The 50,932-nt window shown below is 68.8% G+C and carries 50 protein-coding genes; 21 read left to right on the top strand and 29 right to left on the bottom strand.

What is annotated here, in order from left to right; translation table 11 throughout:
• From JHC79_RS09080 to typA, 5 genes are all read right to left on the bottom strand, one after another.
• Positions 1 to 2,366, bottom strand: a 2,366-nt coding sequence (locus JHC79_RS09080) for a bifunctional FO biosynthesis protein CofGH (RefSeq protein WP_296389838.1), incomplete at its 3' end; no start/stop codon positions are given.
• 170 nt (positions 2,367 to 2,536) lie between these two features.
• A complete protein-coding gene (locus JHC79_RS09075; RefSeq protein ID WP_296389837.1) occupies positions 2,537 to 2,902 on the bottom strand; it encodes a facilitated glucose transporter in 366 nt (121 codons plus the stop codon).
• A 2-nt stretch (positions 2,903 to 2,904) separates the two neighbouring features.
• A complete protein-coding gene (mshB, locus tag JHC79_RS09070; protein WP_296389832.1) occupies positions 2,905 to 3,807 on the bottom strand; it encodes an N-acetyl-1-D-myo-inositol-2-amino-2-deoxy-alpha-D-glucopyranoside deacetylase in 903 nt (300 codons plus the stop codon).
• Positions 3,804 to 5,729, bottom strand: a complete 1,926-nt coding sequence (locus JHC79_RS09065; protein ID WP_366782528.1) for an ABC transporter family substrate-binding protein — start codon at positions 5,727 to 5,729, stop codon at positions 3,804 to 3,806. The genes mshB and JHC79_RS09065 overlap by 4 nt, the downstream gene beginning before the upstream one ends.
• Before the next feature lie 25 nt (positions 5,730 to 5,754).
• Entirely contained in the window at positions 5,755 to 7,662 is a 1,908-nt protein-coding gene (gene typA, locus JHC79_RS09060; protein ID WP_296389831.1) for a translational GTPase TypA, read from the bottom strand.
• Positions 7,663 to 7,871: 209 nt separating this feature from the next.
• On the opposite strand from typA, the gene JHC79_RS09055 reads away from it, so the two are divergent.
• From JHC79_RS09055 to JHC79_RS09045, 3 genes are all read left to right on the top strand, one after another.
• Positions 7,872 to 8,048, top strand: coding sequence for a hypothetical protein (locus tag JHC79_RS09055; RefSeq protein ID WP_296389830.1), 177 nt, complete (start codon positions 7,872 to 7,874; stop codon positions 8,046 to 8,048).
• A 132-nt stretch (positions 8,049 to 8,180) separates the two neighbouring features.
• Positions 8,181 to 9,437, top strand: a complete 1,257-nt coding sequence (locus tag JHC79_RS09050; protein ID WP_296389829.1) for a DUF4185 domain-containing protein — start codon at positions 8,181 to 8,183, stop codon at positions 9,435 to 9,437.
• A gap of 177 nt (positions 9,438 to 9,614) precedes the next feature.
• Positions 9,615 to 10,904 carry a DUF4185 domain-containing protein gene (locus JHC79_RS09045; protein ID WP_296389828.1) on the top strand — a complete coding sequence of 430 codons (1,290 nt, stop codon included), beginning with the start codon at positions 9,615 to 9,617 and terminating at the stop codon, positions 10,902 to 10,904.
• 7 nt (positions 10,905 to 10,911) lie between these two features.
• On the opposite strand, the gene JHC79_RS09040 is transcribed toward JHC79_RS09045, so the two are convergent.
• From JHC79_RS09040 to JHC79_RS09020, 5 genes are read right to left on the bottom strand one after another with little or no spacing between them, the layout of a single operon-like run.
• Entirely contained in the window at positions 10,912 to 11,436 is a 525-nt protein-coding gene (locus JHC79_RS09040) for a PASTA domain-containing protein (RefSeq protein ID WP_296389827.1), read from the bottom strand.
• 5 nt (positions 11,437 to 11,441) lie between these two features.
• A complete protein-coding gene (locus JHC79_RS09035) occupies positions 11,442 to 11,843 on the bottom strand; it encodes a (deoxy)nucleoside triphosphate pyrophosphohydrolase (protein WP_296389826.1) in 402 nt (133 codons plus the stop codon).
• Positions 11,840 to 12,862 (bottom strand): ABC transporter ATP-binding protein, encoded by a 1,023-nt coding sequence (locus JHC79_RS09030; RefSeq protein WP_296389825.1) that lies wholly within the window; start codon positions 12,860 to 12,862, stop codon positions 11,840 to 11,842. Before JHC79_RS09030 ends, JHC79_RS09035 begins: the two co-directional genes overlap by 4 nt.
• Complete coding sequence (locus JHC79_RS09025) at positions 12,863 to 14,467, bottom strand: iron ABC transporter permease (protein ID WP_296389824.1); 1,605 nt, start codon at positions 14,465 to 14,467, stop codon at positions 12,863 to 12,865. It abuts the gene before it with no gap.
• Positions 14,468 to 14,522: 55 nt separating this feature from the next.
• Positions 14,523 to 15,578, bottom strand: a complete 1,056-nt coding sequence (locus JHC79_RS09020) for a thiamine ABC transporter substrate-binding protein (RefSeq protein WP_296389823.1) — start codon at positions 15,576 to 15,578, stop codon at positions 14,523 to 14,525.
• Positions 15,579 to 15,945: 367 nt separating this feature from the next.
• Between JHC79_RS09020 and JHC79_RS09015 the strand changes: the two genes are divergently transcribed.
• Complete coding sequence (locus JHC79_RS09015) at positions 15,946 to 16,749, top strand: hypothetical protein (RefSeq protein ID WP_296389822.1); 804 nt, start codon at positions 15,946 to 15,948, stop codon at positions 16,747 to 16,749.
• Between the two features lie 235 nt (positions 16,750 to 16,984).
• On the top strand, positions 16,985 to 17,740 hold the full coding sequence (locus tag JHC79_RS09010) for a hypothetical protein (protein ID WP_296389821.1): 756 nt from the start codon (positions 16,985 to 16,987) through the stop codon (positions 17,738 to 17,740).
• A gap of 18 nt (positions 17,741 to 17,758) precedes the next feature.
• Here the strand turns inward: JHC79_RS09010 and JHC79_RS09005 are convergent, their stop codons facing one another.
• Entirely contained in the window at positions 17,759 to 19,207 is a 1,449-nt protein-coding gene (locus JHC79_RS09005; RefSeq protein ID WP_296389820.1) for a sugar porter family MFS transporter, read from the bottom strand.
• 169 nt (positions 19,208 to 19,376) lie between these two features.
• On the opposite strand from JHC79_RS09005, the gene JHC79_RS09000 reads away from it, so the two are divergent.
• Genes JHC79_RS09000 through JHC79_RS08985 form a run of 4 tightly spaced genes read left to right on the top strand, consistent with a single transcriptional unit; the run spans position 19,377 to position 22,508 of the window.
• Complete coding sequence (locus JHC79_RS09000; protein ID WP_296389819.1) at positions 19,377 to 19,946, top strand: HhH-GPD-type base excision DNA repair protein; 570 nt, start codon at positions 19,377 to 19,379, stop codon at positions 19,944 to 19,946.
• A gap of 49 nt (positions 19,947 to 19,995) precedes the next feature.
• Positions 19,996 to 20,856: a hypothetical protein gene (locus JHC79_RS08995; protein WP_296389818.1), complete on the top strand. Its 861-nt coding sequence runs from the start codon at positions 19,996 to 19,998 to the stop codon at positions 20,854 to 20,856.
• 51 nt (positions 20,857 to 20,907) lie between these two features.
• Entirely contained in the window at positions 20,908 to 21,603 is a 696-nt protein-coding gene (locus tag JHC79_RS08990) for a transketolase (protein ID WP_296389817.1), read from the top strand.
• Complete coding sequence (locus JHC79_RS08985) at positions 21,600 to 22,508, top strand: transketolase (RefSeq protein WP_296389816.1); 909 nt, start codon at positions 21,600 to 21,602, stop codon at positions 22,506 to 22,508. The genes JHC79_RS08990 and JHC79_RS08985 overlap by 4 nt, the downstream gene beginning before the upstream one ends.
• A gap of 229 nt (positions 22,509 to 22,737) precedes the next feature.
• Here JHC79_RS08985 and JHC79_RS08980 read toward each other — a convergent pair whose 3' ends face one another.
• On the bottom strand, positions 22,738 to 24,048 hold the full coding sequence (locus JHC79_RS08980; protein ID WP_296389815.1) for a WS/DGAT domain-containing protein: 1,311 nt from the start codon (positions 24,046 to 24,048) through the stop codon (positions 22,738 to 22,740).
• A gap of 39 nt (positions 24,049 to 24,087) precedes the next feature.
• Positions 24,088 to 25,305: an acyl-CoA dehydrogenase family protein gene (locus JHC79_RS08975; RefSeq protein WP_296389814.1), complete on the bottom strand. Its 1,218-nt coding sequence runs from the start codon at positions 25,303 to 25,305 to the stop codon at positions 24,088 to 24,090.
• A 106-nt stretch (positions 25,306 to 25,411) separates the two neighbouring features.
• Here JHC79_RS08975 and JHC79_RS08970 point away from each other — a divergent pair, with 106 nt between their 5' ends.
• From JHC79_RS08970 to JHC79_RS08955, 4 genes are all read left to right on the top strand, one after another.
• Positions 25,412 to 26,275 carry an LLM class flavin-dependent oxidoreductase gene (locus JHC79_RS08970; protein WP_296389813.1) on the top strand — a complete coding sequence of 288 codons (864 nt, stop codon included), beginning with the start codon at positions 25,412 to 25,414 and terminating at the stop codon, positions 26,273 to 26,275.
• Positions 26,276 to 26,378: 103 nt separating this feature from the next.
• Positions 26,379 to 26,810 carry a DUF5994 family protein gene (locus tag JHC79_RS08965; RefSeq protein WP_296389812.1) on the top strand — a complete coding sequence of 144 codons (432 nt, stop codon included), beginning with the start codon at positions 26,379 to 26,381 and terminating at the stop codon, positions 26,808 to 26,810.
• Complete coding sequence (locus JHC79_RS08960; RefSeq protein WP_296389811.1) at positions 26,810 to 26,989, top strand: hypothetical protein; 180 nt, start codon at positions 26,810 to 26,812, stop codon at positions 26,987 to 26,989. The genes JHC79_RS08965 and JHC79_RS08960 overlap by 1 nt, the downstream gene beginning before the upstream one ends.
• 208 nt (positions 26,990 to 27,197) lie before the next feature.
• Complete coding sequence (locus JHC79_RS08955) at positions 27,198 to 27,401, top strand: cold-shock protein (protein WP_188489746.1); 204 nt, start codon at positions 27,198 to 27,200, stop codon at positions 27,399 to 27,401.
• Between the two features lie 91 nt (positions 27,402 to 27,492).
• Here JHC79_RS08955 and JHC79_RS08950 read toward each other — a convergent pair whose 3' ends face one another.
• On the bottom strand, positions 27,493 to 28,431 hold the full coding sequence (locus tag JHC79_RS08950; protein ID WP_296389810.1) for an ROK family protein: 939 nt from the start codon (positions 28,429 to 28,431) through the stop codon (positions 27,493 to 27,495).
• A gap of 77 nt (positions 28,432 to 28,508) precedes the next feature.
• Here JHC79_RS08950 and JHC79_RS08945 point away from each other — a divergent pair, with 77 nt between their 5' ends.
• Both JHC79_RS08945 and JHC79_RS08940 read left to right on the top strand, forming a co-directional pair.
• Positions 28,509 to 30,614 carry a DEAD/DEAH box helicase gene (locus JHC79_RS08945; protein WP_296389809.1) on the top strand — a complete coding sequence of 702 codons (2,106 nt, stop codon included), beginning with the start codon at positions 28,509 to 28,511 and terminating at the stop codon, positions 30,612 to 30,614.
• 43 nt (positions 30,615 to 30,657) lie between these two features.
• The gene (locus JHC79_RS08940) at positions 30,658 to 31,458 is read left to right on the top strand and encodes a crotonase/enoyl-CoA hydratase family protein (protein WP_296389808.1); all 801 of its coding nucleotides are present in this window, start codon (positions 30,658 to 30,660) and stop codon (positions 31,456 to 31,458) included.
• 15 nt (positions 31,459 to 31,473) lie between these two features.
• Here the strand turns inward: JHC79_RS08940 and JHC79_RS08935 are convergent, their stop codons facing one another.
• From JHC79_RS08935 to JHC79_RS08925, 3 genes are all read right to left on the bottom strand, one after another.
• Positions 31,474 to 32,556, bottom strand: coding sequence for an NADH:flavin oxidoreductase/NADH oxidase (locus tag JHC79_RS08935; RefSeq protein WP_296389807.1), 1,083 nt, complete (start codon positions 32,554 to 32,556; stop codon positions 31,474 to 31,476).
• 67 nt (positions 32,557 to 32,623) lie between these two features.
• Positions 32,624 to 33,004, bottom strand: a complete 381-nt coding sequence (locus JHC79_RS08930) for a cupin domain-containing protein (RefSeq protein ID WP_296389806.1) — start codon at positions 33,002 to 33,004, stop codon at positions 32,624 to 32,626.
• 35 nt (positions 33,005 to 33,039) lie between these two features.
• The gene (locus JHC79_RS08925) at positions 33,040 to 34,164 is read right to left on the bottom strand and encodes an FAD-dependent oxidoreductase (protein ID WP_296389805.1); all 1,125 of its coding nucleotides are present in this window, start codon (positions 34,162 to 34,164) and stop codon (positions 33,040 to 33,042) included.
• Between the two features lie 60 nt (positions 34,165 to 34,224).
• Between JHC79_RS08925 and JHC79_RS08920 the strand changes: the two genes are divergently transcribed.
• Positions 34,225 to 34,794 (top strand): TetR family transcriptional regulator, encoded by a 570-nt coding sequence (locus JHC79_RS08920; protein ID WP_296389804.1) that lies wholly within the window; start codon positions 34,225 to 34,227, stop codon positions 34,792 to 34,794.
• Here JHC79_RS08920 and JHC79_RS08915 read toward each other — a convergent pair whose 3' ends face one another.
• On the bottom strand, positions 34,795 to 35,343 hold the full coding sequence (locus JHC79_RS08915; protein WP_296389803.1) for a hypothetical protein: 549 nt from the start codon (positions 35,341 to 35,343) through the stop codon (positions 34,795 to 34,797). It abuts the gene before it with no gap.
• 151 nt (positions 35,344 to 35,494) lie between these two features.
• Here JHC79_RS08915 and JHC79_RS08910 point away from each other — a divergent pair, with 151 nt between their 5' ends.
• The gene (locus JHC79_RS08910; protein ID WP_296389802.1) at positions 35,495 to 35,962 is read left to right on the top strand and encodes an NUDIX domain-containing protein; all 468 of its coding nucleotides are present in this window, start codon (positions 35,495 to 35,497) and stop codon (positions 35,960 to 35,962) included.
• Between the two features lie 4 nt (positions 35,963 to 35,966).
• On the opposite strand, the gene JHC79_RS08905 is transcribed toward JHC79_RS08910, so the two are convergent.
• The 6 genes from JHC79_RS08905 to JHC79_RS08880 form a co-directional block, all read right to left on the bottom strand.
• Positions 35,967 to 37,352: an alpha/beta hydrolase family protein gene (locus tag JHC79_RS08905; RefSeq protein ID WP_296389801.1), complete on the bottom strand. Its 1,386-nt coding sequence runs from the start codon at positions 37,350 to 37,352 to the stop codon at positions 35,967 to 35,969.
• A 141-nt stretch (positions 37,353 to 37,493) separates the two neighbouring features.
• Positions 37,494 to 38,141 carry an isochorismatase family protein gene (locus JHC79_RS08900; RefSeq protein WP_296389800.1) on the bottom strand — a complete coding sequence of 216 codons (648 nt, stop codon included), beginning with the start codon at positions 38,139 to 38,141 and terminating at the stop codon, positions 37,494 to 37,496.
• Entirely contained in the window at positions 38,138 to 40,027 is a 1,890-nt protein-coding gene (locus tag JHC79_RS08895) for a hydantoinase B/oxoprolinase family protein (protein WP_296389799.1), read from the bottom strand. The genes JHC79_RS08900 and JHC79_RS08895 overlap by 4 nt, the downstream gene beginning before the upstream one ends.
• 50 nt (positions 40,028 to 40,077) lie before the next feature.
• On the bottom strand, positions 40,078 to 42,135 hold the full coding sequence (locus JHC79_RS08890; RefSeq protein ID WP_296389798.1) for a hydantoinase/oxoprolinase family protein: 2,058 nt from the start codon (positions 42,133 to 42,135) through the stop codon (positions 40,078 to 40,080).
• A gap of 40 nt (positions 42,136 to 42,175) precedes the next feature.
• Positions 42,176 to 43,402 carry a CoA transferase gene (locus JHC79_RS08885; protein WP_296389797.1) on the bottom strand — a complete coding sequence of 409 codons (1,227 nt, stop codon included), beginning with the start codon at positions 43,400 to 43,402 and terminating at the stop codon, positions 42,176 to 42,178.
• 2 nt (positions 43,403 to 43,404) lie between these two features.
• Positions 43,405 to 44,148 carry a GntR family transcriptional regulator gene (locus tag JHC79_RS08880; RefSeq protein WP_296389796.1) on the bottom strand — a complete coding sequence of 248 codons (744 nt, stop codon included), beginning with the start codon at positions 44,146 to 44,148 and terminating at the stop codon, positions 43,405 to 43,407.
• 128 nt (positions 44,149 to 44,276) lie between these two features.
• On the opposite strand from JHC79_RS08880, the gene JHC79_RS08875 reads away from it, so the two are divergent.
• A complete protein-coding gene (locus JHC79_RS08875) occupies positions 44,277 to 45,185 on the top strand; it encodes a hydroxymethylglutaryl-CoA lyase (RefSeq protein WP_296389795.1) in 909 nt (302 codons plus the stop codon).
• A 118-nt stretch (positions 45,186 to 45,303) separates the two neighbouring features.
• Here JHC79_RS08875 and JHC79_RS08870 read toward each other — a convergent pair whose 3' ends face one another.
• Positions 45,304 to 46,026, bottom strand: a complete 723-nt coding sequence (locus JHC79_RS08870) for a hypothetical protein (RefSeq protein ID WP_296389794.1) — start codon at positions 46,024 to 46,026, stop codon at positions 45,304 to 45,306.
• A 300-nt stretch (positions 46,027 to 46,326) separates the two neighbouring features.
• Between JHC79_RS08870 and JHC79_RS08865 the strand changes: the two genes are divergently transcribed.
• On the top strand, positions 46,327 to 46,845 hold the full coding sequence (locus JHC79_RS08865; RefSeq protein WP_296389835.1) for a metallophosphoesterase: 519 nt from the start codon (positions 46,327 to 46,329) through the stop codon (positions 46,843 to 46,845).
• An 18-nt stretch (positions 46,846 to 46,863) separates the two neighbouring features.
• Complete coding sequence (locus JHC79_RS08860) at positions 46,864 to 47,826, top strand: SDR family NAD(P)-dependent oxidoreductase (protein ID WP_296389793.1); 963 nt, start codon at positions 46,864 to 46,866, stop codon at positions 47,824 to 47,826.
• A gap of 23 nt (positions 47,827 to 47,849) precedes the next feature.
• On the opposite strand, the gene JHC79_RS08855 is transcribed toward JHC79_RS08860, so the two are convergent.
• The 4 genes from JHC79_RS08855 to JHC79_RS08840 are packed head-to-tail and all read right to left on the bottom strand — an operon-like array spanning position 47,850 to position 50,318.
• Positions 47,850 to 48,269 (bottom strand): hypothetical protein, encoded by a 420-nt coding sequence (locus tag JHC79_RS08855; RefSeq protein WP_296389792.1) that lies wholly within the window; start codon positions 48,267 to 48,269, stop codon positions 47,850 to 47,852.
• Positions 48,266 to 49,528, bottom strand: a complete 1,263-nt coding sequence (locus tag JHC79_RS08850; protein ID WP_296389834.1) for an MFS transporter — start codon at positions 49,526 to 49,528, stop codon at positions 48,266 to 48,268. The genes JHC79_RS08855 and JHC79_RS08850 overlap by 4 nt, the downstream gene beginning before the upstream one ends.
• 11 nt (positions 49,529 to 49,539) lie before the next feature.
• A complete protein-coding gene (locus tag JHC79_RS08845; protein WP_296389833.1) occupies positions 49,540 to 49,833 on the bottom strand; it encodes an MGMT family protein in 294 nt (97 codons plus the stop codon).
• Between the two features lie 47 nt (positions 49,834 to 49,880).
• Positions 49,881 to 50,318, bottom strand: coding sequence for a VOC family protein (locus tag JHC79_RS08840; protein WP_296389791.1), 438 nt, complete (start codon positions 50,316 to 50,318; stop codon positions 49,881 to 49,883).
• Positions 50,319 to 50,414: 96 nt separating this feature from the next.
• Here JHC79_RS08840 and JHC79_RS08835 point away from each other — a divergent pair, with 96 nt between their 5' ends.
• Entirely contained in the window at positions 50,415 to 50,891 is a 477-nt protein-coding gene (locus JHC79_RS08835) for a hypothetical protein (protein WP_296389790.1), read from the top strand.
• The last annotated feature ends 41 nt before the right edge of the window (positions 50,892 to 50,932 follow it).

Here is a 50,932-nt window from a genome sequence, read left to right as displayed (position 1 = left end):
GTCTCCTCCATCAGCGTGCCGCCGAGGTCGTTGGCGCCGCCCTGCAGCATCACCTGGGTCCCGGCGGTACCGAGCTTCACCCAGCTGGTCTGGATGTTGTCGATACGCCCGTGCAGCATGACGCGCGCGAGGGCGTGCACCGCGCGGTTGTCGCGGTGGGTCGGGCCCGGCCGCGACGCGCCCGCGAGGTAGAGCGGCGAGCTCTGGTGCACGAACGGCAGCGGCACGAACTCGGTGAAACCGCCGGTCCGGTCCTGGATCCCGCGCAGGATGTTGAGGTGGCCGACCCAGTGTTTCGGGGCGTCGACGTGGCCGTACATCATCGTCGAGCTCGACCGCAGACCGACCTCGTGCGCGGTGGTCACGACGTCGATCCAGGAGGCGGTGGGCAGCTTGCCCTTCGTGAGCACCCAGCGGACCTCGTCGTCGAGGATCTCCGCCGCGGTGCCGGGGATGGTGTCGAGTCCGGCCTCACGCAGCTGGGTCAGCCACTCACGCACGCTCTGTCCGCCCCGTGACGCACCGTTGACGATCTCCATCGGTGAGAACGCGTGAACGTGCATGGAGGGCACCCGGGCCTTCACCGCCCGCACCAGATCGGCGTAGCCGGTGACGGGAAGCTCCGGGTCGATGCCGCCCTGCATGCAGACCTCGGTGGCGCCGGCGACGTGCGCCTCCCACGCCCGGTCGGCCACCTCGTCGGCCGAGAGTGTGTACGCATCGGCGTCGCCCTTGCGCTGCGCGAACGCACAGAACCGGCACCCGGTGTAGCAGATGTTGGTGAAGTTGATGTTGCGGTTGACGACGTAGGTGACGTCGTCGCCGTTGACCTCCTTGCGCAGCGAATCCGCCAGCGCCACCAGCGCCTCGAGCCCGTCACCGTCGGCGGTCGCGAGCGCGAGGTAGTCGGCGTCGCTGCAGGCGGCCGGGTCCTTCTCGGCGTTGCGCAGTGCGGTCAGCACGTCGGCGTCGAGGCGGGCGGGCGCCGCCGCGGCGTCGGCCGAGAGGGCCAGCACCTGCTCGCGCACGGTGTCCCAGTCGCCGAACGCACTGCCGAGGTCACTGCGGGTCTCGGTGTTGCGGCCCTCGGAGTCGATGGCGGTGTGCAGATCGACGCGTCCGGTCGACTGCCAGTCCTCGTCGGGTTCCTGCCACGGCAGACCCACCGGGATGACGTCGGCGGCCAGACCGGTCACCGGGTCCGACAGCGCGCGCACGTGCCCGGTGATGCGAGGGTCGATCCAGGGCTGCCCGGCCAGGACGTACTGCGGTTGCGCCGCAACACGTTCGGTCAGCGTGTAACCGGTGTCGGCGGTGATCTGGGCGAGGGTGTCCAGGTTGGGCCACGGACGCTCCGGGTTGACGTGATCCGGGGTCAGCGGCGAGACGCCACCCCAGTCGTCGACGCCCGCGCCGATCAGCGCGGCGCACTCGTCGGCCGAGACCAGGTTCGGCGGCGCCTGGATCCGCATCGACGGACCGAGCAGGACCCGAGCGACGGCGACCGCGGCGATGAACTCGTCGATGTCGGCGTCGGGCACCGACCGCATCGCCGTGTCCGACTTCGCGCGGAAGTTCTGGATGATCACCTCTTGGATGTGACCGAAAGCCTTGTGCGTCGAACGGATCTCGAGGATCGACTCCGCGCGCTCGCGCCGTGTCTCACCGATCCCCACGAGGATCCCGGTGGTGAACGGCACCGACAGCCGGCCCGCGTCGACCAGCACGCGCTTGCGCACCTCGGGGTCCTTGTCGGGACTGCCGTGGTGGCACTCCCCCTTGTCGGTGAACAGGCGCCGCGAGGTGGTCTCGAGCATCATGCCCATCGACGGGGCCACCGGCTTCAGACGCGAGATCTCCTCCCACGACATCACACCGGGGTTGAGGTGCGGCAGCAGACCGGTCTCCTCGAGGACCCGGATCGACGCCGCGCGCACGTAGTCCAGCGTCGAGTCGTACCCACGCTCGTCGAGCCACTGGGCGGCCTCGGGCCACCGGTCCTCGGGTCGGTCACCGAGGGTGAACAGCGCTTCCTTGCACCCCAGCTCGGCGCCGCGGCGCGCGATGTCGAGAACCTCGTCCATCTCCAGGAAGGCGCCGTTTCCCTCGCGGGCCAGCTTGCCGGGCACGGTCACGAAGGTGCAGTAGTGGCACTTGTCGCGACACAGTCGGGTCAGCGGGATGAACACCTTGCGGGAGTAGGTGACCTGGTGATCGCGTCCCTGCGCGGTCAGCCCCGCGTCCCGGATACGTCCCGCCGACGCCGACAGGTCGGCGAGGTCGTCACCACGGGCGGCGAGCAGCACGGTCGCCTCGTCGACGTTGATCGTCGCGCCGTCACGAACGCGGCGCAGCGCACGCCGCATGGCCGACGGTGTGGGCGCGACTTCGGCGGACACGATGTCTTCGCGCTGCGATGTCGGAACGCCCACGAAGGTGGGGGTCGGTAGATCAGCTGACTCACGGGGTTCGGATGTCACCCATCGATCATGCGCCATCGCAGCGCCGGGCGGTCATCTGCGCCCCCTCATCCGCCTCACGAGGTGCTGTGCGGGTGTGGCAGGCGCCCCGACCAGGACACCACCACCGGGATCCCGGCACCGAACACGACCAGCAGCAACGTCCGCCAGTCGGTGAACAGCAGGGCATCGCCACCTGGGCCTGCGAACAACCCGAACCCCATCGCGATCACCCATCCCCCCAGCGGCAGCATGCGGGCCGGGGTGTCGGTGTGTCCGGCGGCCAGCCACAGCAGGACGCCGTTGGCGAGGCCGCCGACCAGGGCGGTCGCCGGAACCGGGATGGAACCGACGTAGACGTTGAGGAAGGCCACGCTGAGCAGGCCGACGATGAAGCCGTCGAGGGTGAGCACCGCGAGCAGCACGCGGTCGACCGGGCGCATCGTCACGAGTCCACGGTCGAGGGTCCGAACAGATCGGTCTCACGCTCGCCGGGAACGGGCGGTTCGAGCTCGCCCTCGACGAGGATGAAGTGCTCCTCGGGGTGGATGGGCTGGACGATGTTGTTCGACAGCGCGTACTCGGTGCGGCTCGGCGCGACCGTCACCTGGGTGGCGTGGGCGGCGAGGGCGTCGACCTTGCGCTCGAAGACGTCGCGGACGTCGACCCCGGTGGTGATCTGCGCATCGGGGTAGCGCGGCAGTTCGTCGGCCAGCGGCATCCGCCAGCCCTCGGGAACGCGTGCGTCGACGCCGTCGAGCCCACGCTCGAGCGCCGTCGCCTCGGTGACCGACCAGTAGTGCTTGGCCACCGACCACCCGCGGGTGCGTGCCTCGTCGATGGCGGCGCCGCAGATGCGGTGGACCTCGACGTGGTCGGGATGACCGTAGGTGCCCGCGGGGTCGTAGCCGACGAGCACCTGCGGGCGCAGCGCGAGGATCAGGTCGGCCAGGGCGGTGACGGGTTCGTCCGGTGCGGCGTTGGTGAACGCGCGCGGGTGCTCCGCGGCGGGCGAGCCGGCCATCCCGGAGTCCCGCCAGCGACCGGCGCCGCCGAGGAACGTCGGGACCAGGGAGGTCCCCGGTGCGGCGAGGGCGTCGAGGGCGCGGGTCAACTCCAGCACGCGGTACCCGCCGAGTTGATCGGCACCGCCGTCGGCGGCGAGCCCGGCCCACCGGTCGCCGATGACCTCGCCCTCCTCACCCAGGGTGCAGGTGACGACGGTGACATCGGCGCCCTCGGCGAGATACCGGGCGATGATGCCGCCGGTCATGATCGATTCGTCGTCGGGGTGGGCGTGCACGACCATCAGTCGCCGCGCGGCCGACCGGTGTGTTGCTGATGTCATCGCCGGGCGATCCCCCAGGTGCCGGAGTTGCCGAAGATGCCGGTGGCCACCGGACCCTGGAGACGCACGTTGGTGGTCCCCGGTCCGACCGCGGTCAGCAGGGAGTCCTGGTAGATCGGCAGATAGACGTGCTGGGCGGCGACGGCGGCCTCCGCCTCACGCAACGCCGTCGACGGGTCGGCGGCGCTCAGGGCGCGGGTCGCGAGGTCGCCCAGGGTGCGGTCGCACAGTCCGGAGACGTTGCTGGCGTAGCGCTCGTCGCCGGTGGCCGACGACTGGTCGGGGGTGGTCGTCGGCGATGCACTCGGCGCAACGGTCGTGGGTACGGCACCGCTCGGGGTCGGGGTCGCCGACGTGCTCGCGGTGGCACCGGATCGCGGCACGTCGCACTCGGTGTTCGACGCGAGCCGCGTGGCCGGCGAGACCCCCGCCGACTGCCACCCGACGACGATGTCGACGCCGGGATCGGTGAGTGCGGTGCCGTAGAGCTCGGGCGCGGGCAGCGCGCGCACCTCGGCGAGGATGCCCGACCCGCGCAGCTGATCGCTGAGGCTGTCGGCCGCGGCCCGCGTTCGGACGTCGCCGGCGACGACGCCGATGCGTACGGCCAGCGTCGTGCCGCCGCGCTGCAACGGGACGACGCCCTGCGGCAGGGTCGTCGCGGTCGACGATCCGCCGTCGGTGGTCGACGTGGTGGTGGTCGGGGCCGCCGATGCGTCGGCGGCCGGTGCGCTCGCGCCGCTCGACGACGGTGGTGTCGTCGACGCCGCGGCCGGCACCGGGAAGTAACCGCCCGTCGCGAAGTACCCCGCGACGGCCGCCGCGTCCGGGACGGGCCGATCGGTGAAGTAGTAACCCGGGTCCGACGGTTGGAGGACGGTGTTGGCGAACGGCGTGACCGTGGCCTCGCCCGCACTCGCGTCGATGAGGACCTGCGGGTTCACCAGACCGAGAATCCCCTGCCGGACGGCGATGTCGGACATGATCGGGCTCCGGGTGTTCAGGGTGATGCCGAGCGACCGACCGACCGGGGTCCGTCCGGTGACGACGCCGGAGATCGCCCCGAGGCTTCCGGCGAGGGCGGGCCCGCCGGCCAGGGCGACGACCCGGGTGTCGCTCGATCGCAGCGACTCGGCGAGCTGGGCGGACGTGCCCACGCGATGCAACACGATCTGGTCGACCACCGCGGGGGTACGCCAGTACCGGTCGTTGCGCTGCAGGCGGATCTCGTCGCGACTGGAGTCGATACCGCTGATCGCGAACCGGCCCGCGGAGACGGGCAGTCCGCTGTCCATGCCGGTCTGGAAGCCGTTGGGGACGCCACGCAGCGCGTGCGAGGGCAGCAACGAGGTGAAGAGTTCCCTCCAGGCCGGGTACGGGGCACGGAACCGGACCACCGCCTCCTTGCCACCGGCACGGGAGGCCACGTCGTCGATGAGGCGGTAGCCGGCGGGGGCGACGGTGCCGGGTTGGCGCGACATCTGCTGCCACAGATACGAGAAATCCTCGCCCGTGACCGGCAACCCGTCGGACCACTGCGCGTCCTGGGCGATCCGATAGGTCACCGTGAACGGCGACTGCGATGTCACCTCGGCCCCGATCAGAACCGCCGGGTCGAGGAACCACGCCACTCCCGTCGGCGTCGTGACGGGAGTGAACGCACTCGGCAGCGTCATCGCGGCGACGGCCGCGGTGACCGGGCTCTGATCGGCCGACAGGTGCGGGTTGAACCCCACCCCGATCGAGTCGGTGGCCACCGAGATCGTCTGCCCCTGCGGGACGTCGGTCGGCGGCGGTGGAGCCTGCGACTCCTGCACCGGTGGCGGGGGGTCGGCCGTGCACGATGCCGTGACGACCGCGGCCACACACCAGAGCGCGGCGAGCAGCCGCGCTCCCCCTCGGCGCCTCATCGTCGCGGACACCCTCGCATTGTCGCCGACGCTCCGATCAGACGTTCGCGTTACGGGCCTTGGCACGCGACCGCTCACGGCCGCGGGTGGTGGCGTCGAGGTTGACCTTGCGCACACGCACGACCTCGGGGGTGACCTCGACACACTCGTCGTCGGTACAGAACTCCATGGCGGCCTCGAGCTCGAGCTTGATCGGCTTGGCCAGGGTCTCCATCACGTCGGCCGAGGACTGACGCATGTTGGTCAGCTTCTTCTCCTTGGTCACGTTGATGTCGAGGTCCTCCATGCGCGGGTTGATGCCCACGACCATGCCCTCGTAGGTGTCGGCACCCGGCTCGACGAAGAACGTTCCGCGATCGGCGAGCTGGATCATCGCGAAAGGGGTGACCGATCCGGCCCGGTCGGAGACCAGCGAACCGGTGTGGCGGGCACGGATCTCGCCGGCCCACGGCGCGTAGCCGTCGAACACCGCGTTGGCGATGCCGGTACCGCGGGTCTCGGTGAGGAAGTCGGTGCGGAAACCGATGAGGCCACGCGACGGGACGATGAACTCCATGCGGACCCAGCCACTGCCGTGGTTGGTCATGTCGCCCATGCGGCCCTTGCGGGCGGCCAGCAGCTGCGTGACGGCGCCGAGGTACTCCTCGGGGACGTCACAGGTCAGGTGCTCGAACGGCTCGTGCAGCTTGCCGTCGACCTGGCGGGTGACCACCTGCGGCTTGCCGACGGTCAGCTCGAAGCCCTCGCGGCGCATCTGCTCGACGAGGATCGCCAGCGCGAGCTCGCCACGTCCCTGGACCTCCCAGGCGTCGGGACGCCCGATGTCGAGGACGCGCAGCGAGACGTTGCCGACCAGTTCCGCGTCGAGACGGTCCTTGACCATGCGCGAGGTGAGCTTGTGGCCCTTGACCCGGCCGACGAGCGGCGAGGTGTTGGTGCCGATGGTCACCGAGATGGCGGGCTCGTCGACGGTGATGCGGGGCAGTGCGATCGGGTTCTCGGGATCGGCGAGGGTGTCACCGATCATGATTTCCGGCATGCCTGCGACCGCGACGATGTCGCCGGCGACCGCGCTCTCCGCCGGGGTACGCGCGACGCCGACGGTGACCAGCAGCTCGGTGATCTTGGCGCGCTCTGTGACGGGCTGGCCGTCGACCTCACGCATCCAGGCCACGGTCTGGCCCTTCTTCAGAGAGCCCGCGTAGAGGCGGACCAACGCGAGGCGACCGAGGAAGGCCGACGCGTCGAGGTTGGTGACGTGGGCCTGCAGCGGCGCGTCGAGATCGCCCTTGGGTGCGGGGACGTACGACAACAGGACGTCGAACAGGGCGTCGAGATTCTCGCCCTCGGGGACGCTGCCGTTCTCCGGCGCGACGGTGCTGGCGATGCCCGCGCGACCCGACGCGTAGAGGATCGGGAGGTCCAGGGCGAGCTCGGCGGCCTCGGCGGCCTCGTCATCGACGTCGGACGCGAGGTCGAGCAGCAGGTCGTGGCTCTCCTCGACGACCTCGGCGATGCGGGCGTCGGGACGGTCGGTCTTGTTGACCAGGAGGATGACCGGCAGCGACGCGGCCAGGGCCTTGCGCAGCACGAAGCGGGTCTGGGGCAGCGGGCCCTCGGAGGCGTCGACGAGGAGCACGATGCCGTCGACCATCGACAGGCCGCGCTCGACCTCGCCACCGAAGTCGGCGTGGCCGGGGGTGTCGATGACGTTGATGACGACCTCGGTCCCGTCGGGCTGACGACGGTGCACCGCGGTGTTCTTCGCGAGGATGGTGATGCCCTTCTCGCGCTCGAGGTCACCGGAGTCCATCACCCGGTCGACGACCTCTTCTCGCTCGGTGAAGACGCCGGACTGGCGAAGCATCGCGTCGACCAACGTGGTCTTCCCGTGGTCGACGTGCGCCACGATTGCGACGTTGCGGAAGTTCGGAACAGCATTCACTGGGCGTGTCTTTCGGGTATTGGACATACGAAAACGACCGGGCACGGCGCCTGACCGCCCACCAGGGTATCGGTAGGCCCGCTGAGATGACCGTCACAGAGCCCCCGAACGTCGATGAACGCTCTGCTAATGTCTGCCGACATAGGGTGTGCTTACCTAAGTTCGACACCGGCGATGCAGCGATCCGACAGTGAGGTCTTCTCAGTTCCATGGCAAAGGTGACCGCCGCGACCTTCACCAAGGTGAAGCCCAAGAAGAAGTGCTGCCGCAAGTCGACGCGCTGTGCTGTGTGCCCCGTGGTGCTGCACCGCCTCGGCAAGATGGACGCCCACGAGTTCTCGAACAAGCAGTTCAGCAAGGCCCTCAAGAAGGCCCGCGCCGCCTGATCCGGGCGTACCTCCCGAAAAGGGTCGACATCGGGTCGTTCGTCAGTACGATTCCCCAAAGTCACATATGCCCCGACCGTCATCGACGCGTCACTCGGTTCACCGCGAGCGGGGCACGGGGAGGGGTCCTTGATGAGGTTTCGTTCAATTCTCGCTGTCGTCACCACCGCGAGCGTCGCGCTGTCGGTCGCCGCGACCATCGGCGTCGCCGCGCCGGCCTCGGCCGCGCCGTGCGGCAACCGGGGCATCTTCGGGTCCAGCCTCGCGTTCGGCAGCAGTCTGGGTGGTCTGCTCGGCCGACGCAGCGATCAGAAGCCGCTGCCGCGGGTGCTGACCGGCAACACCCGGACCGTCGGATGGGTGACGGGCGCGCTCTCGCAGAACCACACCGACACCCGCTTCGGCATTTCCGGTACCGACCTCGGGATCTCCTGGGACAACGGTTCGGGACAGACCCTGATGGCGTTCGGCGACACCTACGGTGACTGCAACGCCCCCGGCCAGCAGTGGCGGCACAACACGATCCTGCGGACCTCGGACACCACCCCGGGCAACGGTGTGACCATCCCGTCCGGCGTGCCCGGCAACGTCCGTTCGGGCGCGTCGGTGTCCGCGGCCACACCGCGCAGGGCGTCGGAAAGCGTTCCGTCACCGGGCATCCCGGGAGTGGCGATCACGACGATCCCGACCGCGGGGATCGCCATCAACGGCATCCAGTTCATGAACTACATGTCGGTGCGGTCGTGGGGCGACGCCGGACGGTGGGTGACCAACTACTCGGCCGTGGCGGTCTCGCGCGACAACGGACAGACCTGGACGACGGCACAGTCCACGGTGCGCCCGAATCTCCTCACCCCGTCCTCGGGGGCGAAGGTGGTCGACGACAGCAACGGCAAGTTCCAACAGGGCGCCTACCTGACGGGCCGCGACGGCTTCATCTACCAGTACGGCACCCCCAACGGCCGCTTCGGCGCCGCGTTCGTCTCGCGGTTCCGCCCCGCCGACATCCTCGATCTCACGAAGTACCAGTACTTCACCGGCGACAAGGCCACGCCCTGGTCGCCCGATCAGACGAAGTCGAAGGCCATCGTGCGCGAACCGGTCGGCGAGATGTCGGTCGCATGGAACTCCTACCTGGGCCGCTACGTCATGCTGGCGGGCAACAACGGAAACGGGTCGCTGGCCCTGCGTACATCGCCCAACCCCCAGGGGCCGTGGAGCGGCCCGACGTCGCTGTTGAACTCGGGTCAGCTCAGCGGGGTCTACGCGCCGTACATCTACGCCGGTTCCCCCGCAGGAGGGCAGTACCTGTACTTCACGGCGTCGCGCTGGCAGGACTACAACGTGATGATGCTGCGCACCGATCTCACACGGATCCCCGTCCGCTGAGCGACGGTTCGTCGTAACGATCCGGCATCTGTTCGGCCGCGATCGATCTCTCGGTGCGGACTCGGGCGCAGCGGGCGGGGATCATCATCGGGTAAATCCCACTAGCCCCATCAGTCACACGAGTCACAGCGAAGTGGCGACGGCCGACCACGGCGGGCTCGGTTCCTCAGGAGTGTCATGTCCGCCCTACGTCGCAGCACCGTCCTGCTGACCACCGTGTGCACCGCGGCGGCCACCCTCGCCGGTGTCGGTCTGGCCGGACCGGCGTCCGCCGCGCCCTGCGGCAACGAGGGACTGCTCGGATCGTCACCGCTGGGTCAGGCGATCGGCAACGCATTCGGTAGCAGCGGCGGCGGCGCCCTGCTGGGCAAGAGCAGCTCCCAGGGCGCACTGCCGGTGGTCCGGACCGGGAACACCCGCCCGGTGGCCTGGGTGACCGGTGGCAAGTCGCCCAATCGCACCGACACACGCTTCGGTATCTCGGGCACCGATCTGGGGATCTCCTGGGACAACGGCTCCGGGCAGACGCTGATGGCGTTCGGCGACACGTTCGGCGACTGCAACGCCCCTCGGCAGCAGTGGCGCCACAACCTCGTCCTGCGCACGACCGACACCGACCCCGCCGACGGCGTCACGATCCGCGACGGGGTTCCCGGCGATGTCCGATCCGGCGCCGTCGTGTCCCCTGCGACACCTCGGTTCGCGAACGAGTCCATCCCGGCCCTGGAGGTGTCCGGGGTCGAGGTGACCACCATCCCGACCGCGGCGATCGCGATCGACGGCGTGCAGTACATGAACTACATGTCGGTTCGTCAGTGGGGCGGGCCCGGCCGGTGGGTCACCAACAGTTCCGCCATCGCGGTCTCACGCGACAACGGTCAATCATGGTCCACCGCAGCGGGAACGGTGCGCATCAACCTCCCGGTGTCGATCCCCGGCGTCGAGCAGGTCGACGACAGCAACGGCAAGTACCAGCAGAACGCCTACCTGCGCGGACGGGGCGAGGACCAGTACGTCTACCAGTACGGCACCCCCAACGGCCGCTACGGCGCGGCCTTCCTGTGCCGCTTCCTGCCCGGCGACATCCTGGATCTGAGCAAATACCAGTACTACACCGGCACCGCCGCCGATCCGTGGTCGCCCGACACCACGAAGTCGAAAGCCGTTGTCACCGAACCGGTCAGCGAGCTGTCGGTGGCGTGGAACAACCGGCTGCAGCGCTACGTCATGCTGTACGGCAACGAGGCGAACGGCACCATCGCGATGCGTACGGCGACGAAGCCCGAGGGGCCGTTCAGTGCGCCGATCACACTGCTCACCCGCCAGCAGCTCGGCGGCGTCTACGCGCCCTACGTCTACCCGGCCACCGGCGGCGACGACCGATACCTGTACTTCACCGCATCCCGCTGGTTGGACTACAACGTGATGATGTTGCGCACCGACCTGTCCCAGATCACCGTCAGCTGAGGGCGTCTCAGCAGTCGTTGGGTTCGTCGGTCTTGACCACCGACAGCACGGCGTCACCCTCCCCGATGCGCGCACCCGGAGCGGGTGACTGCGAGACCACGATCCAGTTGCGGTCGAACAACTGCGCCCGCCCCTTGCCCGTCGCGTCCTCGCTGCGGGAGTAGAAGACCCCGGTCTTCTGGATGCGGTCCTGTGCGGCCTGCAGATTCATGCACACCACGTCGGGCATGACGCCGGCACCGTCGGCCGCCGACGCGGTGGGCCGCGGCGCGAGAGAGGTGCTCGACGGGGTGGTCGTCGTCGGGGCCACCGTCCGCTCGACGGTGACGGTGCTCGCGATCGCGGGGGTCGCCGGGGTGTCGTCACCTCCCCCACTGGCGATGACCACCACGATCACGACGACGAGGAGCACCACCGCAGACCCCAGGATGATCCAGGCGGGTGCGTTGCGCCGTGGGGACGGGTGGTCTTGCTTGTCGAACGGGTCGGTCTCGTCACCGTGGTCGAAACGGCTGGTCGGCGGCAATGACATGGGACCTACTCTCCTCGTAACAGCGCGTCGAGATCGGGCAGCCAGGCGGTGTCGGCGGGGACCACGGCGCCCTGGGCGCAGAGCGCGGCGAGTTCGTCGGCGTCGACCCATCGGATCGCGAGATGTTCTCGCGGTTGCGGTGTCCCGGTGACGAGTTCGGCGGACAGGGCGACGAGGACGACACCGTCGGCGACCGCGACCGGCGCACCGACGGATTCGCCCACCGCCACCTCGACGCCCAGTTCCTCGTCGAGTTCCCGCCGCAGCGCCTCCGCGGGGGTCTCCCCCACCTCGACCTTGCCGCCGGGCAGTTCCCACAGACCGGCCAGATGTTCCGGGCGCGCTCGCTGCGCCACCAGCAGCCGACCGTCGTCGATCACCGCACCCGCGACGACGAGCCGGCTCATCCGATCACCGCGATGCGGTCGGGGTCGAGCGCCACGGCGACGTCGTCGCCCACCGACACCGACCGGTCCGACACCGCCGCGTACCGCGCACCGGACGGCAGCCGGATCGCCAGCAGATACTCCTCGGGGAGTGCGGCGACCGATTCCACCCGCGCGCGCACCTCCGAGGTCGGGACGACGACCAACGATCGGGGACGCAGCCCCACCTGCCGCTCTGTCACGGCCTCGGCGGCCCCGGCATCGGGCAGCCGGACGCGCCCGACCTCGGTGACCGCGATGTCGCCGTCCATCCGCGCGGTGACGACGCTGGTGCATCCGACGAACCGTGCGACCCACTCGGTGAGCGGCGCACGCCAGACGACATCGGGCGTGCCCGACTGCACGATGGACCCCTCGGACATGATCGCGATCCGGTCGGCCAGCACGGCGGCCTCCTGGTGGTCGTGCGTCACCAGGATCGTGGGGGTGCCCGCCGCGCGCAGGATCTCGGCGATGTCGACGGCGAGGCGTTCGCGCAGGCGACGGTCGAGCGAGGACAGCGGTTCGTCGAGCAGCAGGAGTCGGGGACGTGGCGCGAGAGCGCGCGCGAGCGCGACGCGTTGCGCCTGACCGCCGGAGAGCTCGGAGACCGGCCGGTCCTCGAGACCGGGGAGACCCACCAGGTCGAGCAGTTCACCGACCCGCTGCGCCGTCGCCGCCCGGGACCATCGGCGTGCGCGCAGGCCGTAGCCGATGTTGGCCGACACCGTTCTCCCCGGCAGGAGTTGACCGTCCTGGAACACCACGCCGAAGTCGCGACGGTGGGTGGGTACGTCGACGAGATCCACACCGTCGAAGCTGATCACGCCCGCCGTGGGGCGCTCGATGCCGGTGATGGCCCGGATCAGGGTGGACTTGCCGCACCCGGACGGACCGAGCAGAGCGGTGACCACCGACCCGTCGGTGCCGATGGACAGGTCCAGGCCGTCGAGGACGACCTGGTCGCGGTAGGCGACCCGCAGCGATCGGATGTCGAGCATCTAGAACTCACTGCCTTCCACGCCGCGCAGGGACTCCATGATCACCACGATGACGGCCGTGGCCGCGATCAGCAGCATCGAGCACGCCATCGCGGTCGCGAGGCTGTCCGCACCGGGTCGGTTCAACGCGGACCCGATCAGCACCGGCAGGGTGGTGGTACCCGGCCGGGCCACGAAGCCCGTCGCCCCGAATTCGCCGAGCGCGATGATGAACGCGAACGCCGTTGCCACACCCAGGGATCGCCAGATCAGCGGCAGGTCGACCGTGCGCCAGACCCGCCAGGGAGATGCTCCGAGACTCGCGGCGGCGTGCCGCAGCGACGACGGGACCGCCGCGAGGGCGGGGGCGATGATGCGGATGACGATGGGCGCCGCGATGAGCGCCTGCACCGCCGGGACCACTCCGGGCCACGCGGCGACCTCGGCGGGCAACGACGCGAGCACGACGAGATAGCCGAACCCCACGGTCACCGCGCTCACCCCGAGCGGCAGCAGAGCCAGCCCGGCACCGACGGTCGCGACCGTGCCCCGCGAGCGCTGCAGGGCGAGGGCTCCGAGCAGTCCGACGACCATGGCGAGCACCGTGGCCCACAGCGCGCTGACCGCGCTGTACTGCAGGGTCTGCAGGGGCGTCTCGCCGTTGACCGACTCGGTCAGCGACCGGTACCCGGACAGAGTCCAGGAGTCGGGGTCGGTCAGGGAGCCGCCGGAGGTGGGGCGGACCGAGCGCAGGGCGACGACCGCGAGCGGCCCGACGAGCAGGATCACCGACCACACCGTCGCGGCGGCGGCGCTCATCGCGCGCAGACCGGTCAGCGGTGTCGGGGCGGCGGCTCTGGCCGCGATCGCCTCGGTGCGGGGTGTGAGGACGCGGGCGGCGCCGACGACGATGACGACAAGGACGATCTGCACCATCGAGAGCGCGACCGCCGCGGGTATGTCGAAGTAGCCGATGGCCTGGGTGTAGATCGCCGTCTCCAGCGTCTGCCACCTCCCGTTGCCGAGGATGAGGACCACCCCGAAGCTGCTGGCGCAGAACAGGAACACCAGTGCCGACGAGGCCAGAACGGGGACGGCCAGTCGCGGGAGCACCACGGTGCGAAACGCCCGCCACCCGGATGCGCCCAGGGTGCGCGCGGCCTGCTCGGCCCGCGGATCCATCGTGCGCCACACCGACCCCACGACCCGGACGATCACCGCCACGTTGAGGAAGGCGTGCGCGGCGAGGATCGACCACACCGATCCGTCCCATCCCAGCCCGGCCAGCGGTCCGCCACGGCCGAGCAGTGCCCGAAAGGCCATGCCCACCACCACGGTGGGCAGCACGAACGGCACGGTCACCAGGACCATCAGAGCCGTCGACCACCGTGGCGCGGCGACCGCGACCAGCCAGACGATCGGGGCGGCGACGATCAGGGCGACCACGGTCGACCCCGCCGCCTGCGCGAGGGTGAAGCCGAGCAGTCCCCACGCGTCGGTCCGGGCGAGCAGCGCCCCGAGGCCGGCACCGTCGGACACGTCGAAGGCACGCCGGATCAGGGCGCCGACCGGCCACACGAAGAACACACCGAGAAACAGCAGGGGGACGACGACGATCGCGCCCACCCCGACCGAACGGAATCGCCCGGACGCGCCCGACGTCAGTTGACCAGCGAGAATGTCAGCGCCCCATGATGGTTCGCCACTGCTGCTGCCAACTCTCGCGGTTCTTGGCGATGGACGCAGCCGACAGCTCGACCGTCGATTCCGGCAACGGCGCGTTGCGCGCCCACGACTCGGGCAGCGGGGTGCCGTCCCGCACCGGGTAGACGTACATGGAGTCGGGCAGGGCGCGTTGCACCTGCTCGCCGAGCATGAAGTCGACCAGTTTCTTCGCACCCTCGGTGTTGGCGGCACCGCGGAGTACGCCGACGTACTCGACCTGTCGGAAGCAGCTGTCGAGCAGTGCCTTCGTCGCCGGGTTGGCGGCCGGTGACGACGCGTAGGAGACCACGATGGGTTTGGGGCCCTTGCCCTCTCCGCCGGAGAACTGCTGGTTGTACCCGGTGTCCCAGCCCGCCACGACCGAGACGTCGTTGCTGCGCATCGCGCGCCAGTAGTTCTGCCAATCCGCGGGGAACTGCGCGATCGTCGCGAGCAGGAACCCCATGCCCGGCGACGACGTCGCCGGGTCCATCACGACGGTGTCGCCCTTGTATCGCGGGTCGGTCAGATCGTTGACCGACGTCGGCACGGGGATCTTGCGCTGGTCGAACCAGGCGGTGTCGACATTGATGCAGACGTCACCACGGTCGACCGGGGTCAGCTGGTCCTTCGCGGCGCCGGTCAGCGAGTAGTCCTGCGCACCGCCGGTCAGCGCGGGTGACCGGTACGCCTCGAGTGCGTTCGCCGACACCGGCCGCGACGCAAAGGTGTTGTCGATGCCGTAGACCGCGTCGGCCTTGGGTCGGCCGGGGGTCAGGGAGATCGTCGACGCGAGCTGCCCGGCGTCACCGGATTTGGCGATCTTGAGCGTCAGACCGGACTGCTTCTCGAAGTCGGCGATCACGCTGTCGGGCAGGGCGAACGAGTCGTGGGTCAGCAGCGTGACCTCGTCGGCGGTGTCCGAACTCCCGCACGCCGACGCGAGCGACGCCACCAGTACCGCCCCGAGGGTGATCGCGACCGTTCGTCGACCCCACCGCTGTCCTGGCTGTTGTCGACCCCACCGCTGCACCCGATTGACCTCCTGCTCGACACTGCGCTACCCACCGATCTAACCAGTCGCGGACGAACGCGGCGTGTCGGCGGTGTCGGGGTGCCACCACGGGTTTCATGGCCGCGTCACAGGACCTGACCGGCGACCGGCACAGCGGAACGACCGCGGTGTCGATCCGGTGTGGACCGAGTAACAATCGGATCACCAGTCTCAATTGTCACTCCAGTACCAGGCTAGGGTCCCTGGACGGCCGCAGACACGCGGTCACCGCCTACACTGACGCCCGACGCGATGCGTCGGGGGAAGTGACAACGACAACGGTCTGCGCCCGCGGGGCGACCACGGTTCGCCGTCAGCGCGAATCGACACACGATGGGATGTAATTGTGCGTTTTGGTGACGTGCGTCCGGGGTCCTGGACCCGCCGGGCCGTCTGCGTAACCGCTCTGGCCGCCGCGACCGCGCTGTCGGCCCCGGCAGTCGCGTCCGGTGCCCCGGCACCCGCCACACCCAAGGTGGACCAGCAGACCCTCAGCTCGCTCGGCGCCTTCGTGCCCGCGATCGTCGGCTCGGTGGCCACCGCGGGCCCCGACGGCAAGGTCAACGCCGACATCGCCTCGCAGGCCAACGCGCTCGCCTCCGTCCCGGGCATGCCGCCCGCCGTCGGCGAGATCTGGAAGACCGTGCTCGGGTTCCTCAACAACACCGCGAAGCCGTCCCAGGTCGCGAAGGTCGCCGCGAAGAACGACCCGATCATCCCGACCGGTCCGAACGCCCCGCGTATCCAGCAGTTCCTGTACCCGACCATCGGCATCGGTTGCCTGCCCGACGGCAACTCGGTCGGCACCGCACTGGTGACCGCAGGCCCCCAGAAGGCGCCGGCCCCCGGTCCCGCCCGCGGCCAGGCCGGGTTCGTCTACACGAGCCTCGGCACCGGACCCGCGCTCGACAACAACCGTGCCCCGCTGATCGCGATCTGGATCAACATCGACACCGGTCGCTCCGGCCAGATCAACCTCAAGCGCAACGAGAAGATCAACGCCGTCAACGGTCCGGGCACGTTCACCGCGATCGCCAACACCGGCAAGGGCCGCGTGCTCTCGGCGATCTACGGCAACGTGACGACCAAGATCAAGGGCAAGACGGTCGGCTGCACCATCGTGCCGACGGTGGGCCTCGCCTACATCTGATCTCCGATCTGATCTCGACGACGCCGGGCGTCTCCGCATCCGCGGGGGCGCCCGGTTCTCGTTCGGTGCCCGGGCGACGCTGCTCCCGGTTCGATAGCGGTTGCGTCTCATAACGGAAACGCGCCTTGCCACCCGTGTCGACCCCGTGCGACCGTGCTCTCAAACACCATCCGTCACATCAGTAACAGGGCTGTGTCGCCGGTCGCGTGCGACGGGCCGCCCGCAGAGGAGCACCATGTCCGCGTCCCGTCCGTCCGTCCGCCGCGCGCTCGCAGCCGCCGCCATCTGTGTCGCAGGCCTGTCGGTCACCACCGGCGTCGGAGCCGCAGCCGCCGACCCCGCGGTGAGCACTCCCGACGCCGCGAACATCGCGCAGACCCTGTCCGCGGCGACCCCCACGGCGACATCGGGGGCGGATGTCCTCGCCCTGCTCTCGGAGGCCAACGCCGCCCTGCGGAAACTCGGGATCCAACCGTTCCTCAACCCCTCGGTGGCGTTCAACTGTGTCGCCCCGACCGCGTCCAACCCGCTCGGGCTCGCACCCGCCGCGGGCGGGGCCATCGCCGGACCGTGGTCGGCGCCCGGCGTCAACCTGCCGAAGATCCCGTTCGTGGACATCGACCCGAACGTGGTCAAGGACGGACAGACGCTGTACGGCTTCGTCCCCGCCGGCATCACGAGCGACCCGACCGCCACCGGCATGCAGGTGGCCTGGTTCAACGCGAACACCGGCAAGTACGGCATCGCCGGTATGGGCAAGGCCGGCCAGACACTCACCGACCAGTGGCTCGCGAACATCCCCGCCGGCCCGGTGAAGACCGGCGCAGCCATGGTGTTGGGCAACCTCGTCAACGCACTGGCCCCCGCGGGCAGCCGTCTCGCCCCGGTCGACACCGGCAAGGGAACGGTCCTCTCGGCGGTGTTCGGCACCGTGAACAACGGTGCGCGCAGCTGCTTCTTCCTCCCGATGGTGGGGATCACCAACGCCTGATCGCGACCCCCGCCGAGGTCAGGAGACCTCGGTGGGGACCGTCTTGCCGCTGCGCAGATCGCCCATGTCCTCGAGTTCCATGCCGTTGGTCTCGGGCACCTTGAACTGCACGTAGAAGTACGAGATCAGCGCGCACAGCGCGAAGAACCCGTAGACGTAGGCCAGCCCGAGGGACTCGCTCACCTGCGGGAAGAGCAGCGAGATCGCGAAGTTCGCGATCCAGTTCATGGCCGTACAGACGCCGAGGGCGACGCCGCGGATCCGGTTCGGGAACATCTCGCCGAGCATGACCCACATGACCGGACCCCAGGTGGCCGCGAACGCGACGACGAAGAGGTTGGCGCCGATCAGGGCCAGCGTGCCGTAGGTGTCCGGGAGCGTGACGCTGTCACCGGAGCCCTGCTGCTGGGTGAAGGCGATGGCGGCGAGCACGAGTCCGACGAACATGCCGACCGAGCCGATCTTCAGCAGCCGTCGTCGTCCGATGCGGTCGACGAACAGGATGGCGCCGAAGGTCATGACCACGTTGATGATGGCCGTGATGACCGAGGTCTTGAACGACTCGCTCTCGGAGAAACCGACCGACTGCCACAGGGTCGTCGAGTAGTAGAAGATCGCGTTGATGCCGACGAACTGCTGCAGGACGGCGATCCAGATACCGACCCAGACCAGCGGGTGCAGTCCGAACGACGGGCCTCGGATGTCCTTGAGCGACACGTTGGACTCACGCTTGAGCGTCAGCCGGATCTCTTTGACGCGGTTGAGCGGGTCCTTCTCGCCGGTCACCTCACGCAGGATGCGCGCGGCCTCCTCGTCGAGGTTGTTGCCGACGAGATAGCGGGGCGACTCCGGGATCATCAGTGCGAGAACGCCGTACACCAGGGCGGGGATGACGCCGACGAAGAACATCCACCGCCACGCCTCGATGCCGAACCAGAGGTCGTTGGCTGCGCCGCCCGCGCTGTCCTGCAGCAGGGAGTCCGACAGCAGCGCGATGAAGATGCCGATGGTGATCGCCAGCTGCTGCATCGACCCGAGCGCACCGCGGAACTTCGCGGGTGCGATCTCGGCGATGTAGGCCGGGGCGATGACCGACGCGATGCCGATACCGAGACCTCCCAGGATGCGCCACACGATGAGATCCGGGACGCTCCAGGCGAATCCGGTGCCGATCGACGAGATCGTGAACAGGAACGAGCCGACCAGCATGACGGGCTTGCGACCCCATTTGTCGGCGAGGCGGCCGGCGAACCAGGCGCCGAGCGCGCACCCGAGCAGCGCCACCGCGACGGCGAAGCCCTTGAAGAACTCGCTCAGCTCGAAGTGTGAACCGATCGAGTCGACGGCGCCGTTGACGACGGAGCTGTCGAAGCCGAACAGGAAGCCGCCCACGGCGGCGGCGACCGTGACGCCGATGACCTTCGCGACGTGTTGGTCCTTGGTGGTGGCCGGGCTCGTGGTGCTCATCTGGCTGCCCCGATCTACGCAGTAGGTATGTGTCGGGCACTGACGACCGCGATGTGCGCGGGTCGGCGTACGTGCCGCGCAAAACGCTACTCCGCACGCAAACTCGATGGACACGCAATCGCCCCACGACTCGCGGTCGGTTTGGTTTTCGGCGGATTAGACTTCCAGCATGGTCACCCTGCAGATTGCCCAGGACCCCGCTGCCGACGAGCTCCTGTCGAACGATCCGTTCGCGCTGCTCGCTGGGATGTTGCTCGATCAGCAGTTCCCCATGGAGCGGGCTTTCGCGGGGCCGGCCAAGGTTCTCGACCGGTTCGGCACGCTGGACCCCGAGAAGATCGCGATGGCCGATCCCGACGCGTTCGCCGACCTGTGCGCCACTCCCCCGGCCATCCACCGCTACGGGCGGTCGATGGCCAAGCGTCTGCAGGACCTGGCGAACGTGATCGTCGCGGAATACGACGGCGACACCACGCGCATCTGGACCGAGGCCACCAGCGGAGCCGATCTGGTCAAGCGGATCAACGCGCTACCGGGATTCGGTGAGCAGAAGGCCAAGATCTTCACCGCGCTGCTCGCCAAGCAGCTCGACGTGAAGCCGAAGGGGTGGACGACCGCGGTCGGCGACTACGGGAAGAAGGGTTTCCGGTCGGTCGCCGACGTCGTCGACGAGGAGTCGCTGAACAAGGTGCGGGCCTTCAAGAAAGAAGCCAAGGCGAAGGCCAAGGCCGGCGCCTGAACCGCCCGATGTTCGCTGGGTCACACCGCTATGGCATAGCCTGTCATCCATGGATGTAAAGCTCGCCGTGGAGCTCCCGTTCAAGGTCGGTTTCGCGATCACCAGTGTCGCGCTGGCGGCCGTGGAGTCGAGTGTGACGATCGCGCGTCTGACCTTCGAGAACGTCGCGCACGAGGTCAACGGTGTGCTGGGCGTGGAGGACGAGAACTTCTCGGCGCGCACACCTCTGCAGCTCATCGGTCAGGTCGCCGAGATGCTCGGACCCGATCGGCCCATCGGTCGGATTCTCGGCGAGGACGGCCCCCTCGATCGGTTGTTGGCTCCGGGTGGCGTGGTGGATCGACTGACCGCCGGCGACGGGTCACTCGAGCGTCTGACCGCCCGCGGCGGACTGCTCGATCAGATGGCCGAGGAGAACGGCATCCTGATCCGCCTCACCGCCAAGGACGGCCCCCTCGACCGCCTGAGCCGCAAGGGCGGCGTGATCGATCAGTTCACCGAGAACGAGGGCATCCTCGAACGCCTGACCAGCGAGAACGGCATCATCGACAAGCTGACCGCCGAAGAGGGCCTGCTGAACAAGATGACCGACGAGGGCGGGATCATCGACCGTCTCGTCGTCGAAGGCGGCCTGCTCGACCAGCTCGTCGGCGAGGGCGGGGCCATCGAGCGGGCCATCGCCCCCAACGGTCCCCTCGACCGGATCACCGAGCTGACCGACACCATCGGCCAACTCGCCCCCAGCATCATGGCCATCCAGGAGACCGTGCACGAGTTGCGCGATGCGGTGGACGTGCTCAACCACGCGGTCACCCCGCTCGGCGATCTCGCCGGCCGCCTCCCCCGGCGACTCACCCGGGGCGGCGGCAAGCAGCACGAGCTCAACGGGCACGACCACCACCACGACTGACGTCGCGGCCGGGGTTGACCTCAACCCGACTTGAAGTCGGATCGTGGTTGCATGACGACGACCACGCACCGTGCGACCTACGGTTATCGGGATCTGCCACACCTTCTCGCGCGCATGACCGGCGACGAGAAGCACGACCCCGCTTCACAATCCACCCTCGACGTCGTGTGGGTGCTCTATCACGACGTCCTCGCGCTCACACCGGATCGCGTCGCCGATCCCGACCGTGACCGGTTCTACCTGTCCAAAGGGCACGGTCCGATGGCGTATTACGCGACGCTCGCGGCACACGGATTCTTCCCGGCCGACTGGCTCGATCACTGGATGGAGTTCGATTCGCCGCTCGGTGCGCACCCCGACCGCACCCTCATACCAGGATGCGAGATCTCCGCCGGGTCCCTGGGGCACGGTCTGCCGCTGGCGGTCGGGACGGCACTCGGGCTGCGTGCCCGCGGCAGTGACGCGCACGTCTACGTCCTGGTCGGAGACGCCGAGCTGGACGAGGGTTCCAACGACGAGGCCATCGCATTCGCGGGCGCCATCGGACTCGACAACCTCACGGTCGTCGCCGTCGACAACTCGTCGTCGACCCACAACCGGCCACATCGCCTCGCGCGGCGCTTCGACGTCGAGGAGTGGTCGAGCATCGAGATCGACGGGCACGATCACGACGCCATCCGGTCCGCGCTCACCCACTCCGACCGCCGCCCCGCATTCATCGCCGCACTGGTCGAGAGGAAGCGATGAACGACCCACGCGAACAATTCGCCGCCACCGCAGTCGATCTCGTCGACACGCACCCCGACACGGCCATCGTCTACGCCGAGATCGCCGGTCAGTACCTCGGTGCCGCGCAGCATCGCCACCCCGACCGCGTCATCAACGTCGGCATCCGCGAGCAGCTCATGGTCAACGTCGGTGCCGGGATGTCACTGGCCGGCATCTTCCCGATCGTCCACACGTTCGCGCCGTTCCTTGTCGAGCGCGCCTACGAGCAGATCAAGTTGGGCTTCGCCCATCAGGACACCGACGGGATGCTCGTGTCCACCGGCGGCTCGGTCGACATGGCGGCCGTCGGTCGGACGCATCAGACCAGCGCCGACGTCGCGTTGATGGGCGCGGTACCGGGATTCGCCGTGCATGTTCCCGGCACCGCCGCGGAGGTGGACCAGATCATCCGCAACGGACACGCCGCGCGCGGTCGGAGCTACGTACGCGTGACCGCGCAACAGAACTCGGTCTCTTTCGACGTCGGCGACGGCCGGTTGCACCGGGTGCGAGATGGATCGAGCGGCCTCGTGGTGATCGCTGTGGGCCCGGTGCTCGACGCGGTCCTCGCCGCGACCGAGGGACTCGACGCCACCGTCTGCTACACCGCCACGGTGCGTCCGTTCGACGGAGACGGCCTGCGCGCAGCAGTCGGCGACGCGGTGCCCGACGTGGTGCTCGTCGAGCCCTACCTCGGCGGGACCTCGGCACACCAGGTGAGTTCGGCCCTCACACACCGACCGCACCGCCTGCTGTCGCTGGGCTTCGGTGTCGACGAACTCCGGCATTACGGGACTGCCGCGCAACACCTTTCCGCCGCCGGATTGGATGCCGCCGGGTTGGCCGTCTCGATCCGCTCGTGGCGGATGCCGGTTGCCGTGTGACCAGGGCGGGCCTACGGTGGGTGACACCGGAATGAATGGGAGAAACGCCATGGGACAACCGATCCCCGCGCCACCGCCGCCCGAGCCGGAACCGGCTCCCGAACCCTTCTCACCCCCGGTACCCGAGCCGTCACCGGTGCCGGCCCCGCCACCGGAACCGACGGTTCCGGCACCGGAACCGGGACCCGGCCCCACGCCACCGGAGCCGCAACGGCCCGTGACGATCTGATCAGCCCAGCGCGTCGACCACCCGGTCGCGATATCCGTCCAGGTCGCTGACCACGTCGGGGGACGCGGTGATGGAGATGGCCACGATGTCCCCGATCCCGTGGACGCCGTGGGTGAGGGACTGCACCGGTGACAGCGCCGGGAACCCGGCCGTCACGTGGACCGTCCCGCCACCGATGGAGAGGTCGGCCGCGCCGCGATGCACGCTGGAGACCACGGTGTGACCGGTCACCAGTTCGGGCACGACGGCGGTGTCGAAGGACCGCACGCCCCAGTGCAGAAGTGTTGCGGGGACCGATCGCATCGCCGCGGACTCCGCCTCGACCAGCCGGTGGTCGGTGCGGCGACGTGCGGCGGCGAGGTCGGCGCGGATCGCGGCGGCCCGGCGGGTCGGATCGGCCTCGTCGACGTGGAGGGCGACACCGGCGTTGCGAAAGTGGTTGCGCGCACGGGCCGGTCCGGATTTGGCGATGGTCACCTCGGCCCGCAGGTCACCGTCCGGACGTACGGCCAGGTGACGATCCAGGGCCTCACCGATCACGACGAGCGCCCCGACGGTCACGCTCCCGCCGAGATCTCGGAGTCGCTGTGCCGAGGTGAGCACCACCCGCAACTCGCGTCGTTCCCCCGGGGCGGCGTTGATCGGCGCTCGCGGACCACCGGGCTGCGGCGACGGGAGGTCGCCCGCGGCGATGTCACGCTCGAGGTCGCGGTGGGCGAGGTGGGCCCGGCGTCCCCGAGCCATGAGGGAGACGAGTTGCAGCGGTAACCGCGCGACCCCGAGTCCGGCCATGAGCGTCGACCCGATGTCGAAGGACGGAACCGACGAGGCCGTCTCGGGCGGCGCGATCGGGCGGGAGTCGAACAACTGCCGGGCGATGCGCGTGGCACGAGAACCGTCGGCGAGAGCGTGCGCGATCTGCAGGACGGCCACGACCATGGTCGCCCCGTCCGCACGGGGCGCACCCTCTACGGCGTCGTACAGATGGACCCGCCAGGCCTGCGTCGTGGCGTCGAGGTGATCGCCCATTCGTCCCGCGAGGTCGGCCAGACATCGCCCCCAGTCGGACACCCCGCGGTGGATTCGGATCTGATCGGCGGTGACGGGTGCCGCCACCCAGTACGGGTGGTCGAGCGTGGCGGGCACCTCGCGGACCCGGAGTCGCAGGTCGGCGATGGCCGACGCCCGCTCCTCGAGATCGGCCGCGATCCGCTCGATGGGCTCACGCACCCCGACGAAACCGAACAGCAGGAACTGGTCGTTGGGGATCTTCGCCGACATCCAGTGGGTCTGGGCGTCGGTGGCCGTCATACGCTCCACGCGGCACGCTAACACCGCGGTCCCGGAGGGTCAGGACGTGCGGCTGCCTGCGCTCCACGCATACGGCAGGTCGGCGTCGTTGAGCACATGTGCGCCGATCGACTGCAACTTGTAGATCAATGGGTTGTGCACCGAGATGGTGCGCGCGTTGCGCCAGTGCCGGTCGAGGCGCAGCCGCTCGGAGACGATCGATGCGCCACCCACCTCGAAGAGCTGGCTGGTGGCCGCGAGGACCTGCTCGATCACGGTCGCCTGAGCCCGCGCCGACGCCAGTTCGGCGGCGTCGAGGTGGGCGTCGTCGAACGCGCCGGTCTGCGCCGCGTGGTCGAGGGCCACGTCGAGGGTGTCGGCGACGGCGAGGACGGTGACCCGCGCCGAATACGCGGCGGCCGAGAGGCGACCGATGACCTGCTGGACCAGCGGATCGTGTCGGGGCAGGTCGGCGGTGGCGTGGGTGTAGCTGCGGGTGCGGTCGCGCACCCACGCGGCGGCGTCGTCGGTGGCCCGCTGGGCGATACCGGCGAGCACTGCGAGTTGGACGAGCTGCAGGTACGAGGTGCCGTAGGTGCGGCCCGCGGCGCCGTACCCGGCGCCGAGCAGACGGTCCTCGGGCACCCGGACGTCGACGAACTCGGTCGTGCCACTGGCGGTGAGGCGCTGACCGAAGCCGTCCCAGTCGTCGTGCTGGGTGACGCCGTCGGCGTCCCCGTCCACCAGTACCGAGACCCGCTCGCCGTCGAGATCGGCGGCGACGAGGATGTGGTCGGCGTAGAGGCTGCCGGTGCTGTAGTACTTCGTGCCGTTGAGCACCAGTCCGTCGGCGTCACGCGTCACCGCGGTCCGGTATCGATCCACCGCGCCGACGCCGGGCTCGGTGATCGCGTTGCCCACCAGGCGGCCGTCGGCGACGGCGCGCAGCCAGCGCTCACGGGCTTGCGCGTCGGTCGACAGACGCTGATCCTCGACGAAGCTCCAGTGCACCCGAAGCGCCTGCGGCAGGTTGGATTCCGCCGACGCCAGGTCGATGAGCAGGTCGAACACCTGACGCACGGTGGCACCGAATCCCCCGAACTCAACCGGGACACGCAGAGCGCCGAACCCGGCCTCGCGCAGCCAGCCGGCCTCGTCGTAGGCGAGGCGGCGATCGATCTCGCGCTCGACCGCCCCTTCGGCGATGCGGGCGAAGATGGGGTCGAACCTGGCGTGCAGGTCGGCGTCGGACGTGGTGGCGGCGATGGAGATGGTCACGACCGCAAAGTATCGCTGTCATCGGCGCGGCGAGACAGACCTGAGATCACGGTGAACGAAACACCGCACCCTCACCGTCGTCCACTGGCGCCGTACTCTCGGCGGCATGCGCCACGGAATCGCGATCCTTCCCGAGTACCGCTGGAACGACGCCCGTCCCCTGTGGTCGCGGGCCGAGGAACTCGGCTTCGATCACGCGTGGACCTATGACCATGTGGTGTGGGGCGGCCTGCCGGAGTCGGAGTGGTTCGGCGCGATCCCCACGCTCACCGCCGCCGCCACCGTCACCTCCGGGATCGCGCTGGGGATCTTCGTGGCGTCGCCCAACTTCCGCCACCCCGTCCCGTTCGCGCGCGAACTACAGACCGTGGCCGACGTCTCCGGCGACCGCCTGCTGGTCGGTCTCGGAGCCGGCGGGGACCCCGACTCCACCATCCTGGGAGGGGAGTCACTGTCACCGAGACACCGCGTCGATCGCCTCCAGGAGTTCACCGAACTGCTCGACCGGGTGTTGAGCACCGACCATGTGACGTCGGAGGGACGCTGGTTCTCCACCACGGACATGCGGCTGCGCGGCACCCCGATCCGTCCACGGAATCCGTTGCTGTTGGCGGGCAACGGTCCCCGATCGGTCGACTATGCGGCGCGTACCGGTGACGGATGGATCACCACCGGTCCCCGCGCCGACGACCTCGACGCGTGGTTCGACGCGGTCGCGGTCAGCTCCGCGAAGCTCGACGAGTCGCTGGCCTCGGCAGGTCGCTCCCGCGCCGATTTCCCGACCTACCTCAGCCTGGACTCGTCGCCGGTGGCGTCATTGTCGAGTGTCTCGCTCTACGGCGACATGACCGCGCGGGCTGCCGAACTCGGCTTCAGCGACGTCATCTGCCATTGGCCGCGCGAGACCGACCCCTACCGCGCCTCCGTCGAGGTGCTCGACGAGGTGGCCGAGCAGTTCGTGCGGCGCTGAACCGCAGGTCGCGGCGTAGGCTCGAGGGTGTCGATGCGAATTCCGCCGCTGGCGTGATCGCCGACCTCGTGGAGCGATTCCGGCTCCGGATTGGAGCGTCATCATGACGCTGCACGACTCAGGATCCGCCCGCGTGGACACCGCGCCGCACGCCCCCTCCCCCAGCAACCCCGTCCGGCTCGAGATGACCCCGGACGGCGCGCCCCGCCTGTCGGTGGACGGCGCCTGGTGGCCGTACTCCGACGACCTCGAGACCGAGGTCGTCGGACTCCTCGCCGCGTTGCGGCCGGAGTACGGCGGCACCGAGCGGGTCGCCTACCGCTTCGAGGACTGGCGGCCGGCGTCGCGTCGCATCGACTCGTCAGCAGGACAGATCAAGCTCGACGGCTATCACCACCGAGTTCCCGAGACGATCACCGTGGTGGGTTCGTCTCGGCGGCAATGTCTTCTGGAGATCATCCCGCCCACCTCCTCGGACGGCGATGCGCGAGATGCGATGGCACACGTCCGCGGCACCACGTCGGTGGCCGTCTGATGGGGCAGCGGTTGGATCTGCCTCCGGTCGCACGACGCGTGGACTCCGAACTCAGCGCGTTGGCCGACGGTGGGATGGATCCGGAAGTGCTGCGCGAATTACGAGCCGTGCTGGTGAACGCGTTCACCACGCTCGAGAACGATCTGTTCATCGAACGGGGCCGGGCGACGCGCCGATGAACCACATCGTGCGACTGCCTTGACATGTCGGAGTCGGACCTGTTGACTGGTTCTCGGTTCAAGTTTTTGTGTTCGATTGTCGCTCGCAAGAATTTACACAAGAGCGCGTCGGGACATTCTAAAAAATTCCTTTCGCACCCGTTGTGGTAGTACCCGATGTCTCACACGAGGTGGGACGTCGATCTTACGGAAACAAAGGAAACATCCCATGACTCAGGGAACTGTCAAGTGGTTCAACGCCGACAAGGGCTTCGGCTTCATCACCCCGGATGACGGCGGCAAGGACGTCTTCGTCCATTACTCCGAGATCCAGGGTGGCGGATTCCGCAGCCTGAACGAGAACGATCGCGTGAGCTTCGAGACCGAGCAGGGCAACAAGGGCCCGCAGGCCGTCGGCGTCACCGCCGTCTGACCCTCGCTTTCTCCGATCAGCCCCGTTCGCAGCCGATTTCGGCAGCGGGCGGGGTTGATTGCTGTTCTGGGTCGGTTGTCCCGACCGGCCACTACCGCGCCGGTGGCATCAGATCCGCGCGGTGGATGAACGCCGCCGCACCGACCAGCGGAGCCGCGTCGCCGAGACCGGCCGCCACGACCCGGACCCGCGCCACGTAGTCGAGTGGATGCTGCGCCACCCGCGCACCGATGAGCTCGATGAGGTCCGGCGCAACGCGGGCGAAACCTCCCCCGACCACCACGAGGTCGATGTCGAGGAGCGCTGCGGCGCTCGAGATACCCTGCCCCACAGCGTCCGCCAGCCGCGCGATCGCTCGGTCCGCTCGTTCGTCGCCGCCGGCACGGGCACGCGCGAGATCCTCACCGGTCGTCCCGGCCCAGCCCTGCGCGCGGGCCCAGTCGACGATGTGCGGTCCCGAGGCCACCGACTCCAGCGTCGTCCGACGCCCCAGGCTGAGCTCGCCGGTGAACTCCGACACCTCGATCTGACCGATGTGTCCGGCGTTGCCGCCGATGACCCGGCCGCCGAGGATCATCCCGCCACCGATCCCGGTGGAGATCACCATCCCCAGCATGTTCTCCACCCCGCGACCGGCGCCCACCCAGTGCTCGGCGAGCGCGATGGCCACTCCGTCGCGGGCGAACGCCACCGGAACATTCGGTGAACGCCGAGCAACCCAGCCCGCCACCACATCTCGTAACGGGTGTCGATGCCAGACCGCGAGATTGATCGGGCTGACCGTGCCGGCACGTTCGTCGACCGGTCCGGCGCAGGAGACCCCGACACCGATGAGGCGTAGCCCACCCAGCCGATCGAGAACCCGGTCGATCACCGAGGTCACCGCTGCGTCGAGCTCGTCGGCGGTGCGTGTCGGACCGGTCGGTGCGCGGAAACGGGACCCGTCGACCACAGATCCCACCGAGTCCACAAGCGCAGCCTCGACTTTGGTTCCGCCGACATCGACGGCGAGGACAACAGGGCCGGTCACAGGGGCAGTCTAGGCGAGCGGCCTGCCTGGACCGCTGGCGATCTCCGGTGTCGGCGCAGGGCGGTAACGTGCCAACGATGACATCGGCAACGCACGACCCCGCACTCTGGACGCCGGAGCGGGCACAGACAGCGGCCACCGTCATCGCCGCGCTCGCCGGCCCGGACGCCGCACTGCGCGAGGACCAGCTCACGGCCGTGGCCGCGCTCACCGAACCCGGCGCGCGCGTGCTGGTCGTCCAGGCCACCGGCTGGGGCAAGTCCGCCGTCTACTGGGCGGCGACGGCGATCCTGCGTTCCGAGGGTGCCGGTCCGACACTGATCGTGTCCCCGCTGCTGTCGCTGATGCGCGATCAGGTCGCCGCCGCACAACGCGCCGGACTCACGGCCGCGACGGTCAACTCGTCGAACGTCGGGGACTGGAACGCGATCGAGGAGGATCTGCGATCGGGCAGCCTCGATGTGCTGCTCGTCTCCCCCGAACGTCTGGCCAACCCGGGCTTCGGCCGGCGTGTGCTCGACGCGGTGTCGGACACACTCGGGCTGCTGGTCATCGACGAGGCGCACGCCATCTCCGACTGGGGCCACGACTTCCGGCCCGACTACCGTCGCGTCGCCGACGTGCTGGCGAGCGTCAACACGACCATGCCGGTCCTGGCCACCACCGCCACCGCCAACGAGCGCGTCACCGACGACGTCGCGCGCCAGCTCGGCCCGGCGACCCTCGTCCTGAGGGGACCGCTGGCCCGGACGTCGCTGCAGCTCAACGTCATCGACTCGATGAGTCCCATCGAGCGATACGGCTGGGTCGTCGACCACATCGCCCGTCTACCCGGGTCGGGGATCGTCTACGTCCTGACCGTCGCCGACGCCCAGCGGCTGGTCGACGCGGTGCACGCCGTACACGGCGACGAGATCCCCATCGCCGCCTACACCGGGCAACTCGACGCCGACACCCGACACCGACTCGAGGACGGTCTGCGCGCCAACGAGCTGAAGGCACTGGTGGCCACGTCCGCACTCGGGATGGGCTACGACAAGCCCGATCTCGGGTTCGTGGTGCACGTCGGGTCACCGCCGTCGCCGGTGTCGTACTACCAGCAGGTCGGCCGTGCCGGGCGCGCCATCGACCACGCAGTGGTCGCGTTGCTGCCCTCGCCCTCGGACACCGGGATCTGGGACCACTTCGCCACCGCGACCATCCCCGACCCGGAGCAGATGACGAAGGTGCTCGCCGAACTCGACGCGTCCGACGAGCCGCCGTCGGCGATCGCCATCGAGGCGTCCACCGGCATCCGGCGCACCAAGGTCGAGCTGATGCTCAAGCAGCTCGCGGTCGACGGGGCGGTCGATCGCGTCGAGGGAGGGTGGCGGTCGACCGGCACGCCCTGGGCGTACGACGCCGAACACTACGACGGCATCATCGCCACCCGACGCCGCGAGGCCGACATCATGCGGGCCTACACCCGCGGCGAGCGGTGTCTGATGGCGCTGCTGGTGGAATCTCTCGACGACCCCGAGGTGCAGGCGTGCGGCCGCTGCTCGGTCTGCCGGGGCGCGCTGTCGGAGGGACTGCAGGGCAGGCCCGCGGACGCGACCGTCCGCGCGGTGTCGTCGACCCTGCGGACCGGCGCGCACGAGATGGAGCCCCGCAAGATGTGGCCCGGCGGCGCGTTCGGTGCCAAGGGCCGGATCCCCGCCCAGTTGGGTGCCGAGACGGGACGAGTACTCGTCCACGCCGACGCGCCGGAGTGGACCGACACCCTCGACGGCGCACGCCGGGGTGACACCGATGCCGTCGCCGATGTGGCCGCCGCCGCGGTCTCGGCCCTGTCGGCATGGCGATCGAGTTGGGTGTCGCGGCCGGACACGGCGATCTCGCTGACCCTGACCTCATCGTCGCTCTGCGCGACGATCGCCGATCATCTGGCGCAGGTGGGAAAGCTCGACCGCGATGTGCTCCCGATCGAGTCGTCCGACACCCCTGGCCGGGATTCCTCGGGAGCCGACGAGGCCGCGTTCTGGCGCACCGCACTCGGGGCGCCGCCCGACGTCGTCGGCAAATCGGTTCTGCTGGTGGTGGATTCGACACGGACCGGATGGCCGGTCACCGTCGCCGCCGCGAAGCTCCGTGAGGCAGGCGCCACCGCGGTCCTGCCGCTCGTCATGCACCGACCGGCGTGAACACCGGCCCGCACCGACCGACCCGGAGAAAAGGACCCCCACGATGACCGACGCACTGCTGACCGAACGCACCGATCAGGTGGTCACCTGGACGCTGAACCTGCCCGAGAGTCGTAACCCCATCTCCGACAACGAGATCATCGATGCGCTGGTCGACGCCGTCGAGACCGCCAACGCCGACGACGAGATCCGCGTCGCCATCCTCACCGGCGCCGGCAGCGCATTCTCCTCCGGCGGCAACGTCAAGCACATGCGAGACGGTGTCGGGATGTTCGGCGGCACCCCCGCCGAGCTCCGCCAGGGGTACCGGCGGGGGATCCAACGGATCCCGAAGACGCTGTATCACTGCGAGATCCCGACGATCGCCGCGGTGAACGGCCCCGCCATCGGCGCCGGCTGCGACCTGGCGCTGATGTGCGACATGCGACTCGCGTCGACGACGGCGGTGTTCGCGGAGAGTTTCGCCAAGGTCGGCATCATCCCCGGGGACGGCGGCGCATGGCTGCTTCCGCGCGCGATCGGACTCGCCCGCGCCAGCGAGATGGCGTTCACCGGGGACTCCATCGACGCGACGACCGCGCTCGACTGGGGACTGGTGTCGAGGGTGTGCGAGCCCGACGAACTCCTCGACCACGCCCACGCCCTCGCGGCCCGGGTGGCGTCGAATCCACCGCATGTCCTGCGGATGACGAAGCGCCTGCTGCGGGAGGGACAACAGCAGAGCCTGGAGAGCCTGCTGGAACTGTCGGCCGCCATGCAGGCGATCGCCCATCACACCGACGACCACCACGAGGCGGTCGACGCCATGCTCGAACGTCGTCCGCCCCGCTTCACCGGCCGCTGAGCTCCGGCGGGGAGATCAGTCGCGCCACGCACCCCGGGCGTACTGCGGACGGTACGGCGCCTCGTGGTGCGTGAGCCCCAGGTCGTGGGCTGCTCGTAGCGGCCACGCGGGGTCGCGCAGAGCCGCGCGGGCGAGGAAGACCGCGTCCGCCTGCCCGGTGGCGACAATGGTCTCGGCCTGCTCTGGATCGGTGATCATGCCGACCGCGGCGGTCGCAATGTCGGCCTTGTCGCGGACCTGCGCGGCGAACTGCACCTGGTAGCCCGGACCCACGGGGATGTCGGCGAGCACGTTGCCGCCGGTGGATGCGTCGACGAGGTCGACACCACGGTCACGCAGGATCTGCGCGAGCGCGACGGAGTCGTCGCCGGACCATCCGCCCTCGGTCCAGTCGGTGGCCGAGATGCGCACGAAGAGCGGCTTGCTCCAGACCGCGCGGACCGCGTCCACGACCTCGAGCAAAGCCTTGGTGCGCCCCTCGAAGTCGCCACCGTAGGCGTCGTCACGCGTGTTCGACAGCGGCGAGAGGAACTCGTGCAGCAGGTAGCCGTGCGCGGCGTGGATCTCGACGACGTCGAATCCGGCGGCGTCGGCGCGGCGCGCGGCGTCGGCGAACGCTGTGGTGATGTCGCCGATCTCGTCGACGGTCAGGGCGCGCGGGACGTCGTAGCCCTCGAAGGCGATCGCCGACGGCGCCACCGTCTGCCATCCGCCGTCGGAGACCGGGACCGAACCCTCGGCGTCGGCGAACGGAGACCAGGTGGACGCCTTGCGGCCCGCGTGGGCGAGCTGCGTACCGATCAACGAGCCCTGGCCGTGGACGAAGTCGACGACGCGCTTCCACGCGGCACCTTGCTCGTCGTTCCAGATTCCCGCGTCCTCCGGGCTGATCCGTCCGTCGGCGGTCACCGCGGCCGCCTCGGTCACGATCAGACCGAATCCACCGATGGCGTGCGAGCCGAGATGCACGAGATGCCAGTCGGTGGGCACGCCGTCACGGTCGAAACAGCTGTACTGACACATCGGGGAGAGCCAGACCCGGTTGGAGATCGTGAGATCGCGGAGGGTGATCGGGGTGAACAAGGTAGGTGAGGTCACGCCCGAGTCCAACAGGATCGACCTGCCGCGTCATTCCCGGCTGTTGTATTGCTCACCCGTTACGGCGTCAGTCGCGGCGGAACGGCACGTCGACACCGTCGGCGAGGACGACGTAGACGCGGCGCCACGGCGCCGAGTCGTCCAGCGTCCAGGTGTGTCCCGATCCGGTGGTGTCCTCGGCGAGCAGCACGTCACCGGGCGTCAAGGTGAAGCTCTCACCGTCGCGGGTCGAGAAGTGCAGGACCCCGCTCAGCGTGATGACGAACTGACGTGTCGGCGCGGGATGCCAGCTGAACTCGTGTCCGGCGGGGGTCTCCTGGAACTTGACCGACGTCGCCGGGATCGCGCCGGTCATCAGCGCGTCTGCATCGTCCCCGAGGTCGACGACACCGTGCTCGACGTGCGAGTCACCGTCGTCTCCCGTCCACAGTCTCCAGCACTCGATCACGTGTCGTCCTCTCGCGGATGTCGTCAGGGGCGAGGTCAACGGTAGGCGAGTTCGGAGATCTCCATCGAGATGCGGTGTCGGACCGGCGGGACGCTCAGCCCGGCGCGGATGAGCGTGTTGCGGACGAAGCGGACGCCCCCGAGGTCGATGGTGGCCGCACGGGTCATCCGATCGGTGAGGCGCAGGACGCGGCGAGCGATGGGTCGACGCAGACGTTCGTAGGAGTCGGGGTCGCCGCCGTCGGCGAGGATCCCGGCGAGCGCGACCGCGTCCTGGATCCCGGTGTTCATGCCCTGACCACCCGCCGGCGAGTGCACGTGTGCGGCGTCGCCGACGAGGAACACCGCACCGCGACGGTAGGTCTCGGCGAGTCGGTGGTGAATCCGGAAGCGTCCGCTCCACGCGACGTCGCTGACGTGTGCGCGGCCCGCGCGACGCCTCAGCAGCGACCCGATGTAATCGGCGTCGGGCTCGCTGGGTGGGTCGTTGGCGGTGGCGACCACCCGGAACCGGTTGTCGGGCAATGGGGCGACCACCGCGAGTCCCTCCGGCGCGAAGGTGAGGGAGACGGTGTCGCGCGGCACCGGCCACTCCATCGCCACATCGGCGAGGATGAAGGACTGCTCGTATCCGGTTCCCGGGAAGTCGATCCCGACCGCGGCGCGCACCGCGCTGTGCATGCCGTCGGCGCCGATCACCACGTCGGACCGGACCGAGCTGCTGCGTCCCGAGGAGGTCACCACCTCTGCGCGGCCGTCGGTGTCGAGGCCCTCGAGCCGGGTGTTCCACTCCACGCCGACGCCCAGCTCACCGAGACGGGCGCGAAGGATCGTCTCGGTGTCGGCCTGGGAGATCATCGCCGTGAACGGGTAGTCGGTCTGCAGCGACGAGAAGTCCAGCTGCGCAATCGATCGTGCCCCGTCGCGGATGTCGAACCTGGGGACACGCACGGCGCGGGCGAGGATCCGTGGCGTCACCTCGATGTCCTCGAGCACCTCGAGGGTGCGCGGGTGCACCACCGCCGCACGCGAGGTATTGGCCCCCTGCTCCGCCGCGTCGATCACCCGGACATCGATACCGCGCGAGGCGAGGGCCACCGCCGCGGTCAGACCGGTCGGTCCCCCACCGACCACCAGAACCGAACTCGTCGAAGTCAACATGCGTTGACTTTAATCCCGGTCGGTCGTGAGGTCAACGCTTGTTGACATATGCTGATCGGCATGACCGATCCCTCGCCCGGCGATCCCACGCGCAACGCGGCGCGGACACGTGCGGCCCTGGTGTCCGCGGCGCAACGGCGCTTCGCCGACGACGGTTTCGCGGGGACGACGGTGCGGGCCGTCGCCGCCGACGCGGGTGTCGACCCCGCGCTGGTGATGCGCTACTTCGGCAGCAAACGCGGACTGTACGAGGCGGCGACCGCGGTCGACCTGCACCTACCCGACTTCAGCTCGGTCGCGCGACGTCGACTGGGCGCGGTGATCGTCGAGACGTTCCTGAGCCGGTGGGACGGGCCGGAGGGCGAACCTCTTCGCATCCTGCTCGCCTCCGCGGCCACCGAAACCACTGCTGCGGAACAGATGCGGACCATCTTCGCCGGGCAGGTACGGCCAGCGGTCGCCGCCGCGGGCGGTGAGCCGGATGTCGACATCGAGGTCATCGCGTCCACCCTCATCGGGATGGCCATGATGCGATACGTCCTGCGCGTCCCCGACGTCGTCGCCCTGACCCCGACCCAGATCGTCGAGCGATTCGGCCCGGCCCTGCAGCGACAACTGGTCCGACGCTGACTACAGTTCCGGGCCCTCGGCGCGCAGGGAGTCGACCTCGTTCATGGCCTCGCGCAACTTGCCCAGCCACTCGTCGGTGTGGGTTCCCACCAACTTGACCGACCACACCAGCGCGTCCGCGCGCGATCGGGCGACACCGGCGTCGACCAGGGTGTCGAGAACCTGACGTTCGGGCTGACGCAGACGCGTCATCACCGGGACGGCGATGTGCGTGAACAGGATTCGCTCATCGCCCACCTGCACGCCCCACGACACCTTGCGGGCATACCGGGCCTGCGCCTCGTCGGCGATGGTCATGCGCTGATCGCGGGTGTCCTCGCGGAACCGCGAGGCGCGCCCCTGTGCCGCCGCGCTGCCCCCGTCACCACTCGGCGCGGTCAGTGTCCCGACGACGGTGATCTCGTCACGGTCGACGATCACCTCGGGGTCGCCGTCGAACCATTCGTCGGGCAGCCGACCGACGAACCACGATGCGGCGTCGCCGGCGTCGGGCAGTTCGGCCTGTTGCCAGCCGCCACGGCGACCTCCGCCGCGATTGTGTTCCTTCATCATGTTCTCCTCTGTCGGTGATTACATGATTACACGCTTACAAGAGGCGGCGGCCAGACTTCGCTGACAGCAGACGTCCACTGGGCGGATGCGGACGTCGAGTGGGCGGATGCGGACGGTGAGTGGGCGGCATCCGAATACAGTCGGACCCATGCCCACACCTAACTTCATCCTGGAACTGCGCGAGCACATCGGACATGCCCCGCTGTGGTTGTCCGGGGTCACGGCGGTGGTCGTCCGAGACAACGAGGTCCTGTTGGTGCGCCGATCCGACAACGGCGCGTGGACGCCGGTGACCGGCATCATCGACCCCGGCGAGGAACCCGCGGTCGCGGCGACACGGGAGGTCGCCGAGGAAGCCGGCTGCGTGGTGACGCCGCAACGACTGGTGTCGGTGCACGTCACACCGCCGGTCACCTACCCCAACGGCGACGTGTCGCAGTACCTCGACCTGACTTTCCGGATGGCCTGGGTCTCCGGCGAGCCGACGGTCAGCGACGACGAGAACAGCGAGTGCGGCTGGTTCCCGCTCGACGACCTACCGACGATGTCCGACGAGATGACCTACCGGATCGGCACAGCCGTCGACAACGAGCCGGAGGCCCGTTTCCGGACCTGACCGATCAGGGAACCGGCACACAGGTCGCGACGGCCGTCGATCCCGGCACCGCTGGGGTCGTCGAGCACGGGACCGTCGAGCTGCTGCCGGCGGTGTCGGGCACCGCGGCCGCGCTCGGGGCGACCGAGGAGGACGGCGCCGACGGAGCTGTGGTCGAGGCGGAGACATCGGTGCTCGCGTCCGGCGTCGAGGACGTGGATGCCGACGAACTCGGGGCCGACGAACTCGAACTCGACGGTGTGGAACTCGATGCGGCCGAGCTCGAGGGCGCGCCGGACTCGGACGATGACGTGGGCGTCGGTGACGCGATCGACGACGACTCGGTCGTGCCGATCCTGTTCGCGGCCAGCACCACGGTCTTCTGCGTGACCGGCGGCGTCGCCTTCATCGCGTCGAGCAGGTTCTGCTTACCCGCGGCGAGCCCGCGCCCCCAGTTCTCCCAGGTGTGTCCGCCGTAGTTCGGGATGGTGACGACCGAGACGCCGGCCTGCGCCGCCTGCAGTTGCAGCAGCACGGTGGACACCGCGGACAGGGCCTCGAGGAGGATCGCGCTGATCTGATCCTGCGGGGCCAGCTTGGCCATCTCCTGCGGCGTCAGGAACGCGTTGCCCGAGGAGATGATCAGGACCTGACCGTTCTCCTTGAGCTTCGCCAGGTTCTGCGACGCGTCGTTCTGCTGCCACTGTGCGCTGCCGGGGGCGCCCCACATGTTGACGATGCCGTTGGTGTAGTTCGACACCAGCGACTGGGTCGCGAAGACGCCGAGCGCGCCGAGCGGGTTGTTGGTCTGGTAGTACCCCGACATCGCCTGGACGACCTTGAACTGCTCGGGGTGCTTCTCGGCCAGCGTCACCGCGGGCCCGGCCGACATCGACAGTCCGACGATCGCGTTGCCGCTCTTGGCGACACCGAAGTTCTGCTGCAGGAAGTCCGGCAGCTCGGAGGTCAGGAAGGTCTCCTGCTTGATGGTGGTGTTCTTGTCGCCCGCGCCGCCGTTCCAGTCGGTGTAGAACGACGAGGCGCCGCCCACCGGCATCACCAGCGTGGTGTCGGACTTGCCGTCGTAGACCTTGGCGGCCTGCACGTCGGTGGTCCACGCGGAACGGTCCTCACGCGCACGCATTCCGTCGAGCAGGTAGACGCCCTGGGTGCTGCCGCTGGACGCGCGGATCTGCACGATCACCCACTTGCCCTGCGACTGCGAGTAGACCCTGCAGTTCTGGACGTAGTTACCGGACGAGTCCCAGGTACAACCCTGGCGCAGGACCTCGGGGTGGCCGGTCAGCGCCTGAGCCTTGTTGTCCGTCGTCAGCAGCGCGGTCAGCGCGAAGATGACGACGCTCACCGCGATGATGATCGCCGCGGGCCGTACCACCGCGGGACGGAGCACCGCAGCGCTCCATCCGGTCGCCGGTGATCGGTTCTCGTCAACAACGGTCCAGCCCATACAAAATGCCCCTCGTGATCCCGACGTGCCTACACACCGGAGTCGTCACGAGGTCGCGAAACGTTACCGACCCGGTTCCGCGGCTCAGCCCGTCATCAGCCGGATGGCCTCGTCGGTGTCGACGACGTCGGCGTACTTGGCCGCCAGGTCGGTCAGGTTCGCCTCCTGGATGGCCGGCGTCCGGTCCCCGCAGGCGTCGGCGACCACGATCGGCCGGAACCCGAGTTGCAGCGCATCGGTGGCGGAGGCACGGACGCATCCACTGGTCGACAGACCGCAGATGACCACGGTGTCGATCCCCCGGGACGACAGCGTCGCGGCCAGCGACGTTCCGCTGAACGCACTCGCGTACTGCTTGGTGATGACCACCTCGCCACCACGGGGCCGCGGGTCGTCGACGAACTCGGCCAACGGCGAACCCTCGGCGAACACCCGCAGCGACGGGATCTTCGCGACGAACAACCCACCGTCGACGATCGCGCCGCTGTCCGGGTCCACCCGGTAGCTCACCCTCGTGAAGACCACCGGCACCGACAACCCGCGCGCGGCGGCGACCAACCGGGCCGACGCCGCCACCGCCGACTCGACCGGCGCGCGCAGCGGCGAGGAGTCGTCGACGTAGGCGCGCGCGAGGTCGATGGCCAGTACCGCGGGCCGCTGCCCGAATCCCACCGATCCCGCGAAACCGGACCGGCGGTAGTCGTCGAGCGGGTCGGACGACTCGGTGCTCATCGAGCCGCTGACCGGGCCACGCTCACCGGCGGCCGCGGGGCCGGCAATCCCGTCTCCTCCTCGCAGCGTTCCAGGATCTCCGCGATCGACGGGCCCATGTCGAAGGTCTGCAGTTCGCCGCGTCCTGAGCGGATCTCCGCACGACGGGTCTCGGTCGCCGCGGTGTCGACGACACCCTGGTCGTCGCAGACCACCCCGTAGCCGGCCGTCGCACCCTCGACGGTGACCAAGCCGCGTCGCACCTCGAGGGCGACCAGTTCGGGGTCGCGGGTGAGCGGGTCACCCCATCCCCCGCCGCCCCAGGTGACGAAGTGCAGCACGTCGCCCGGGTACACCGGCGCGTCGTGGATCTTGCTGGGCAGGATGTCGATCTCACCGTTCTTCCGCACGATCCACTTGCGACCGCGCGCGCCGGGCTTGCCGCCGTTGACACCCCAGGGGTAGGTGAGCCAGCGGTCGTCGTGGATGGCGATCGTGCCCGGTTGTTCGAAGTGGTAGGCGACGTCGACACCGTTGCCGCCGCGGTGCACACCGGCACCGCCGGTGTCGGGCAACGTCTCCCACCGCTCGACCCGCAACGGGTAGTACGACTCCAGGTACTCGCACGGGATGTTCACGAACGACGGCCACAGCGAATGACCGTCCGGTCCGTCGCCGATGGGACGCCCGGGGATACCGCCGAACCCGATCGAGTAGAGCTGGAACCACTCGCCGTCGCGCGGTCCGCCGTCGTAGTGACCGGAGTACATGAAGTGCGGCGACGAGGAGAACCCGGCGGCGTTGAGGATCTCCGGGTTGTTCTGCCCCAGCAGCCCACCGAACAGGTCGAACACGCGGCCGATGCCGTGATTGCGACCGTTGAGCGCGGCCGGATAGGCCGGTTTCCAGAACGAGTTGTCCGGGATGGTCACGTCGATCAACGGATAGAACCCGTCGTTCCACAGGATCTGCGGATCGGCGATGGTGATCACGTAGATGCCGAAGAACATCCGGACGAGGTTCTCGTTGATGAAGTAGTTGATCGGCCCCACGGCCTGCGGCGCGTGTTCGGAGAAGTCGAGGTGGATCTTCTCGCCGTGACGGGTCAGCTTGATGGTGAGTTCATAAGGCCCGTAACCACATCCGTCATCGCAGATGTAGTCACTGAACTCGATGGTCTCACCGTCGACGAACAGCGTCGCGAGCAGCACCTTCATGGCCTGGTAGTTGCGGTCGAGCAGCGCGTCGAGCGCCGACAGGTACACCTCGACGCCAAACCGGTCACACAGTTCGACGATGCGTCGCGACGCCGTGGTGCATGCCGCGACCAGACCGTTGAGGTCGGCGCGGTTCCAGTCGGGCATGCGCACCTGGTTGAGGATGATGTCGAGCGCGGTCTCGTTGAGCGTGCCCTGGTCGTAGAGCTTGAACGGCGGGATCACCACGCCCTCTTCGAAGATGGTGCGTGCGTCGGCGGGCATCGACGACGGCGTCTTGCCGCCCACGTCGGACATGTGGCCGAACATCGACGACCACCCGACGACCCGCCCGCTGTGGAAGATGGGCAGGACGATCAACCAATCGTTGGCGTGGCTGATGGCAGCGCCGCAGGCGTAGGGGTCGGAGGTGAGCAGGATGTCGCCGTCGCCGACGGTGCCGTCGAAGTTGTCGAGGAAGTCGGGGACGGACAGACCGAACTGGCCGACGACCATCTTGCCGCTCGGATCGGCGATGAGCGGGAACTCGTCGTGCTGTTCCCGGATACCGGGCGACAGCGCGGTACGGAACAGCACCTCGTCCATCTCGTAGCGGGCGTTGCGCAGAGCGTTCTCGATGATGTCGAGGGTGACCGGGTCGACGGAGGTCTTCGCGACCGGGTCGGTGGCGGTTTCGATGATGGTGGCCATCGTGGTTCTCCTGTGCTGGGAGGGAGGGTGTCTCGGGGTGTGAGGTCGGGTCAGACCGGTCGGATGATGAGGCTGCCGCTGGGGTCGACGGTGGCGGCGTGCCCGGACAGGACGAGCGTCGTGGAGTCCATCTCGGTGACGATGGCCGGTCCGACGATGACGTTGCCCGCCAACAACTTCTCGCGGTCGTAGATGCCCGCGGTCGTGTGCGCGCCGTCCATCCACACCTGCGACTCCTCGATCAGTGCCGCTGACGGATCCTCCGACCCCTGGGCCAGTTCGGTCCAGGCGACCTCGGGACGCGGCCCGCTCACGGTGACGCGCAGGTTGATGACCTCACGCTCGTTCTTGAGCAGGAACGAGAACAGTCGTTTGTGCTCGGTGTCGAAGGCGGTGCCCAACTCCGCCAGCAGGTCTCCGGTCCCGGTGAGCACATCGGGGTCGAGGTCGACGGGGATCTCGAATCCCTGGCCGTGGTAGCGCAGGTCCACCTGGTAGGTCGCGGTCTGCTCGGCCCGCGGCACGCCTTCGGTCTCGAGGCGCTCGGTGGCCACCTCGGCGAGATCGGAGATGACCGAACGCAATTCGTCGCTGGTGAGATCGACGAAGGCACGGATCAGGGTGCGGGCACTCTCGGCACGCAGACAGGTCGTGGCGTCGCCGTAGGCGCACAGCACCCCGGGCGAGGGCGGGATGATCACCGGCCAGGCGCCGGTGAGCCGGCCGAGGGCGTTCGCGTGCAGCGGACCGGCACCGCCGAACGACACCAGCGCGAAATCGCGGGGGTCGTAGCCCTGCTGGACACTCACCAGCCGCAACGCTCCGAACATGTTCTCGTTGACGATGTCGACCACCCCCGACGCCGCGGCCTCGGGGGAATCGAGTCCCATCGCGTCGGAGATCGTCGCGACCGCCGTGCGGGCGGCCTCGACATCGAGCTTCACCTCGCCGCCGGCGAGGTCGCTGGGCAGATACCCCAAGACGACGTTGGCGTCGGTGACCGTCGGTTCCGTGCCGCCGTTGCCGTAGGCCGCGGGACCGGGATCGGCACCTGCGGACTGCGGACCCACGCGCAGGGCCTTGGTCAGCTCGGGGACATGCGCGATGGAACCGCCACCGGCGCCGACGGTTCGGACGTCGACACTGGTCGCGCGGACCGCGAGGTCGCCCACCTTGGTCTCGCGGCCGATGCGGGGTTGACCGTCGAGGACGAGGGCGACATCGGTGGACGTCCCGCCCATGTCGAAGGTCAGGAAGTCGTTGTATCCGGCCTGCTGGGCGAACCACACCGCACCGGTCACGCCGCCGGCCGGTCCCGACAACAGCAGCGACACCGGGTCCTCGGCGGCCTTGCTCGCCTGTACCAGACCACCGTCGCTGCGCAGGATCGACAGCGGCGCGGTGATCCCCTTCTCCCTCAGCGACGAGTCGAGGTTCTTGACGTATCGCGAGACCTCGGGCTGCACATAGCTGTTGGCCACCGTGGTCAGGGTGCGCTCGTACTCGCGCATCTCCGGCAGGACGTGCGACGACAACGAGATCGGGATGTCGGGCAGCTCCTCGGCCACCCACCGTCCGACCTGCTCCTCGTGGTCGCTGTTCGCATACGAGTTGATCAGCGACACCGTGATCGCCTCGACGTCGGCACCGGCGAGCTTGCGCAGCTCGCCGCGGGTCTGCTCCTCGTCGAGCGGGGTGATCTCACCGCCGTCGGCGCCGATCCGGCCGACCACCTGAACGGTGTGCTCGAGCTTGGCCAGTGGCTCGGGCTTCGGCCAGATGATCCACCCGGCGAGCCCGCCCGGGACGAACGACCGCGCGATCTGCAGGACCTGACGGAACCCGTCGGTTGTCACCAGACCCACCCGAGCACCGCGTCCCTGCAAGATCGCGTTGGTCGCCACGGTGGTCCCGTGCAGCACCTGCTCGATCTGTTCGGGGTCGATGCCCGCGTCGGTGCACACCTTGGTGACGCCGTTGAGCACGCCGACGGATTGATCCGCGGGTGTCGACGGGGTCTTGGCGCGGTAGGTGCTGCCCGAGGTCTCCTCGAGCAGCAGCACATCGGTGAACGTCCCGCCGACGTCCACTCCGAGTCGGTATCGCATGGGGTCTCCTAGTTGTTTCGACGCCGGTGGGCGGTGGGGGTCAGATGATGCTGCGGCGCGCGAGGTCGGCGCGACGGTCGTCGGACAGTTCGAGCAGGTGCCGGTAGATGTCGTCGTTGTGTTCGCCGAGTTCGGGACCGAGATGCCGCACCGCACCGGGGGTGTCCCCGAGCTTGGGGAAGACGTTGTGCGTGGGGAACTCGCCGAAGTCGCGGTGGGCCAGCCGCACGATCGCGTCGCGGGCGGCGAAGTGCGGGTCGTCGAACATGTCACGCGCGGTGAAGATCCGACCGGCGGGAACGCCACCGCCGTGCAGGGTCTCCAACAGCTCGTCGGTGTCGAGGTCAGCCGTCCAGGCGGCGATGATCCCGTCGAGTTCGTCCATGTTCTCCCCGCGGGCCGCATGGCCGGCGAAACGCGGCGCGGTGATCAGATCCTCGCGACCCATGACCGTCGCGAGCCGACCGAACACGGTGTCCTGATTGGCGGCGATCAGGATCATCTCGCCGCCCCGCGTGGGATAGACGTTGCTGGGCGAGACGTTCGGCAGCACCGAGCCCGTCCGCTCGCGCTGATATCCGGCCACCGCCCACTCCGGCAGCATCGACTCCATCATCGCGAGGACCGACTCGTAGATGGCCGCGTCGACGAGCTGCCCGCGGCCGGTGACCGATCGGCTGTGCAGAGCGGTGAGCACACCGATGGTGGCGAACACCGCCGCCAGCGAGTCGCCGAGCGAGATCCCGGCCCGCGACGGGGCATTGTCGGGATCGCCGGTGACGTAACGGATCCCGCCCATCGCCTCACCGATCGACCCGTAACCGGCGCGTGAGGAGTACGGACCGGTCTGTCCGTAGCCGCTGACGCGCGCCATGATGAGTCCGGGGTTGTCGGCGCGCAGTTCCTCGAAGCCGAGGTTCCACCGCTCGAGGGTGCCGGGACGGAAGTTCTCGACGACGATGTCGGAGCGGCCGATGATGTCGCGGGCGAGTTCCTGGCCCTCCGGCGTGCGCATGTCACACGTCACCGACTTCTTGTTGCGGGCCACCACCGGCCACCACAGCGACTTGCCGTAGGGCTTCTCACGCCCCCACTGCCGCATGGGATCTCCGACCCCCGGGGCCTCGAGCTTGATGACCTCGGCACCGAAGTCGGCCAGGAGTTGACCACAGAACGGGCCGGCCAACAGCTGACCCATCTCCACCACCCGCAGGTCGGCCAACGGCCCGGTCGCGGTGGGAGGTGCCGTGTCGTGTGCCGTGGTCATGATCAGACTCCGCTCTGAGCCGGTTGGGCCGTCGTGTGCGCGTGGTGGGCGGTTGTGTGCCCGGGTTGGGCCGGTGTTTCTGCCGGTTGGGCCGTCGTCGCCAGCTCCTCGTCGGCGCGAACCGAGGCGAGCAGCACGGCCTTGGCCGCTCGGACGTGCGACCGCATCACGGCATCCGCCCACACCTCGTCCCGCGCACGCAGCGCGGCAATCAGTTCACGATGGTGTCCGGCACTGCGGTGCAGATCCTCGGGCGCGTACCGGTGGAAGGTCCGCATCATCAGTGGCAGCTGGATCACCGCGCTGAGCATCGAGGTGAGCCGGGTGCTCGCCGAGGCGGTGCGGACGATGGCGTGGAACTCCATGTTGGCCGTGGCGACGAGTTCGAGGTCGTCGTCGAGCGCGGCCGCCTCCATGCGGTCGCACAGTTCGGCCATCTGATCGAGCTGCCCATCGCTGATCCGCGACGCCGCGCGCCCGGCCGCCAACGCCTCCAACGTCATGCGGAGGTCGTAGATCTCCTCGAGGTCATCGGAGGTGAACTGATAGACGCGGGCGCCGCGATGCGGCAACACCTCGACGAGGCCCTCGACCTCCAGCTGGCGCAACGCCTCTCGCACCGGGGTGCGGGAGGCCTGCGTGACCTCGGCCAGCTCCGCCTCACCCAGCCGCGCCCCAGGCGCGAACCGGCCGTCGAGAATGGCGGCCCGGATGTGGGAGTACACCCGGTCGACTGCACGTTCCACTGCGACCCCGTTTCGCTTGTTTGTATGCAAGGTAAGCGGGAGTTCGAGTTCTGTCTTGATAAACCGCAGATTTAACCGCGAATCAACACAACCTTGTATGCAATACCTGGTGGGGTGATGATGGGTGGATGACGAACACGACCTACGCCGGAACTCATGTGGTGGAAGTCGGGCCGCGCGACGGCCTGCAGAACGAACGCACCGCCCTGTCGGTGGAAACCAAGGTCGACTTCATCACCCGCGCCGTCGACGCCGGCATGCGACGCATCGAGGCCGTCAGCTTCGTCAACCCGAAGCGTGTGCCCCAGATGGCCGGCGCCGAAGAGGTCATGGCGGCGCTCCCCCGGCGGGACGACGTGGACTACATCGGGTTGGTGCTCAACGAGCGTGGACTCGAACGCGCTCTGGCCGCGGGCGTCGACGAGGTGAACGTGGTCGTCGTCTGTTCCGACGAGTTCAGTCAGCGCAACCAGGGCTGCGACGTCGAGGAGGGCCTGGCGCGGTGGAAGCGGATCGCCGCCGAGTCCCGAGCCGCGGGCATGTTCACCACGGTCACCTTCGCGGTCTCGTTCGGGTGCCCGTTCAGTGGCGAGATGCCCGCCGAGCGCGTCATCGATCTGATGGCGCGGGTCGCGGAGTCGGGCCCCGACGAGATCGCCATCGCCGACACCATCGGGGTGGGTGTGCCGGCACAGGTTCGCGCTCTGCACGCCGGTGCGCGACGCGTCGCGCCGGACGTAGCGCTGCGGTGGCATTTCCACAACACCCGCAACACCGGTTACGCCAACGCGCTGACCGCCTTCGATCTCGGCGACTGCGCCCTCGACGCCAGCATCGGCGGGTTCGGTGGATGTCCGTTCGCCCCCAACGCAACCGGCAACATCGCGACCGAGGACCTCAACTATGCGCTGCAGCGATCCGGTGTCGACACCGGCATCGACGGCGGGGCCATCGCCGACGCGGCGACATGGATCGGTGCGCAGCTGGACTCGCCGGTCCCTGCGCTGTTCGGACGTGCCGGGCCGTTCCCGGGCTGATCGGTTGGAACGCTGTCACGTTCGCAGTGGCTCGTACTCGACTGACGCACACGACAACGGCGGGCGGGTCCATGGGACCCACCCGCCGCTGCGGTGTTTCAGACGCGAACGTCTGTGATCAGTTGACGAACTTCGCGCGCGCTGCGGCCTGGTCGCCGATCACGAACTCGGGGTTGGTCACGTGCACGTCGAGGGTGTTGCCCGGACCCGCGATGATCGCGTTGAGCACGCCGGCGAACGGTCCGCAGTTCTGGAACGGCGGGATCGTGTAGCTGCCCTTGATGTGGGCGTCGGCCTGCGGCACGTCGCCGCCGAGCAGCTTGGTGGCATCGAGCGAACCGGTCAGCTTGGCCGTGGTGGGCGCGGTGACACAGCTTCCGTTGGCCGGAACCAGGTTCAGGCTGGCCGAACCGCTGCTGATGTTGAGCGGCTGCACCGAGTCGAGACGGATCTGGAAGGTCTGCGACACGTCCAGGTCGAGGGCCGGCGCGGTTTCGGTGCCACCCTGCTTGATCGTGCCGGTCACCTGCGACGCGTTGATGACCGAGATCTTGAAGTTGGCCAGCGTGAGCGGACCGAGCTTGAGCTTGGCCGCGGCCTGCGGGAGGTTGAGGGTTCCCTCCAGGTTGGTCAGGTCGGTGCGGGTCACCAGTTTGGTCTGGGGGAACACGACCGGCTGCTGGGTCTTCGCGATCACAGTCGTGGTGTCAGCGTCGAAGTTGATACCGAGGCTGTTGGACGGGTCCAACGCTGCGTTCGCCTGGGTGGCGGACACCGTTCCCAGGGCAGCGGTCGCCATGACGGCCGCCGTGAGCGCGATCATCCGATTACGAATCTTCATTCCTGCTCCGTTACTCAGGGCACCTCGCTGGTGCCGTCGAAACGGACACTAATGATCACAGTTAAGTGACAGTTCAATATCAGGGAACGTTGGTTTAACTCACTACTGAGCAGTGTCCCGTTCGTATGAATGTCCAGTCGTTCACGAACGCACACATTGCCATCGCATCAGCCTGCGTCAGACGTGTTCTTGCGTAGCCTGATTCACCGGTCGGACGACGCGGCGTGAGACCACGACCGGCCGTCGGCCTGGATCCGCCGCAGCAGCATTAGCGTGGCGGTCATGACCCCGCCCAGCTCGCTGTCTGTGCTCCTCATGTCGGACACCCATCTGCCGAAACGCGCGAAGGTACTACCCGAGGAGCTTCTGGCTGCCGTCGATGCTGCAGATGTGGTGATCCACGCCGGCGACTGGGTCGATCTCGCCACGTTCGAGCTGCTCGACGCACGGTCGGCGCGGCTCATCGCGTGTTGGGGGAACAACGACGGGCCGGAACTGCGGGGGCGGATGCCCGAGCGCGCCGACGTGACCATCGACGGTCTGCGCATCACGGTCGTCCACGAGACCGGCGCCTCGACGGGCCGCGACAAGCGGATGTCGCTGACCTACCCCGACACCGACGTTCTCGTGTTCGGCCACAGCCACATCCCGTGGGACACCACCACCGACACCGGCCTGCGTCTGCTCAACCCCGGCTCCCCCACCGATCGTCGACGTCAGCCGCACTGCACCTACATGACCACCACCGTCACCGACGGCGTCCTGGGTGACGTGCACCTCCACGAGCTGCAGCCCGACACGACGCGGTCGATACGCTGACCGCGGAGGCCCACACACATGAACCCGCTCACCACCGCCGTCGATGTCCTGCTCGATCGCACGGTCATCCCCGGTTATTCACGCATCGGATCATCGGTGCGCAGTCGCTTCTGGGCACCCGACCCGGAACCGTTCGACACCGGCGTCGACATCGTCGTCACCGGCGGCAGTTCCGGTCTGGGTGCGGCCGCCGCCACCGAGCTCGCGCGACTCGGCGCACGCGTCCACCTCGTCGGCCGGACCGCCGAGCGACTCGAGTCGTCGGCGCGGACGGTGCGAGGCCACGTCCCCGACGCCGATGTGGTGATCCACGAGTACGACATCAGCGATCTCGACGCGGTCTCGCGGCTGGTGACCGCGCTGACCGCGGACCTGCCGCGTGTGCACGCCGTGATCCACAGTGCCGGGGTGATGCCGCCGGAGCGGACGCTCTCCGCGCAGGGACACGAGTCGGCCTTCGCCACCCACGTGCTGGGTCCGGTCGCGTTGACCGTGGGGCTGCGGCCACTGTTCGACGCGGACTCGCGGGTCGTGTTCGTCTCCAGCGGCGGGATGTACCCCGTGCCGTTGCAGACCACGGACTTCGAGTTCACCGAGGGCACCTACTCCGGACTCACCGCCTACGCGCGAACCAAACGCATGCAGGTGGTGGTCACCGAGCAACTGGCGCAACGGTTCGCGGGTCCCGAGGACGCCGTCGTGCACAGCATGCACCCGGGGTGGGCGGCGACTCCCGGCGTGACCGACTCGATCCCGGCGTTCGGTGCCGTCATGAAGCCGATCCTGCGCACCGCGCAAGCCGGTGCCGACACCATCGTGTGGTTGGCGGCCTCTCCCCAGGCGACCACGAGCACCGGTAAGTTCTGGCACGACCGTGCCACCCGACCGACCCACTACCCGTCCTGGCGCCGGGATTCACCCGACGCGCGGGAGGCGTTGTGGCAGGCGGTCGTGGACGCCACCGGGATAGACCAGGCGTAGCCAGATGACCCGCTGAGCGGGGACTACGGCCACGGATGCAACTGGCGAGCGTGGGTGAGGTCGAGAACGAACAGCGCAGCCCCCTGAACGACGACCGCGGCGCCGTGCCCGCGCGCCTGCTCGGCGGTGATCCGACCGCGGAAACTCGGGGTGCGGACGATCAGATGAGCTCCGCCGGCCACGTAGGCGACATCGAGGCCGGTGTTGATCAGCAGGAGCCGACGGAGTTTCGGTGTGGTGGGCGGGGTCGACTGCAGCGTGGACACCCCGGCGATGACCACATCGATCGCGCCCCACATCGCATTCTGAAGTCCGAAAGCGCGGCTCCCCGCACTCCGTCCGCGCAGAGCCAGAAGCCCGCCACCGACGACCGACACTCCACCCCACAGCGTCAGTCGACGCGTCAGATGACGGGAGACATCAGGGGCGAGTTCGACGGTCATGACCTCATGATGCCCGGCGGCGACACCACCGCGCGCAACCCTTTCGGGCCGACGCCCCGCGACAGTGCCGTGAGCATCACCGCGCACCCGAGGCCGGAGAGCACCAATCCACTGCCGAACATCGCGGGGTAGCCGAACAGGTCACCGACCACGCCTGCCGTGAATCCGGCGATGCCCTGCGAGAAGACGACCGCGCACGCGATCAGCGTGTAGTCGGTTCCCGCGTGATCACGATCGGACGCGTCCATCATCAGCGCGAACACCACCACGGTGGCCGCGCCCCCGAAGACGTGCTCGGCGATGCTTGCCGTGACGATGAGACCCAGGCCTCCGATGTCGAGGGAGGCCGCGACGTACAGCGCGAGCGCGGCGGTCTGGGTGATGCCGGCGAGCAACAGCGCGTGGCGACGCCCGAACCGGTAGGCGTACCAACCGCCGAGTCCCGCGCCGACCAACGCCGACACCGAGGACAACCCGCCTTCGATGAGCGCGATCTGCGGCAGCGAGAGCCCGACGTCGGAGAGGAACGGGCCCACCAACGCCGACCCCATCGAGTTCCCGAACTTGTACCCGGCGACGAGCAGGATGAACGCGATCATCCCCGGTCGGCGTAGCCGCGTGAACCAGCCGGTGGCCAACCGAGCCGCCGACGGTCGGTCGGCTGCGGACGAGACCTGATCAGCAGCATCGGTCTGGGCACGCAGGAACCACACCGGGATCGTCGACGCGATCAGTAGAAGCGCCATCGCGACGAACAACAGACGCCACCCGGCGAGCGAGAACAACCACAGCAGCAACCCGCCGCCGACGATCATCCCGATGCGATACGCGCCCACCTGAATCGCGTTACCGACGCCGCGGTCGCGCGGTCCGAGCAGGCGGACGGCGAGCCCGTCGGTGACGACGTCCTGGGTCGCGGAGATGAGGTTGACCACCGCGATGCCGACGAACAGCCAGGTCAGGGTCGTCGACAGGTCCAGGCAGGCGAGGATCAGAGCGACTGCAGCGGAAGCGCTTTGGAGCGTCAACAGCCATCGGCGCCGCGACCCGTAGCGGTCGACGTACGGCGCCCAGAGGAACTTGAGCGCCCAGGGGGCGAAGAGGATGCCGGTGGCGCTGATCGTCACCAGCGAATACCCGGAGCGGCGGAGCACCACCGGCAGCGCCTGTGTGAAGAAGCCGAACGGCAGTCCCTGCGCGAAATACAGGCTCGTCAGGAGGACGAACGCCCCGGCCGTCAGCGATGACGACCGGCTCATCGAGGGCGCGGTCACGCGAGTCCCCCGGCGGTCTCGTCGGGCCACCAGCGCGCGCGTTCGATGTCGACGATCCCGCGGCGCAACGGTGTGTTCTCGCTGTGCCACTGCGTCTGCGCCTCGATCATCAGATGGGCGGGCAGGGTTCCGGTGGCGCGCACGACTCGCCACCAGGTGACCGCTTGGCCGTCGCGCGCCATCACACCGCCGACGCCGCGCGGTCCGCCGCGCTGCAGGTACTCGGCGATGTCGCCGTAAGTCATCACCCGACCACTCGGGATGCGGTCGACGACGTCGAGAACCGCGATGCCGAAGTCATCCTGGGTCTCCGGTTCTCGATGGGGCGGGTCACCCGTCAGCTCTTCCTCAACTCCTCGGCGAGCATGACGATGATGCCACTCGGCCCGCGGATATAGCTGAGCTTGTAGATGTCCTCGTAGGTCGCGACGCCACGCAGCGGATGGCACCCGTGTCGTGCGGCGATGGCGAGGGCCTCGTCGATGTCGTCGACGGAGAAGGCGACGCGGTGCATCCCGATCTCGTTCGGCACGGTCGGGGTGGTCGGGATCGCCTCGGGGTGGATGTACTCGAACAGCTCGAGACGACCGTTGCCGTCGGGCGTCTGCAGCATCGCGATCTTCGCGTGGTTGCCGTCGAGGCCGACGGCGGTGTCGGTCCACTCCCCGCTGACGGTGTCGCGACCCAGGACGGTGAGACCGAGGTCGGTGAAGAAGGCGATCGTCGCTTCCAGGTCCTCCACCGCGATACCGACGTTCTCGAGTTTTATGGCCATGCGCCAGACGGTAGCGAGCAACCGACGTTCAGGCCAAGCCTCGATCAGGTCGATGCCGCGGGCGGTCTGCGGCCGGTCTGTGCGATGGTGGTCGCCATGGACGCCGATCAGATCCTGACCGGTGCACGTCGCCTTCGTCGTGCGTCATGGTGGGTCTTCGTGGTTGTTGCGTTGGCCGCGGGCCAGGTGCCGTGGCTGAGCCTGGGCAACGAACGGACGTTCACCTACAACGGCTCGTACGTTCCGCTCGACGGTGCCAAGGCGTACTCCACATCGCTCGAGATCGACTACGCACTGCGCGGGGGTGTCGAGTGGACGGGGATCGTGACCGCTTGTGCGGCAGCACTTGTCGTCGTCACAGCGATCGTGCAGAGCGTGTTCGCACGCCGACGACCGATCGTGGCCGTACTGACCGTCGCGGCGTCACCGGTGGCGATCCTCGCGGTGGCCGCCGCCGTCAACGGCATCGGCGGCATCACCTTCCGCTTGTCATTTGCTGTGCTCATCGTCCTCGCCGCGATCGGGGTGCACGAGGTCGCGACTGCCGCCGCGCGTCCCACCCACCATCGGTAGCAGTTTGTGTCGCTGAGCGATACGAACTGCTACGGATTCGA

The organism is Williamsia sp. (assembly GCF_016462415.1).
Taxonomy (GTDB): domain Bacteria; phylum Actinomycetota; class Actinomycetes; order Mycobacteriales; family Mycobacteriaceae; genus Williamsia_A.
The sequence above is the reverse complement of the archived record's forward strand: the minus strand, read 5'-3'. Positions and strand labels throughout refer to the sequence as shown.

Bases quoted from the DNA above. Each gene is read 5' to 3' on its own strand.
- JHC79_RS09075 (WP_296389837.1), bottom strand. From the start codon at position 2,902: ATGCGCCCGGTCGACCGCGTGCTGCTCGCGGTGCTCACCCTCGACGGC.
- mshB (WP_296389832.1), bottom strand. From the start codon at position 3,807: ATGACATCAGCAACACACCGGTCGGCCGCGCGGCGACTGATGGTCGTG.
- JHC79_RS09055 (WP_296389830.1), top strand. From the start codon at position 7,872: ATGGCAAAGGTGACCGCCGCGACCTTCACCAAGGTGAAGCCCAAGAAG.
- JHC79_RS09050 (WP_296389829.1), top strand. From the start codon at position 8,181: ATGAGGTTTCGTTCAATTCTCGCTGTCGTCACCACCGCGAGCGTCGCG.
- JHC79_RS09045 (WP_296389828.1), top strand. From the start codon at position 9,615: ATGTCCGCCCTACGTCGCAGCACCGTCCTGCTGACCACCGTGTGCACC.
- JHC79_RS09040 (WP_296389827.1), bottom strand. From the start codon at position 11,436: ATGTCATTGCCGCCGACCAGCCGTTTCGACCACGGTGACGAGACCGAC.
- JHC79_RS09035 (WP_296389826.1), bottom strand. From the start codon at position 11,843: ATGAGCCGGCTCGTCGTCGCGGGTGCGGTGATCGACGACGGTCGGCTG.
- JHC79_RS09030 (WP_296389825.1), bottom strand. From the start codon at position 12,862: ATGCTCGACATCCGATCGCTGCGGGTCGCCTACCGCGACCAGGTCGTC.
- JHC79_RS09010 (WP_296389821.1), top strand. From the start codon at position 16,985: ATGTCCGCGTCCCGTCCGTCCGTCCGCCGCGCGCTCGCAGCCGCCGCC.
- JHC79_RS09005 (WP_296389820.1), bottom strand. From the start codon at position 19,207: ATGAGCACCACGAGCCCGGCCACCACCAAGGACCAACACGTCGCGAAG.
- JHC79_RS09000 (WP_296389819.1), top strand. From the start codon at position 19,377: ATGGTCACCCTGCAGATTGCCCAGGACCCCGCTGCCGACGAGCTCCTG.
- JHC79_RS08995 (WP_296389818.1), top strand. From the start codon at position 19,996: ATGGATGTAAAGCTCGCCGTGGAGCTCCCGTTCAAGGTCGGTTTCGCG.
- JHC79_RS08990 (WP_296389817.1), top strand. From the start codon at position 20,908: ATGACGACGACCACGCACCGTGCGACCTACGGTTATCGGGATCTGCCA.
- JHC79_RS08985 (WP_296389816.1), top strand. From the start codon at position 21,600: ATGAACGACCCACGCGAACAATTCGCCGCCACCGCAGTCGATCTCGTC.
- JHC79_RS08980 (WP_296389815.1), bottom strand. From the start codon at position 24,048: ATGACGGCCACCGACGCCCAGACCCACTGGATGTCGGCGAAGATCCCC.
- JHC79_RS08970 (WP_296389813.1), top strand. From the start codon at position 25,412: ATGCGCCACGGAATCGCGATCCTTCCCGAGTACCGCTGGAACGACGCC.
- JHC79_RS08965 (WP_296389812.1), top strand. From the start codon at position 26,379: ATGACGCTGCACGACTCAGGATCCGCCCGCGTGGACACCGCGCCGCAC.
- JHC79_RS08960 (WP_296389811.1), top strand. From the start codon at position 26,810: ATGGGGCAGCGGTTGGATCTGCCTCCGGTCGCACGACGCGTGGACTCC.
- JHC79_RS08955 (WP_188489746.1), top strand. From the start codon at position 27,198: ATGACTCAGGGAACTGTCAAGTGGTTCAACGCCGACAAGGGCTTCGGC.
- JHC79_RS08945 (WP_296389809.1), top strand. From the start codon at position 28,509: ATGACATCGGCAACGCACGACCCCGCACTCTGGACGCCGGAGCGGGCA.
- JHC79_RS08940 (WP_296389808.1), top strand. From the start codon at position 30,658: ATGACCGACGCACTGCTGACCGAACGCACCGATCAGGTGGTCACCTGG.
- JHC79_RS08925 (WP_296389805.1), bottom strand. From the start codon at position 34,164: ATGTTGACTTCGACGAGTTCGGTTCTGGTGGTCGGTGGGGGACCGACC.
- JHC79_RS08920 (WP_296389804.1), top strand. From the start codon at position 34,225: ATGACCGATCCCTCGCCCGGCGATCCCACGCGCAACGCGGCGCGGACA.
- JHC79_RS08915 (WP_296389803.1), bottom strand. From the start codon at position 35,343: ATGAAGGAACACAATCGCGGCGGAGGTCGCCGTGGCGGCTGGCAACAG.
- JHC79_RS08910 (WP_296389802.1), top strand. From the start codon at position 35,495: ATGCCCACACCTAACTTCATCCTGGAACTGCGCGAGCACATCGGACAT.
- JHC79_RS08900 (WP_296389800.1), bottom strand. From the start codon at position 38,141: ATGAGCACCGAGTCGTCCGACCCGCTCGACGACTACCGCCGGTCCGGT.
- JHC79_RS08895 (WP_296389799.1), bottom strand. From the start codon at position 40,027: ATGGCCACCATCATCGAAACCGCCACCGACCCGGTCGCGAAGACCTCC.
- JHC79_RS08890 (WP_296389798.1), bottom strand. From the start codon at position 42,135: ATGCGATACCGACTCGGAGTGGACGTCGGCGGGACGTTCACCGATGTG.
- JHC79_RS08885 (WP_296389797.1), bottom strand. From the start codon at position 43,402: ATGACCACGGCACACGACACGGCACCTCCCACCGCGACCGGGCCGTTG.
- JHC79_RS08875 (WP_296389795.1), top strand. From the start codon at position 44,277: ATGACGAACACGACCTACGCCGGAACTCATGTGGTGGAAGTCGGGCCG.
- JHC79_RS08870 (WP_296389794.1), bottom strand. From the start codon at position 46,026: ATGAAGATTCGTAATCGGATGATCGCGCTCACGGCGGCCGTCATGGCG.
- JHC79_RS08860 (WP_296389793.1), top strand. From the start codon at position 46,864: ATGAACCCGCTCACCACCGCCGTCGATGTCCTGCTCGATCGCACGGTC.
- JHC79_RS08855 (WP_296389792.1), bottom strand. From the start codon at position 48,269: ATGACCGTCGAACTCGCCCCTGATGTCTCCCGTCATCTGACGCGTCGA.
- JHC79_RS08850 (WP_296389834.1), bottom strand. From the start codon at position 49,528: ATGAGCCGGTCGTCATCGCTGACGGCCGGGGCGTTCGTCCTCCTGACG.
- JHC79_RS08840 (WP_296389791.1), bottom strand. From the start codon at position 50,318: ATGGCCATAAAACTCGAGAACGTCGGTATCGCGGTGGAGGACCTGGAA.
- JHC79_RS08835 (WP_296389790.1), top strand. From the start codon at position 50,415: ATGGACGCCGATCAGATCCTGACCGGTGCACGTCGCCTTCGTCGTGCG.